The organism is Paraclostridium benzoelyticum (assembly GCF_001006285.1).
Lineage (GTDB): Bacteria > Bacillota > Clostridia > Peptostreptococcales > Peptostreptococcaceae > Paraclostridium > Paraclostridium benzoelyticum.
Genome location: NZ_LBBT01000073.1, coordinates 1 through 48,950, shown reverse-complemented (window position 1 = coordinate 48,950; position 48,950 = coordinate 1). Strand labels below are relative to the sequence as shown.

45 protein-coding genes are annotated in these 48,950 nt (G+C 28.1%); 11 read left to right on the top strand and 34 right to left on the bottom strand.

Annotation, left to right across the window (positions count from 1 at the left end; all coding sequences use genetic code 11):
- The first annotated feature begins 134 nt into the window (after positions 1-134).
- A complete protein-coding gene (locus VN21_RS03695) occupies positions 135-3,566 on the top strand; it encodes a pyruvate carboxylase (RefSeq protein ID WP_046822101.1) in 3,432 nt (1,143 codons plus the stop codon).
- Positions 3,567-3,744: 178 nt separating this feature from the next.
- Here VN21_RS03695 and VN21_RS03690 read toward each other — a convergent pair whose 3' ends face one another.
- The 7 genes from VN21_RS03690 to VN21_RS03660 form a co-directional block, all read right to left on the bottom strand.
- Positions 3,745-5,742, bottom strand: coding sequence for a HAMP domain-containing sensor histidine kinase (locus VN21_RS03690; protein WP_046822100.1), 1,998 nt, complete (start codon positions 5,740-5,742; stop codon positions 3,745-3,747).
- A 24-nt stretch (positions 5,743-5,766) separates the two neighbouring features.
- On the bottom strand, positions 5,767-5,991 hold the full coding sequence (locus tag VN21_RS03685) for a hypothetical protein (protein WP_046822099.1): 225 nt from the start codon (positions 5,989-5,991) through the stop codon (positions 5,767-5,769).
- Positions 5,966-6,661 carry a response regulator transcription factor gene (locus tag VN21_RS03680; protein ID WP_046822098.1) on the bottom strand — a complete coding sequence of 232 codons (696 nt, stop codon included), beginning with the start codon at positions 6,659-6,661 and terminating at the stop codon, positions 5,966-5,968. Before VN21_RS03680 ends, VN21_RS03685 begins: the two co-directional genes overlap by 26 nt.
- A gap of 400 nt (positions 6,662-7,061) precedes the next feature.
- Positions 7,062-7,517: a Fe-S cluster assembly scaffold protein NifU gene (gene nifU, locus VN21_RS03675; RefSeq protein WP_046822097.1), complete on the bottom strand. Its 456-nt coding sequence runs from the start codon at positions 7,515-7,517 to the stop codon at positions 7,062-7,064.
- Between the two features lies 1 nt (position 7,518).
- Entirely contained in the window at positions 7,519-8,706 is a 1,188-nt protein-coding gene (gene nifS, locus VN21_RS03670) for a cysteine desulfurase NifS (RefSeq protein WP_046822096.1), read from the bottom strand.
- 18 nt (positions 8,707-8,724) lie between these two features.
- Positions 8,725-9,174, bottom strand: coding sequence for an RrF2 family transcriptional regulator (locus VN21_RS03665; protein ID WP_021429944.1), 450 nt, complete (start codon positions 9,172-9,174; stop codon positions 8,725-8,727).
- A 165-nt stretch (positions 9,175-9,339) separates the two neighbouring features.
- The gene (locus VN21_RS03660; RefSeq protein ID WP_046822095.1) at positions 9,340-10,110 is read right to left on the bottom strand and encodes a GNAT family N-acetyltransferase; all 771 of its coding nucleotides are present in this window, start codon (positions 10,108-10,110) and stop codon (positions 9,340-9,342) included.
- Positions 10,111-10,323: 213 nt separating this feature from the next.
- Here VN21_RS03660 and VN21_RS03655 point away from each other — a divergent pair, with 213 nt between their 5' ends.
- Positions 10,324-10,881 carry a hypothetical protein gene (locus VN21_RS03655; RefSeq protein WP_046822094.1) on the top strand — a complete coding sequence of 186 codons (558 nt, stop codon included), beginning with the start codon at positions 10,324-10,326 and terminating at the stop codon, positions 10,879-10,881.
- A 42-nt stretch (positions 10,882-10,923) separates the two neighbouring features.
- Here VN21_RS03655 and VN21_RS03650 read toward each other — a convergent pair whose 3' ends face one another.
- On the bottom strand, positions 10,924-12,201 hold the full coding sequence (locus tag VN21_RS03650) for a replication-associated recombination protein A (protein ID WP_046822093.1): 1,278 nt from the start codon (positions 12,199-12,201) through the stop codon (positions 10,924-10,926).
- 209 nt (positions 12,202-12,410) lie between these two features.
- Between VN21_RS03650 and VN21_RS03645 the strand changes: the two genes are divergently transcribed.
- Positions 12,411-13,049 (top strand): SIMPL domain-containing protein, encoded by a 639-nt coding sequence (locus VN21_RS03645; protein ID WP_046822092.1) that lies wholly within the window; start codon positions 12,411-12,413, stop codon positions 13,047-13,049.
- A 30-nt stretch (positions 13,050-13,079) separates the two neighbouring features.
- Here VN21_RS03645 and VN21_RS03640 read toward each other — a convergent pair whose 3' ends face one another.
- Both VN21_RS03640 and VN21_RS03635 read right to left on the bottom strand, forming a co-directional pair.
- Positions 13,080-13,499 (bottom strand): DUF3785 family protein, encoded by a 420-nt coding sequence (locus VN21_RS03640; RefSeq protein ID WP_046822091.1) that lies wholly within the window; start codon positions 13,497-13,499, stop codon positions 13,080-13,082.
- Between the two features lie 12 nt (positions 13,500-13,511).
- A complete protein-coding gene (locus VN21_RS03635) occupies positions 13,512-14,417 on the bottom strand; it encodes a transglycosylase domain-containing protein (protein ID WP_046822090.1) in 906 nt (301 codons plus the stop codon).
- A 195-nt stretch (positions 14,418-14,612) separates the two neighbouring features.
- Here VN21_RS03635 and VN21_RS03630 point away from each other — a divergent pair, with 195 nt between their 5' ends.
- On the top strand, positions 14,613-14,783 hold the full coding sequence (locus VN21_RS03630; RefSeq protein ID WP_035114423.1) for a 4Fe-4S binding protein: 171 nt from the start codon (positions 14,613-14,615) through the stop codon (positions 14,781-14,783).
- A 246-nt stretch (positions 14,784-15,029) separates the two neighbouring features.
- Here VN21_RS03630 and VN21_RS03625 read toward each other — a convergent pair whose 3' ends face one another.
- The 9 genes from VN21_RS03625 to VN21_RS03585 all read right to left on the bottom strand — a co-directional run bounded on the left by VN21_RS03625 (position 15,030) and on the right by VN21_RS03585 (position 23,912).
- On the bottom strand, positions 15,030-16,091 hold the full coding sequence (locus VN21_RS03625) for a serine/threonine-protein kinase (protein ID WP_064503600.1): 1,062 nt from the start codon (positions 16,089-16,091) through the stop codon (positions 15,030-15,032).
- A gap of 184 nt (positions 16,092-16,275) precedes the next feature.
- Complete coding sequence (locus VN21_RS03620; protein WP_046822089.1) at positions 16,276-16,779, bottom strand: 3'-5' exonuclease; 504 nt, start codon at positions 16,777-16,779, stop codon at positions 16,276-16,278.
- A gap of 96 nt (positions 16,780-16,875) precedes the next feature.
- Positions 16,876-17,781: a S8 family peptidase gene (locus VN21_RS03615; RefSeq protein WP_046822088.1), complete on the bottom strand. Its 906-nt coding sequence runs from the start codon at positions 17,779-17,781 to the stop codon at positions 16,876-16,878.
- A 117-nt stretch (positions 17,782-17,898) separates the two neighbouring features.
- Positions 17,899-18,837 (bottom strand): SPFH domain-containing protein, encoded by a 939-nt coding sequence (locus VN21_RS03610; protein WP_046822087.1) that lies wholly within the window; start codon positions 18,835-18,837, stop codon positions 17,899-17,901.
- Positions 18,838-18,850: 13 nt separating this feature from the next.
- On the bottom strand, positions 18,851-19,276 hold the full coding sequence (locus VN21_RS03605; protein ID WP_046822086.1) for an NfeD family protein: 426 nt from the start codon (positions 19,274-19,276) through the stop codon (positions 18,851-18,853).
- 81 nt (positions 19,277-19,357) lie between these two features.
- Positions 19,358-20,524 (bottom strand): MORN repeat-containing protein, encoded by a 1,167-nt coding sequence (locus VN21_RS03600; RefSeq protein ID WP_046822085.1) that lies wholly within the window; start codon positions 20,522-20,524, stop codon positions 19,358-19,360.
- Positions 20,525-20,741: 217 nt separating this feature from the next.
- Positions 20,742-21,755, bottom strand: a complete 1,014-nt coding sequence (locus tag VN21_RS03595; protein WP_046822084.1) for a PTS sugar transporter subunit IIC — start codon at positions 21,753-21,755, stop codon at positions 20,742-20,744.
- Between the two features lie 152 nt (positions 21,756-21,907).
- Positions 21,908-22,924, bottom strand: a complete 1,017-nt coding sequence (locus VN21_RS03590) for a 3'-5' exonuclease (protein WP_046822083.1) — start codon at positions 22,922-22,924, stop codon at positions 21,908-21,910.
- A gap of 127 nt (positions 22,925-23,051) precedes the next feature.
- Positions 23,052-23,912: a tRNA 2-thiocytidine biosynthesis TtcA family protein gene (locus VN21_RS03585; protein WP_046822082.1), complete on the bottom strand. Its 861-nt coding sequence runs from the start codon at positions 23,910-23,912 to the stop codon at positions 23,052-23,054.
- A gap of 274 nt (positions 23,913-24,186) precedes the next feature.
- Here VN21_RS03585 and VN21_RS03580 point away from each other — a divergent pair, with 274 nt between their 5' ends.
- From VN21_RS03580 to VN21_RS03570, 3 genes are read left to right on the top strand one after another with little or no spacing between them, the layout of a single operon-like run.
- On the top strand, positions 24,187-24,390 hold the full coding sequence (locus VN21_RS03580) for a spore coat associated protein CotJA (RefSeq protein ID WP_021429821.1): 204 nt from the start codon (positions 24,187-24,189) through the stop codon (positions 24,388-24,390).
- Complete coding sequence (locus VN21_RS03575; RefSeq protein ID WP_021429956.1) at positions 24,390-24,653, top strand: spore coat protein CotJB; 264 nt, start codon at positions 24,390-24,392, stop codon at positions 24,651-24,653. Before VN21_RS03580 ends, VN21_RS03575 begins: the two co-directional genes overlap by 1 nt.
- Positions 24,654-24,669: 16 nt before the next feature.
- Entirely contained in the window at positions 24,670-25,242 is a 573-nt protein-coding gene (locus VN21_RS03570; RefSeq protein ID WP_046822081.1) for a manganese catalase family protein, read from the top strand.
- A gap of 45 nt (positions 25,243-25,287) precedes the next feature.
- Here VN21_RS03570 and VN21_RS03565 read toward each other — a convergent pair whose 3' ends face one another.
- Both VN21_RS03565 and VN21_RS03560 read right to left on the bottom strand, forming a co-directional pair.
- Positions 25,288-25,695, bottom strand: a complete 408-nt coding sequence (locus VN21_RS03565) for a hypothetical protein (RefSeq protein WP_046822080.1) — start codon at positions 25,693-25,695, stop codon at positions 25,288-25,290.
- 115 nt (positions 25,696-25,810) lie between these two features.
- Positions 25,811-27,160, bottom strand: coding sequence for a C40 family peptidase (locus VN21_RS03560; protein ID WP_046822079.1), 1,350 nt, complete (start codon positions 27,158-27,160; stop codon positions 25,811-25,813).
- A 257-nt stretch (positions 27,161-27,417) separates the two neighbouring features.
- Here VN21_RS03560 and VN21_RS03555 point away from each other — a divergent pair, with 257 nt between their 5' ends.
- A complete protein-coding gene (locus tag VN21_RS03555; protein ID WP_046822078.1) occupies positions 27,418-29,586 on the top strand; it encodes a type IA DNA topoisomerase in 2,169 nt (722 codons plus the stop codon).
- Between the two features lie 133 nt (positions 29,587-29,719).
- Here VN21_RS03555 and VN21_RS03550 read toward each other — a convergent pair whose 3' ends face one another.
- The 4 genes from VN21_RS03550 to VN21_RS03535 all read right to left on the bottom strand — a co-directional run bounded on the left by VN21_RS03550 (position 29,720) and on the right by VN21_RS03535 (position 33,327).
- Positions 29,720-30,169, bottom strand: coding sequence for a YaiI/YqxD family protein (locus VN21_RS03550; RefSeq protein ID WP_046822077.1), 450 nt, complete (start codon positions 30,167-30,169; stop codon positions 29,720-29,722).
- A gap of 347 nt (positions 30,170-30,516) precedes the next feature.
- Positions 30,517-31,206 (bottom strand): bacteriorhodopsin, encoded by a 690-nt coding sequence (locus VN21_RS03545; RefSeq protein WP_046822076.1) that lies wholly within the window; start codon positions 31,204-31,206, stop codon positions 30,517-30,519.
- Between the two features lie 100 nt (positions 31,207-31,306).
- Positions 31,307-31,945, bottom strand: a complete 639-nt coding sequence (locus VN21_RS03540) for a pentapeptide repeat-containing protein (RefSeq protein ID WP_046822075.1) — start codon at positions 31,943-31,945, stop codon at positions 31,307-31,309.
- A gap of 2 nt (positions 31,946-31,947) precedes the next feature.
- Entirely contained in the window at positions 31,948-33,327 is a 1,380-nt protein-coding gene (locus VN21_RS03535) for an MATE family efflux transporter (protein ID WP_046822074.1), read from the bottom strand.
- A gap of 142 nt (positions 33,328-33,469) precedes the next feature.
- Here VN21_RS03535 and VN21_RS03530 point away from each other — a divergent pair, with 142 nt between their 5' ends.
- Positions 33,470-34,657, top strand: a complete 1,188-nt coding sequence (locus tag VN21_RS03530) for an SAM-dependent methyltransferase (protein ID WP_046822073.1) — start codon at positions 33,470-33,472, stop codon at positions 34,655-34,657.
- 190 nt (positions 34,658-34,847) lie between these two features.
- Here the strand turns inward: VN21_RS03530 and VN21_RS03525 are convergent, their stop codons facing one another.
- Positions 34,848-35,513 (bottom strand): ABC transporter ATP-binding protein, encoded by a 666-nt coding sequence (locus tag VN21_RS03525; protein WP_046822072.1) that lies wholly within the window; start codon positions 35,511-35,513, stop codon positions 34,848-34,850.
- A gap of 20 nt (positions 35,514-35,533) precedes the next feature.
- On the bottom strand, positions 35,534-38,122 hold the full coding sequence (locus VN21_RS03520; RefSeq protein ID WP_046822071.1) for an ABC transporter permease: 2,589 nt from the start codon (positions 38,120-38,122) through the stop codon (positions 35,534-35,536).
- 215 nt (positions 38,123-38,337) lie between these two features.
- Between VN21_RS03520 and VN21_RS03515 the strand changes: the two genes are divergently transcribed.
- The gene (locus VN21_RS03515; protein WP_046822070.1) at positions 38,338-39,057 is read left to right on the top strand and encodes a response regulator transcription factor; all 720 of its coding nucleotides are present in this window, start codon (positions 38,338-38,340) and stop codon (positions 39,055-39,057) included.
- 529 nt (positions 39,058-39,586) lie between these two features.
- Positions 39,587-40,567: a HAMP domain-containing sensor histidine kinase gene (locus VN21_RS18585; protein WP_161794374.1), complete on the top strand. Its 981-nt coding sequence runs from the start codon at positions 39,587-39,589 to the stop codon at positions 40,565-40,567.
- 62 nt (positions 40,568-40,629) lie between these two features.
- Here VN21_RS18585 and VN21_RS03505 read toward each other — a convergent pair whose 3' ends face one another.
- From VN21_RS03505 to VN21_RS03475, 7 genes are all read right to left on the bottom strand, one after another.
- A complete protein-coding gene (locus VN21_RS03505) occupies positions 40,630-42,015 on the bottom strand; it encodes an MATE family efflux transporter (RefSeq protein ID WP_046822068.1) in 1,386 nt (461 codons plus the stop codon).
- Positions 42,016-42,123: 108 nt separating this feature from the next.
- A complete protein-coding gene (locus VN21_RS03500; RefSeq protein ID WP_046822067.1) occupies positions 42,124-43,038 on the bottom strand; it encodes a LysR family transcriptional regulator in 915 nt (304 codons plus the stop codon).
- Positions 43,039-43,106: 68 nt separating this feature from the next.
- On the bottom strand, positions 43,107-43,355 hold the full coding sequence (locus tag VN21_RS03495; RefSeq protein WP_021429910.1) for a zinc ribbon domain-containing protein: 249 nt from the start codon (positions 43,353-43,355) through the stop codon (positions 43,107-43,109).
- Positions 43,356-43,473: 118 nt separating this feature from the next.
- Positions 43,474-44,298 carry a phosphate ABC transporter substrate-binding protein gene (locus tag VN21_RS03490; protein ID WP_046822066.1) on the bottom strand — a complete coding sequence of 275 codons (825 nt, stop codon included), beginning with the start codon at positions 44,296-44,298 and terminating at the stop codon, positions 43,474-43,476.
- A gap of 213 nt (positions 44,299-44,511) precedes the next feature.
- Complete coding sequence (ppdK, locus tag VN21_RS03485; protein WP_046822065.1) at positions 44,512-47,133, bottom strand: pyruvate, phosphate dikinase; 2,622 nt, start codon at positions 47,131-47,133, stop codon at positions 44,512-44,514.
- A gap of 231 nt (positions 47,134-47,364) precedes the next feature.
- The gene (locus VN21_RS03480) at positions 47,365-48,201 is read right to left on the bottom strand and encodes a pyruvate, water dikinase regulatory protein (protein ID WP_046822064.1); all 837 of its coding nucleotides are present in this window, start codon (positions 48,199-48,201) and stop codon (positions 47,365-47,367) included.
- Between the two features lie 11 nt (positions 48,202-48,212).
- Positions 48,213-48,854, bottom strand: coding sequence for a helix-turn-helix transcriptional regulator (locus VN21_RS03475; RefSeq protein WP_046822063.1), 642 nt, complete (start codon positions 48,852-48,854; stop codon positions 48,213-48,215).
- Positions 48,855-48,950: the final 96 nt, after the last annotated feature.

Sequence of the window (48,950 nt, the reverse complement as noted above, 5' to 3'; positions counted from 1 at the left end):
TCTACTATCATTGCTGAGGGTGATTCGATAAATATTTCTTATTTATTAAGGAGTTTTTATAATGATATTTAAAATTAAAGTAAATTAGTCTATAATCTTTAATATAAAAAGAATTAAGGGGGATTTTTTCAGTTATGCTTAAAAAAATTAATAAGATTTTAGTAGCCAATCGTGGCGAAATTGCAATTAGAATATTTAGAGCTTGCTCTGAATTAGGTATAAAAAGCGTTGGGATATATAGCAAAGAAGATAAATATTCTTTATTTAGAACTAAAGCTGATGAATCATATTTAATAGGAGAAGATAAAGGTCCTATTGATGCTTATTTAGATATAGATGGCATAATTGAATTGGCTAAAAGTAAAAATGTAGATGCAATTCATCCTGGATATGGGTTTTTATCTGAGAATCCAGAGTTCGTAAAAAAATGTGAAGAAAACGGAATAATATTTATAGGTCCATCTGCTGAAATAATGAATATGATGGGAGATAAAATTAACTCAAAACAAATAGCTAAACAAGCTGATGTTCCCACTATTCCAGGTGTAGATGAGTCAATTAAAAGCATAGAAAAAGCTAAAGAAATAGCTAATAAAATTGGTTATCCTATAATGCTTAAAGCTTCTAATGGCGGTGGCGGAAGAGGTATGCGAATTGTATACAGTGAAGATAGCTTAAATATAGAATACGAAACTGCATGTAGTGAATCAAGAAAAGCCTTTGGGGAGGATATTATATTTATAGAAAAATATATACCTAACCCAAAACATATAGAAGTTCAAATACTTGGAGATAAGTTTGGAAATATAGTTCATTTATATGAAAGAGATTGTTCAGTTCAAAGAAGACATCAAAAAATAATAGAATATGCTCCAGCCTTTTCTCTATCTGATAAACTTAGAGAACAAATATGTACTAATGCTGTAAAAATAGCTAAACATGTAGGCTATGTAAATGCAGGTACATTAGAGTTTTTAGTTGATGAAAATGAAAACTTCTACTTTATTGAAATGAATCCAAGAGTTCAAGTTGAACATACTGTAACAGAAATGATAACAGGTATAGACATAGTTCAAAGTCAAATATTAATAGCTCAAGGATTTAAACTAGAAGATGAACCTATAAACATAAAGTCACAAGAAGATATCCAAGTAAGAGGCTACTCTATCCAATGCAGAATAACTACAGAAGATCCAAAAAATAACTTCATGCCTGATACTGGAAAAATACAAGTTTATAGAACTGGTTCAGGTTTTGGTATAAGATTAGATGGAGGAAATGGATTCACAGGCTCTACAATAAGCCCTTACTACGATAGTTTATTAGTTAAGACAATATCTTGGGATAGAACTTTTAAAGGCGCTATAAACAAAACAGTTCGTTCAATTAAAGAACTTAGAATTAGAGGTGTTAAAACAAATATAGGTTTCTTAGTTAATGTTTTAAATAACCCAATTTTTTCACAAGGAAACTGTAGTACAAAATTCATTGATGAAAATCCCGATTTATTTGAAATAAAAGAAAGTAAAGATAGAGGAACTAAACTACTTCAATTTATAGGAAATACTATAGTAAATGAAAATAAGTGTTCTGAAAAACCTGAGTTTCAAACTATATATAACCCTAAATCAAGTAATACATTTTCTCCAAACGAAGGAAGTAAAATTCTATTTGATAAACTAGGTAAAAAAGACTATTTAGAATCTATAAAAAAAGAGAAAAAATTACTTCTAACGGATACAACTATGAGAGATGCTCATCAGTCTCTTTTAGCAACAAGACTTAGAAGTTATGACTTACTAAAAGTTTCACAGCAAACAAGTGAGCATATGAAAGATTTATTCTCTCTTGAAATGTGGGGAGGAGCAACTTACGACGTAGCATATAGATTCTTAAAAGAATCTCCGTGGGTAAGACTTGAAAAACTAAGAGAAGAAATTCCTAATATAATGTTTCAAATGCTATTTAGATCATCTAACGGAGTTGGTTATAAAAACTATCCCGATAACGTTATAAAGGAATTCTTAAAAGAATCTGCAAATAAAGGAATTGATGTTTTTAGAATATTTGACTCTCTTAACTGGGTTGAAAATATGAAACCATCTATATATACAGCTCTTGAGACTGGTAAAATTGTTGAATCTACTATATGTTATACAGGAGATATTTTAGATCCAAATAAGACTAAGTATAATTTAGAGTATTACATTAATATGGCTAGACAATTAGAAGAATTAGGTTCTGATATTATATGTATCAAAGATATGGCAGGTCTTTTAAAACCATATGCTGCCTATACTCTTATAAAAGCATTAAAAGAAAATGTTAATACTCCTATTCACCTACACACTCATGACACAAGTGGTAATGGAGTTGCTACATGCTTAATGGCTTCTGAAGCTGGAGTTGATATTGTTGATGGAGCACTTGAAACAATGGCAGGACTTACTAGTCAGCCTTCATTAAATTCAATTGTAGAAGCTCTTAAAAACACAGAACGAGATACTAAAATAGATTTATATGGATTTGAAGAATTGGGTAATTACTATAAAGATTTACGTAATGTATACTCAAAATTTGAAAGTGATTTAAAGAACCCATCTGCTGAAATTTATAAATATGAAATTCCAGGTGGTCAATATACAAACTTAAAGCCTCAAGCTGACAGTTTAGGTTTATCTGATAAGTTTGATCAAGTAAAAGAAAAGTATAAAGAATCTAATGAAATATTAGGTGATATAATTAAAGTTACTCCATCATCTAAAGTTGTAGGTGATTTAGCAATATTTATGGTAAAAAATAAATTAGATAAAGATAATATAGTTTCAGAAGGGAAAAATCTTTCATTCCCAGACTCAGTTGTTGACTATTGTAGGGGTATGATAGGTCAACCTGAAGGAGGAATTCCTAAGGACATTCAAAAAGTCGTACTAAAAGGAGAAGCTCCTATAACAGTAAGACCTGGAGAGTTAATTCCAAGTGAAGATTTTGAATCTGTAAAAACATATCTAGATGAAAAATTTAATATGGATTCTAATGTAAGAAATGTATTAAGTTACACACTTTATCCTAATGTTTATGAAGATTATTTAAAGCATCTACAGTTATATAACGATATCTCAAAACTTGAAAGTCATGTATATTTTTATGGTTTATCAATAGGGGAAGAATGTGAAGTAGAGATTGAAGAAGGAAAAGTATTAACTATAAAGTTAATAGAAATAGGGGATATAAAAGATGACGGAAATAGAACTTTATCATTTGAACTAAATGGAATGATGAGAGATGTAGAAGTTAATGATACTCACTATAGTTCAAATATAAAAGATATCTTAAAAGCTGATATGAACAATCCTTTACAAATAGGTGCTAGCATTCCTGGAAAAGTTGTAAATATATTAGTTAAAGAAAACGAAGAAGTTAAAGAAAATCAGCCACTTATCGTTATCGAAGCTATGAAAATGGAAACTGTTATAGTAGCTAAAACAAGTGGATGTGTTAAATCTATTTATGTAAGTCAAGATGAAATGGTAAAAGATAAACAATTACTAATAGATATGAAATAAAAATAAAAAGCTATATCAAGTTGACTGCAACTCCGTATAAATAGATAAGTTTTGCTCCCCAAATCAAAAATTCGCTACGCTCATATCGCCGAACGTGGTCGCTAAAAATACGATTTGAAAGGTCGCTAAAACTTATCTATTTATACTATGCTGACTTACTTGATATAGCTTTTTTATTTTATATTGTGTTGAATGAGAGTTCTACTTTAAATAAGTCTCCATCTATTTGAACCCCTAATTTACCACCTTGAAGTTGTACTAAGTCTCTAGCAATAGCTAGTCCAAGTCCGCTTCCCTCTGTATTTCTAGCTAAGTCTCCCCTTTTGAATCTTTCAAGTATTTCACTTGCTTCAAAGTTTAATTCGTATGCTGATATATTTTTCATAGACACAAATACTTGATTTTCATTTACTATCATATCTACATACACCCTTGTATTTTCATGAGAGTATTTAGATATATTTACTAATAAATTTTCAAATACTCTATACATTCGTCTTCCATCACAATTTATATAAACAGGTTCTTTTGGGATATTTAATTTTAAACTCAAATTAGATTCTATTAATTTTTCTTCATTTTCGCCTATACTTTGTCTTAATAGTTGATTTAAATCCAACCTTTCAATATTAAGATCAATATTTCCACTACTTGCTTTACTAGCCTCAAACAAATCTTCTATAAGATTTTTTAAACGTTTTGACTTATTGTCTAATATATTTATATAATCATTTAAGTACTCAGGCTGTACATTTTCTTCTTTTTTGATTAAATCAACATAATTGATTATTGATGTCAAAGGCGTTTTTAAATCATGACTTACATTTGTTATAAGCTCCGTTTTCATTCTTTCACTTTTTAATGTTTCTTCTATTGCATTTTCTAGTCCGTCACTTAAATTATTTATATTTTCTGCAAGAATAGTTAAGCTATTATTATCTCTTAATCTTATTTTATGATTTATATCTCCATTTTTTATTTTTTCTGTACCTTCTATTATTTCATCTATATAAGCTAATCGATTTATTGTATATCCAGTTACAATAAATAAAACTGACGATAGTATAGTTAAAATAAACATAACTACTCTAAATGAAATTGAATAAAATTGCACATTAAAAAACATAAGTATAAATGCTGTACACATTAGTATTAATAAATCTAGTAAAATCAATCTTTTTATTAAAGGTACTTTTTTCCCATAATTAATTGTATTTGTTATTACATTTGTAAAAAAGCTTCCAACCCTATAAGTTATACTATTTTTAAAAATCTCAGTCTTTTTTTCTAAATTTATAAAGCAACTTATCCAAATAAATATGAAACTTAAAAATATAAACTTTAAAATTACAGACCATCTAGAGCTTACTTCTAAAATTGAAAACATACCTAATACTAAAAATATAAAAGCATATATTTCTAAAGGTGTTTTTGTATATATTTTTAATATTAAACTATCTTTATTTATAAGTTTTTCTTTATTTTTTATAAACGCTATTAATGAAATAATCGATATGATAGCTGATATTATTAAAACTTTAATTAAATCTTTTGATAAATTTTTATAATGCTCAAACTGATTGTAATTCCATTTAAACCCCAGGCTATCATAGTAGTCTAAGTTGTAGTTAATTTGTTTCGGGAATGACATACTGATTTTAAGGTTCTCTTCCGTACCCCAATAATTATTTGCTCTATTTAGCTTATATACATTTCGTTTGTTATTCATAATTTTAGTGTATTTAACTAAATTATCTTGAAAATCAATATCTAGATTATAATAATCTTTTTGATATTTTCTAAACTCTTCGTTATTTATAAAGTTAGTATTACTATAAACTTCTCCCGTAGAATTATTTTCAATAAAAAATTTCATACCTTTAATTTCAGCTAATTTTCTTCTACCCTCTACTATATCTTCCTTTTGATATTTACTTGATGTTGATATCTCCATGTTTGTTAATATATTTGGAAGAATCCTACTTTCAAATGCATCGCTTTCAAAAAAATTACTTGCATGTGGTATATTTGAATTATTGATTAAATTACTTGGTTTTATCTTATTGTATGTATATCCAAAAAATAAGTCGCCAGCTATTGCTCCAAATATTGCTGTTGAAATTAATAATATGATTAAAGTTATAAACTTTAATATTTTTTTATTTGTCTTTTTCATTTATTCACCCATTTCTTTACTTACCTATAATAGATTAATAGCTCTCATAATTTTGTAAAAAACAAAATTTGAAATTGCTAAGACTAAAAATTGCATCCCTAACTGTCCTTCTAAATATGTAAATCCTATTAAAACAGCTCCAACTTGTGCCATAAAGAAAAATATAAGTAAAAGTGCAAAATGCATTACTAGCTGTATATTCCATCTTTTTATTTTAAAAATGTTATAACTTCTCGATTTTGTATCCAACGCCCCACACCACCTTTAAGTATCTTGGTTCTTTAGGATTAATTTCTATCTTTTCTCTGATTCTCCTAATATGAACACTGACTGTATTTTCTGAGTTAAAACTCTCTTCTTCCCAAACTCTTTCATAAATTTCATCTATTGAAAAAACTCTACCTTTATTAGATATTAAAAGATTTAAAATCTTAAATTCTATAGGTGTAAGTTTAACTAATTCTTCATCAACAAATACTTCTTTACTATTAATATGTAATTTAAGATCTCCACTTTGCAAAATATCTTTATTTTCTACAGATTCGTAATTTCCTAAATTTATGTATCTTCTGAGTTGCGATTTAGTCCTTGCTATAAGTTCTAATGGATTGAATGGTTTTGTTATATAATCATCTGCTCCAATATTTAATCCAATAATTTTATCACTATCTTCACTTTTTGCAGATACTAATATTATTGGTATATTTTTTTCTTCTCTAATTTTTATGGTAGCTTTTATTCCATCTAATTTAGGCATCATTATATCCATAATTATCAGATGAATATTTTCTGATACTAAAATTTCTAATGCTTCCATACCATCATAAGCTTTAAATATATTAAATCCTTCATTTTTTAAGTAAATCTCAATAGAATCTACTATTTCTTTATCATCATCAACAACTAAAATATTACTCATATACTTACCTCACTTAATTTAATCATCAGTTTTGATTATACAATATCCCGACCTTTCTATCTTTATTTTTTCTATATTTATATAATAAACTATAAATCTTAAGATTTTCTTAACATAAATCTTAAGATTTTCTTACAATTTCTTTCTAATTTCTTTCTTCCTAAAAGTATCTTCATATATTAGACGAAAAATTATTCAAAAAAGTTTCATTTTTAATAAAAATTTCCACAAAAAAAGACATTTATAACTTATAGTTATAAATGTCCTCTTTTTTCGTCTCTATCCAAAGTTTAAATATTAAGATTATCGAAGGTTTAGTTATGTATGTTGACAGAACACTTACGTACATAGTACGTCGTGTGAAGGAAACATACATAACTGAACCGAGTGGAACTTAATTTTAAACTAAATCTTCTTCTAAATCATGATGATGATCGTGGTCATCCTCTATAACAACACCATCTAAAGCAGCTATGTGTATATTGTTCTTTTTAGAATAATCTATTAAAGCAGCTTTTATAGCTTGTTCCGCTAATACTGAACAGTGCATTTTTACTGGTGGTAATCCATCTAATGCTTCTGCAACAGCTTTATTTGTTATATCTAAAGCTTCTTCTATAGTTTTACCTTTTATTAATTCTGTAGCCATAGAAGAACTTGCTATAGCTGATCCACATCCGAAAGTCATAAACTTAACATCGTTTATTATTTTAGTATCGTTGTCTATATCAAGATATATTCTCATTATATCTCCACATTTAACGTTTCCAACTTCTCCTATTCCACTAGCATCCTCTATTTCTCCAACATTTCTTGGGTTCATGAAATGATCCATAACTTTTTCACTGTATTGCATATTAATTACCTCCCTTTTCTAACTTGTTGTATAATGGTGACATACTTCTTAGTCTCTCTATTATTTTTGGTAAGTTATCTATTATATAATCTATATCTTCTTCTGTTGTAAAATCTCCTATACTAAGTCTTAATGATCCATGAGCTATCTCATGAGGTAGCCCCATAGCCATAAGAACGTGAGATGGATCTAATGATCCAGAAGTACAAGCTGATCCACTTGATGCTCCTATACCTAACATATCTAGCATTAATAGTATTCCTTCTCCTTCTATAAACTCAAATGAGAAGTTTACATTTCCTGGAAGTCTGTATTCTAAGCTTCCATTAACTTTTGTATGAGGTATTCTTTCTAGTATACCATCTATAAGTTTAGCTCTTAATGCTGTTAGTCTTTCTATATGCTCTTCCATGTTAGCTTTTGCAAGTTCACATGCTTTTGCATATCCAACTATACCTGGTATATTTTCTGTACCTGCTCTTCTTCTTCTCTCTTGTGCTCCACCATGAACAAATGTGTGTAGTTTAACACCAGTTCTTATGTATAAAGCACCTATCCCTTTTGGTCCATAAATCTTATGAGATGACATACTCATTAAATCTATATTTAACTCTTTAACATCTATTGGTACATTTCCAGCAGCTTGAACAGCATCTGTATGGAATATAACATTATGTTTTTTAGCTATTTCTCCTATTTCTTTTATAGGTTGTATAGTACCTACTTCGTTGTTAGCAAACATTATACTTATTAATATAGTTTTATCTGTTATTGCTTTTTCAACATCTTCAGCATTTACTCTACCATCAGCATCTACATCTAAATATGTTACTTCAAATCCATGATGCTTTTCTAAGTATTCACAAACATGTAATATACCATGATGCTCTATTTTAGAAGTTATTATATGATTTCCTTTAGCTTTGTTTGCAAAAGCAACTCCTTCTATTGCCCAGTTGTCACTTTCTGTTCCACCAGCTGTAAAGTATATTTCATTTGGTTTTGCATTTATAAGATTCGCCACAGTCTCTCTTGATTTATCTAAAACATTTTTTGCATCTCTCCCGAAAGAATGGAAACTTGATGCATTTCCGAAAGTTTCAGTGAAGTAAGGCATCATAGCATCTAGTACTTCTTGTTTTACAGGAGTTGTAGCCGAATAATCCATATATATTTTTCTTTTTTCCATTTCATTCATCTCCTAAATCTATTTTATAATTAAATCTGTTATATCATTTATGTTTTTATTTTTATTGTAATCATCTATCATGTTTTGAAGTGTTATTGAATTTATAACATCTTCAATACCTTTTTTAAGTCTTTCCCAAACAATTTTGGTAACACATATTCCAGAGTTTTCACATATATCTTCATCTACTACACAATCTGATATTGAAACAGGACCTTCAAGTACTATTAGTATATCTCCTACAGTTATATCTTTAGGTTCTTTAACTAATAAATATCCTCCTTGAGCACCCCTTACACTTTTTATCAATCCAGCTTTTTTAAGTGCCGAAAATATTTGCTCTAAATATTGCTCTGATATATTTTGCTTTTGAGCTATTTGTCTTAATGGAACTGGTCCATTTTTCTGTGTCAACGAAAGCTCAAACATTGCTTTTAGTCCGTATCTACCTTTAGTTGATAACTTCATTTTATACACCTTCTTTTCAAATAGGTATTCCCGACTAACTTACTAGGTTTTATCTTCAAGATTATTTTATTATATCCTAGTGATCTTGTCAACATTAAATTCATACTATTTTTGTAGGAATTAAAAAAAGAGTTAAAACCTTGTGTTTTCAACTCTTTTTATTCTTTATACATAATAAATTACCCACTGACCGACTTCTTTAAACCCTAATTTTTTATAAATTTTTCCGGCATCTTCATTATCATAAAATAGGCATGGCTTCTTTTTTTCATTTATCAAATTATTACATAACTTAACTATACATTTTGTTGCATATCCCTTATTCCTGTACATAGGGTGTGTACCTACTCCAACTATCATCGCATGTGTAGTACTTTCTGCTGTAGATTTTGCCATAGATACAATTTTTTTATCTTTTTCAATATAATATCCTCTTCCAGTCCTTAAGTTTTCTCTTATACTTTGTATTGTAGGTTTTTGAAATTCATTTATATTTTCATATAAACTTAGTATTTTACCTATCTTTCCAAATCTTATTTTTTTAACATCACTATCTAATTCGTATTCTTTTAAATAGCTTCTATTTTTCAATATACAAAAGTTAACAATTCTTTTTCTATCATAATTAATATATGGCTCTATATATTTTAAAGTTTCAATTTTCCCATTTATGTTACTAAATGGTAGGCTACTTATATGATTAATAAAGCAAGTCATATCTCTATTATCATAAGAATACAACGTTAATAGATCAAAGTATTGTATAAGTAATCCATTTATCTCTCCAACTGTATTTAAATCTCCCCATATATTAAAGAATTGATTATCATATCCATATCTTTCAATATCTCCTATTGCAAATAAATTAAAATCTTCTTCTCTTCTTAAATATTCAATAATTTGATTATGGTAACATTCATCTAACTTTAGAATCATTTTATCCTCCGACATATAAGTTTAATGCTAAATAATATGTTATTAGTTATTTATTTATTCTTTTTTATAAGGCTTTTTTCCTTTATTAAATTAGTTATTATTTTATAATTATATCAAATTAAAACAAAATTTCATTTTTATAATCAAATTACTTGAAAATCTATTTTCATAGTGATATATTAGTTTTAATAATTTCAGAAAGAAGGGTTAATTATGACTATATTAGATATCTTTGTTAAAAATTTATGTGGAACCTTTAATAATGATGAGCAAATAGAATCTGAATTAAAAAAAGGTGAGGTAAAACACCCTTATGCAAAACATATAAATGGTATTTGCAATGATAAAATAAAAAACTTACCTAAGGATTTTAAAGGTTACTTTGTTATAGAGGAAAGTTATTATAAGCAAGGCAATTTCAGCAATATATTACCTCATTTATTTTTATTTACACTGAATGAAGATAATAAGGTTGTGTTAACATCATATGAATTGCCTGAAGGCGTTAAAAAAGAAGATTTTAGAAATGATAATGAATCCTTAACAATGGATTATAATAATTTAATTGTTTCTGAAAAATTTACACCTATGGTCTATGATGAGTCCGATGGAGTATTTACTGGAGAAAGCATTAGTTATTTTTCACCTGTAACTAAATTTGAATTAAAAGAAAGAATAGAAGACTCTACATTATACGTAAGTGAAGTTTTTTATAAAAATGATAAAATAACTTTCGGATTTATCGATCCACTAATATATAAAAGAATATAATAAAAAGGTACAGTAGCAAAACTGTACCTTTCTTAATTTTAACTAACTATTTTTATTTTTTAAAGTTTTCCAATACTGCTCAAATGATTTTTCATTTTTATTTAATCCATGATTATAATACTTTCTATCCTTTATAGGCTCAGGTAAATACTGTTGATCTACATAATTATTTTCATAGTCATGAGGATATTTATATTCAAGTCCTCTACCTAGTTTAGCTGCCCCTGAGTAATGAGCATCTTTTAAATGCATAGGTATATCCCCAGTTTCTATGCTATCTAAATCAGCTAGCGCTAAATCTATAGCACTTATTACTGAATTTGATTTTGGACACTGAGCTAAGTATATTGTAGCTTGCGCAAGAGGAATTCTTGCTTCTGGAAACCCCAATTGAAGAGCTGAAGAAACACAAGCTTCAGTTATAGTTATAGCCTGAGGGACAGCAAGCCCTACATCCTCACTTGCAACGCACAATAATCTTCTTGTTATTCCTTGTATATCTCCTGCTTTTACAAGCCTTGCTAAATAATGTATAGCTGCATCTGCATCTGATCCTCTAAGAGATTTGTGAAATGCAGATAGTATAGAATATCCATCATCTCCACCTCTATCAAAATTCATCATTTTTACAGTTGAACAATCCATAACATTTTCTAGTGTTATATTTACACTATTAGTCGTTATATTTGTTCCTAAGTTAACAACTAACTCTAACTTATTTAATGCACTTCTCATATCTCCATTACACGTTTGAGCAATATACTCTAATGCGTTTTCGTCAACGTTTATACTCTCATATGTATTAAGTTTTTTAATTTTTTCTACAGATTTTTTTAAGCCTACAAATATATCATTTTTATTTATTGGTTTAAATTCAAATATAGTGCTTCTACTTAATATGGCTTTGTATACTACAAAATATGGATTATCCGCTGTACTTGCTATTAATGTAACAGATCCATCCTCTATAACTTCAAGAAGTGATTGTTGTTGCTTTCTATTTAAAGCTTGTATCTCATCTAGCATTAAAATTATTCCATTATATGAAAATAAATCTCTCTTACTACTATCTATTGCCTCTTTAATTTCTTTAGTTCCACAGTTAACTGCATTCAACTTTATATATTTTTTTCCAGTTACATTAGCTATTATATTAGCTAATGTAGTCTTTCCTGTACCTGGTGGTCCATATAAAATCATATTTGGAATAGTTTTATTTTCTATAAGCTTATTTATAATTTTTCCTTTTCCTATTATATGAGTTTGCCCTATCATATCATCTATTTGTTGAGGTCTTAATCTATCAGCTAATGGTTGCATTTTTACCTCCTAACTTTATATGTAAAATTGTATATAAATAAAAATTTAGTTCTTTTTTACTTACATTATTATACTACCTTTCAAATTTTATTTCATCTATAGTACTTTTACTATATATCATTATTTTTAATCAAGCCTTATCTTAGGAATAAATTTTATTTTAAATTAGTATATTTATAGTATATGTGATTGTTGAAAGGGGATATTTTATGCAATATATGAATATGAATACAATTAGAGAGAAGGGGCAACTCTCTATGAATGGAGTTGGGACTGTTAGAGTTAAGGCTGACTTAGCTTTATTGACAGTAGGTGTAACCACATCTAATCCTGATGTTCAAGTAGCTCAAGTAGAAAATTCAAATACTGTAAATGCCATAATAATTAGCCTAACTGACTATGGTATTCCAAAAGAAAATATAAATGCTTATGATGTTTCTATAAATAAAAAATATGATAATATATCAAATGAACTTATCGCTTATGAAATCACTACTACTTTAAGAATTGAAATCACTAATATAAAAAATTTAGGCGATATTTATTCTTTAGCTATAGAAAACGGCGCTAATAGCAATATTAATATTTCATTTACTGTATCTGATACAGCTCCTCATTATAAAGATGCACTTTTAGCTGCAACTCAAGATGCATTGGATAAAGGTGCATTAATAGCTAAAAATCTTGGTATAAAATTAAGACCTTTACCTGAAAGTATTTTTGAAAATAGTACTTCAATTTATTCTGTAAGTAAAAGAGATGTTGGATACGCAAGCTCTCCTTATCTATCATCAGGTGATTTAATAGTTACAGCTCAAGTAACTGTTGTTTTTAATACTTATATATAAAAATAAAAAAGCTGCTATAAAAGCAGCTTTTTATACTATGCAATTTTCTATTTGAACTATATAATCTCCACAATGTTCACATATTATTATACTTACTATATAACTATCGTCTACTTTTCCAGCTCTACTTAACTTATTAAATGATAGTCCTTCATATTCTTTATCTATATCACTGATTACATATTTACCATCCTTTGAAAATACATAAAAATGATATTCTAAGAATCCAAAGAATTTTTGTTTTTCCTTAACTCCTGCTAAGCACTCTGGACAAGCTTCTTGATAGTATTCTAAATCAAAATCAATATTTTCATCTTGATTCAACAATCTTAAAACCTTATCTAAATCTATATTAGACACTGGCTTTTCTTCATCATTTATTAGACCACTACAGCTATTTTCATTTAGTTCATACTCTTTTTCTCTAAATTTAAATTTATAATTGTTCATAATACACCTCTTTTACTTTATATTCATTGGAGTTTCTTGCTTTTTAGTTGCCTCATATTCATCTTTAGTTATATATCCTAATTCTTGCATTTTATATAAAATTATATCTCGTCTTTTTTTAGCTGCTTCATAATCTGTGGAATATAACCCTGGATTATTTGTTATACCAGCTAATAATGCACATTCACCTAAATTGAGCTCACTTACATTTTTATCAAAATAGATTTTAGCTCCTTTTTCAACTCCATATGAACTTTTTCCTAAGTATATATTATTTAAATAAAGTTCTAATATTTCTCGCTTATTCATATGTTTATTCATTTGCTTAGCGTTGTACATATCTTTAAGTTTTCTTTTTATAGTTTGGTCTGTAGTAGTTAAAAGATTCTTTGAAAGTTGCATTTCCAGTGTACTTCCACCTTGTGTAGATTTACTGAAAGCATTGTGTATAATCGACCTCGCTAAAGCCATATAATCTACACCTTTATTATCGTAAAATCGTTCATCTTCTATAGAAACTATGGCATTTTGTAAATTCACAGGAATTTTACTTATACTTACATATTCGCTACTTATTGACTTGTCTCTCATATATGAATATGTAAGTTCAGGAGTATTTCTAAACATTACATTCATTAATGCATTTCCAGCTATAGCTCCTAAAAATGATATTATAAGCAAAAATATTAATGATTTTTTTAGCACGCCTAAAAACTTTTTATTTCTTAATTTCTTTTTAGCTCTTACTTTTTCAACTCTTTTCCCACTACTTGTATATTCTTTTCTATTATCATAATTCATACTATTCTCAGCTCTATTTATGTTATTTTTTTTAATAACTTGAGTTTTTGAGTTTACATTATGAGAGCTAATTTTTTTACGCCTTATTTTATTATTTCCATCATCATAATAACTCATTTTTTTCTCTCCTTTTTAAATATATGAGTAATTATACCTTTTTATGCCAAATAAATCAAAGCTTTAATTGTATATAGTTTTATGTTTTTTTGTTCTTATTATTTAAAATTATTTTATATAAATTTTGAAATTTTTGTGTAAACTTGATTTTTTAGGGTATAATAAATCTGAACAAAATTTTAGGAGGTATTTATTATGGCTTACAAAATAAATGATGCTTGCATAAGCTGCGGAGCATGTGAACCAGAATGTCCAGTTAGCTGTATATCTGCAGGAGATGACAAATACGTTATAGATCCTGATATATGTATAGAGTGCGGAACTTGCAACAGCGTATGCCCTGTTGATGCTCCTCAACCAGAGTAATACATAAATAAAATAGACAAAAAAAGAAAAGCTAATAGCTTTTCTTTTTTTGTCTATTTTTAAATTAAGAATTCAATTTGATTTATTTTATATTTTTTTGTCGAAAATTGTTGACATATTTGTCGAATCTTGATATTATTATTCAAGAAGGTTATTCCCCTGATAACCTTAAAATTTTTACTCCCCAAATAAAATATATTCCCTAATAAACCCCTTTTTATAATATATTTTACCCCTTTAAAAGCCTTACTTTGATCGGTATGAAAGTAAGGCTATTATTTTGTTTACTTCCTTAAAAGCATCTATTTTCCTATCTATATATTCATAACAATAACCTTTATATATATTGTATTTTCTACTTTCCTTATTAACTCTTATAGTTTTTATATTCCAATAACCTGAATCCTCACTAACTATAATTTGTATAGTAGTATTATCATTGTTTTTTCTTGTAAAATAATGATTTTCATCACTACATTCGTATTTCCAATCCAAGTTTTCATTTATACATTTGATATCTTTAATTATCTCTGATACATTTTCATATCTATTTTCTGGACTTACATTTATACATTTTTCAATTATGTTTATCATGTCTTTAGGTATATGAGGTAAATATTTATTTCTTTTAGGGAATTTACCACATGCTGATGCTACTTTAACCATGTTTATATCTTTATATTTTTTTAATTGATTATTATATTCTAAGTTCCCATTACACATCCTATACAAAGTTGTACCTATTTGATATATATCAACTTTCCTATCTATAACAGTACTCTTACATTGTTCTGGAGCTATATGTTTATAGTAAACATTTCTTAATTTACCAACTCCATTTTTATTCAAATATACAGCTGAACCAAAATCAGTTAATACAGCTTTATTTTCATTACTTATAAGTATATTATTTGGTTTTATATCACAATGCGCAATTCCTATATTGTGTATATACTCAACAGCATATAAAAAATCTAAAGCATAGTTTTTTATTTCTCTTATGGTCAAATTTCTTGTTTCTAATAAATGATATAATGATCCATTTTTATAATAAGGCATTGTTATATATATATTTTCATCATCGTATGATACATGATTTATTTTTATTATATTTGGATGGTTTGCTTTACATATTTTTTTTGGTTCTTCGAAACATTTTTCTGGATTTTTAAAAGATGATTTTTTTATTTTCTTTAATATGAATTGTCTCCCCATTTGACTATCTTCAACTAAATATAACTTTGAATTAACCCCTTCTGATTTTAAAGGTTTTATTATTTTTAAGTCTATATTAGTAATTATATCCATAATATAGTATCACCACCTAAAAACACTCCTATCATAACCCCCATTACTGTCACTCCTAACTCTGCATTTTTATGACTTATATATACTATGATTTTTAAGTATAAATAAACACTAAAAAAGCAAATTCAATTTTGTATACTTAAAAAACCCTTATACTTATTTTAGTAAGCATAAGGTTTTTTTGTTACTTATTTAGTTCAAGAAATAATTTTGCAGTAGCTAGTGTATCACTATCTGCTCTATGTGCATTTTTATTTTCTATATTATAGTACTCACACGCAGTTTCTAATTTTTTATTTTTCCCTTTATATTCTTTGTTCTGCTTTAAAAGTTCTAAAGTACATATATGATTATTAATAGGCTCTAGACCCATTTTGTCTAAATAAAAATTCAAGAACTTTAAATCAAATTTAGCGTTATGTGCAATTATTGTTTTTTCACCTACATAATCTCTGAACTTAGGTAAAACTTCTTCTAAGCTTTTTTCATTTTCTACCATTTCATTACTTATGTTCGTTATATCACTTATAAATGTAGGAATTATTCCCTTAGGTTTTATTAATCTCGAATAATTTCTACCTATTTTATTATCTACAATCTCAGTTACACCAATCTCTATAATCTCACAACCTTTGTATGGGTCTAAACCAGTAGTTTCTAAATCTACTACGATAAATTCTTTTTTCATATAAAACCTCTCACCTTCATAAAATTATATCTATAATTATATCAAATTTTAGTATATATTAAAAAAGAAAAGCAATAACAAAATTAGTTTTAATATTTATTTAAATCCTTTTTTAGGAATTTTAGGGCTTTCTAAAAATACTAATCCATTTCCTTGAACCTTTTTATCATAACTTAAGTCTAAAGTAAACTTAATAAGTTGTGCATATATTTCTGACTCGCTTAGATCTCTTTCAAACGCTACATCTGAATAATTCTTTATAAGAGCTAGTGCTCCACTAACATGAGGGGCTGCCATACTTGTTCCATCTAAAATTGCATACGTATTATTTTTATAAGTAGATAAAATACCCACTCCTGGAGCCATTACATCTAAAAAATTATTACTATTTGAAAAATATGCAGGTTTGGCATTCTCATCTACAGCTCCAACTGAAATAACCTCACCATATGCAGCTGGATAAGAATATTCATTTGTAGAAGATTTATTATCTCCATCATTTCCTGCTGCACAGACCACTAATATATTATTACTTGAAGCTTTCCTTATAGCTTTGTGAAGATTCTCATCGTCAGTATATCCACCTAATGACATACTTATAATATCTACCTTCTTGGTTATAGCATAATTAATAGCATTTATTATCCACTTATACTCTCCTTCTCCGTCTCCATTTAACGCCTTTAAAATCATAAGGCTACATTCAGGCGCAACACTAAGCACAATTCCGGCAACATGGGTTCCATGCCCTACATAATCATTGGCTATATCTTTATTTGAGTTATCATCTTTTGTAAAGTTTCGTGTGTGTACTATATTATTTTTTAATGCTTTGTGCTCAACATCACAACCTGTATCTATAATAGCTACCGTGATTCCTTTTCCACGGTTTGATTTAGCCCAAAATTTATCAGCTCTAATCATTTTTACACCATAGGAAACTATTTTGGTCTCTCTACTAACTTCATTTACTTTGTATGGAAGCAATCTCATTTTGCTCATCTAATACAACTCCTTTGATAACATTCATACTGAATTATATACAATTTAAAGTTATATTGTGATAATCGTAAAAAATGTCCTAAGGTTTAATCCTTAAGACATTTTTATTCTTTAAATTTACTTTTTATCAGCTATTAGTTCTTTTATAGCTCCTATGCTTCCAAGTAACCCTTGTGATTCATACGGAATAAAGACTTTATTTTCACCTTTAGCCATTTCGCTTAATGCTTCTACATATTTAACAGATAACATCGCCTCATCAACATTAGCATTTTTAAGAGCTTCATATACCATTCTAACTCTATTTGCTTCTGCTTCTGCAATTTTATTGATTGCTTCTGCTTCCCCTTCTGCAATTCTAACTTGAGATTCTCTCTTAGCTTCTGCATGAAGTATAGCAGTTTGCTTTTCTCCTTCTGCCTTTAATATTTGAGACTCTTTAAGCCCTTGTGCCTCAGTTATAGCAGCTTGTTTTGTACCTTCTGCTTGAAGTATAACTGCACGTTTTTCTCTCTCTGCTCTCATTTGTTTTTCCATTGCTTCTTTTATATCCGCTGGAAGATCTATGTTTTTAATTTCAACTCTTTCTACTCTTACGCCCCACTTATCAGTAGCTTCATCAAGTATGATTCTAAGTTTATTATTTACATCATCTCTTGAAGATAGCGTTCTGTCTAGTTCCATAGTTCCTATTACATCCCTTAATGTAGTTGTTGTCAAATATCTTATAGCTTGAACTAAATTAGCTATTTCGTAAGTTGCCTTAAAAGAATCTGTAATTTGATAGTACACAACCGTATCAATCGACATTGTAACGTTGTCTTTAGTTATAACCGGTTGTGGTGGTGAATCTATAACTTGAGTTCTAAGATCTATTTTCTTAACAACTCTATCTAATATAGGAATAACTATATTTAATCCTGATTCACCTGTTTTCCAATATTTTCCTAATCTTTCTACTATAATAACTTCTGATTGTTTTACTATTTTAATAGTAGCAAAAGCTAAAACTATAACTAATACTATTAAAACTGTAAAGAATATTGATGCAAACATTTAAAACCCTCCCTTATGCAATTTTTACAATTAATTTTACCCCATCTATTTTTTCAACAACTACATTGGCATTTTTAGGTATTTCTATTGAATTAACTGATGTTGCACTCCAAACTTCTCCATTTAATTTTACTAATCCAGGCTCTTCTGAGCTAATATCTTTTACTACTACACCAGTTTTTCCTATTAAAGCATCTATGGTAGATGGTTTTATTTCTTTATTTACCTCAAAGTATCTCTGAAGTACACTTCTACCAAATATAATTCCTATACCTGAAACAATACACATTATTACGATTTGCGCACCCCAAGAAGGTATTATAAATGATGCTAACCCTGCTATAAGGCAGCCTATGGCGAAAAATATAGATAGAAAGCTTACTGTAACAGCTTCAATTATAAGTAATACTATCCCTATTATAATCCATATTAAAAACATTAAATCTCCCTCCTTAAGTATACTATACCCTATTTTAATTGCCTTTGTAATTATAGTATATGCTTTGTAGCCTTATTGTAACTACTTAAATGTTTTTATTACCTCTTTTTCATTTTTGCTTATATCTATATTTTTTATCTCTTTATTTTCTTTACTCTCTCTTATTAGCTCTCCTTTGATTATTATTTCATCTTTTATACAAACTTCAACCTTTGTTCCATTTAATAAATAATATGTTCCTATTCCACTTTTCTTATCATCTTCCCATTCTCCTATGTACCTATAAATTTCACATGTATAAGTTCCTACTCCAGATTTTTTTCCATTTGTATATTCACCTTCATAAACTGAATTATCTTTATATATGTACAATCCTTTTTCATCAAATTGGTCATCTTTAAAATAACCTTTATAACTTTCTCCATTTCTATACTTTAATATTCCATATCCTTTTTTATATCCATATTTAAATTCGCCTTCATATATATCTCCAGATTCATTAGTATATACACCTTTCCCATGATATACATTATTTTTAAATTCACCTACATATTTACTTCCATCAGCATATGAGTAGGTTCCTTTTCCATTTAATTTGTCTTCTTTATATTCACCTTCAAATACTCCTCCATTATTACACACATACTTTCCTTTTCCCTCTCTTAATCCATCATTAAAAGTTCCTGAAAACTTATCTCCATTGTTATATATAATAAGCCCTTTTCCTTCTCTTTTCCCACTTCTAAACTCACCTTTGTAAATATCCTTATTTGCAAAGATGTACATTCCTATACCCTCTATAACTCCAAATTTAAAATCCCCACTATAAACAGATCCATCGCTATAAATATACTTCCCTATACTATGCATCAAATCTTCTTTCCATAAGCCTTCATATCTATCTTTATTTGCAAAAATGCAAATTCCAAATCCACTTCTTTTTCCGTCCACCAATTCACCTTTATATGTATCTCCATTATCATATTTTAAAATTTCATATTTATCATCTTTATTACTTATTTTGGTACTTTTAACTAAGTTATCACTATCCTCAATTTGATTTCTTTTAATACCTCTATACCCACCTCTTAAATTATTTGTTTTTTCATTATATCCATTTTTGCTTTTTATGTGTTTATTCTTTCTAATTTCTAAAATAAATAGTAATAACTTAATTCCCATAAATGCCATTGATAAAGTAATAAATATAACAAATACCATTTCAAAATAACTTTTTATACCTTCCATATATAGTCCTCCTTATATTCTTATAATATAAGTTTATATATACAAGTCCAAAAAAATGATTTTATTTATACGACAGGAGATAATGTTTTTTATTTAGTATAATTTTCTAAAACATAAAAAAGACTGTTTTGCAGTAAAATTGTAAGCAATATGTATTAAACTTACATAAATTCACTGCAAAACAGTCCATATATTCTTAATTTAGTTTATATAAAATTTATCCTCTAATTTCTGCAGCTGTAACTACCTTATGATTTCTAAAAATATAACTTGCTGCAAATCCTACAATAGAACTTATTACAGCACATATAGCCATACATATTAAAACTTCTTTCGCTGGGTTAAAAGCAAACATAACTGGAAGTCCTGCAGATGGCGCAGCTGTACCTGGTGCATTATTTATAAGCCCCATAGATGAAACTACGACTCCTCCAATTGCTCCACTTATAAAATTTGTTACATATATAGGTATTGGATTTGCTGATATTATATCTGCCTGTGTTAGTGGCTCAATTACAACAGATATAGTATCTCTTGTATCTCCAAATTTTAATTTTTTAAATAATATGTAATTTGCAAAAGATGTTGCTGATACAGGTAATGATGCTATAGCCATAGGTACTCCTGTTAAACCTAGCATAGCAGTAAGTGCCATAGAACTTAATGGAGATGTTGATATCAATGTGAAGAATCCTCCTATTATTAATCCCATTACTATTGGACTTGAATCTGTAGACCCTGCTATTACTTCTCCTATTGTCAATAATGTGCTATTTACTACAGGTTCTAAAGATACACCTATTAATCTAGTTATTGGTGCCATTACAATTACCATAACTAATAAATCAAGTCCTGGAGGAACTTTTTCTTCTAAATATTTAACTGCAAATGACATTAAATATCCAGCTATAAATCCTGGTAGTATTCCTAATCCTGAACAAGTTATTCCTAGTAACATTGAGTATACCGGAGAAACGCCTAGTGCTAACATAACTAATGAAGCTGCCACTAAACCTCCTAGCCCTCCATTTATTGATCCTAGTTCACTAAGAAACGGAATTCCAAGAGTATTTCCTAGTAATGAAAACTGTATAGCTTCCACCAAGAATGTAGCACAGGCTGCACTAGCCAATGCTCCCATAGCTTTCATACCATGTGGTGCCTTGTAACTAAATACTGAAAATGCGGTCAGTACCGCTAGTAATAATAGTGTTCCTTTTATAACTTCCATTTTTAAAGCCCCCTCTTTTGTCTAAAAAATACTAACCTTTTCTTATATTATAATTCAAAAACCAAGTATTTAGCAATAATTTTCAAAATATTCCCATTATATATAATATTTTTTATACACATAAAAACAAACCAACTACGGCTAGAATACGCTTAGTAGCTGGCTTGTAAAACTTCTCCTAAATTTAAATTTTCTTCTTCTAGATCTTGTTCAAATAATTCTAATATTTGAGTCAATTCTTGTTTATATTGCTCTTGACTTAACTTATAGTAGGATAAATCCTCCATTAGTTCCATCATGTCTAAATACACATTTTCTAAAAGATAAAAATATCCCCCTTTTATATCAATAAGACTATTAAATGTAAATAACTTTTTACTCACATCTTTTATATACTCTATATTATATATATCTAAATCAATTATAGACTTTATATATAGTTTTAAAGTTTTTAAAATCTCTATAGAGATGGCATCTAAATTTACATTTTCTTTATTAGTATGCACGCTATCTTTATAAGCTTCAAACACAAATTCTAAATTTGTATTAATTTCGATAAAAGGGTTTTTTATTAAATCTTTTATAATTAATAACTCTCTTATACATTTTTTATTAGATAATGTCATATCTAATATAAGCAAATTGTATGCATCTGCTAAAGGATCATGTGCTTCTCCGTCAAATTCAACGTTTGAATATTCAAGTAAATTCTTTAAAGATATATAATTTATACATCTAATACCTTTATTTAAGTATTCTTTTTTTATGTCAATAAATAAATCTTTTATATTATTAACAAACCTTGGATGGTTATTTTTTTTAGAACTTCTTCGATCTGTATTTGCAAAACATGTTAAATCTAGATTTCCAAAAGTATAAATACCTTCTATTTTCGAAAACTCACCTAACCATCTTTTAAAATCTCTCATTACCTCTTCATAAGTAGGGGCATTAGCAATTTCTTCATTGGTTATTTTAGTAAGTTCTTCTATGTGAGGATATATATCAATCTCGCTTACCGGCTTTATTAACGATTTAAAATTTGAAATGTTCTTTGTAGATGTATCGTACTTTACAGCTCCAATAGCAATAATATCAGCATTATTTATATCTCTTCCATATTTAGAATTTGACATATTCATCTCAAAATCTATATATATTTTTTTCATCCCCTTCATCCTCTCTAAAGCATAAAACCTATATATTTTACCTCTTAATTAAATTTATCATAATATAATTTTATAATAGATTTTTACTAATATCAATCTAAAAGAAAAAGGATGTACTAAGTACATCCTACTCAAATCTCTCTAGGAAAGAATGTTTTTCTCCATCCTGTTGCCATCCTAAAACTGAATCAATATTTACATTTTCCGCAGCTTTAAAAATAGATTTTTCTACATCTTTGAAGTTATCTCCTAAGTTTTTAATAAGATCTTTTATTTCATACCTCTTATTACCTGTCTTTTTAGCCGCTACCATACAAGCACAGTTTAAAGGCCATATACCACTATTTTGTATAAATCTAACTATATGTTCTTCTCTTATATAGTATAAAGGTCTTATTATTTCAATTCCATCAAAGTTTGTAGATTTTAACTTTGGAAGCATTGTTTTAAAGTTACCTGCGCATAATAAATTAAGCATTGTCGTTTCTATTACATCATCATAATGATGTCCTAAGGCTAACTTATTACAACCTAGCTCTTCTGCTTTAGAGTATAATGCTCCTCTTCTCATTCTTGCACACATATAACAAGGATAATCTTTTGCTATTTCATCTGCAATTTCAAATATTTTTGAATCAAATAAATGGATAGGTATATCTAAGTATTCACAATTATCTACCAATAATTGTCTTATATCTTTATGATATCCAGGGTCCATAGCTATAAATTCGACTTCAAAGTTTACTTGACTATGTCTTTTTAACTCTTGGAACATCTTTGCCATAAGCAAACTATCTTTGCCTCCAGATATAGCTACTGCAATCTTGTCGCCTTCTTCAACTAAATTATATGCTCTTATAGCCTTTATAAACTTAGACCATAAGTTTTTTCTATATCTTTTTACAATACTTCTTTCAATATCTTTAAGTGGCTGTCTTTCATCAAAAGGAACTATAATTTCGCAGCCTTTTCCTGCTAATTCGCTCATTCAATCACCTCATTTTTTTGTGAACATGCAACTTATTTTATCATAAAGCTCAATATTAGTTCAAGATATTCATGTTTTATATCTAATTATTTCCCAGAAAATCATTTTCTTTTATTATTATCTTCAAATTTCTACTTATTATATGTATTTTTAAATTTATAAATTTTGTGTAACTTTTTAGCTACATATGAATATTATGCTATTAGATACAGTTAATTTAACTGTTCTTTAGATATAACTTTTAAAATACATCATTTGAACTGGAGGAATTTTGGTGAATACTAGAAATGTTAATAAAAATTGTGGAGATGCATTAGCTAGACCATATGTAAATGACCAAGTTTTCGGCAAAATGTATAATTTGTCAAAAGCACTTCAATATGGAACTATATTCCCTGAATTAAATTTATGGGAATCTGCTATGTACAATAAAGATTTATATAGATATATGAAAAAAATCAATGGAGGTAAAAGATAATGGCTACACGTGCTGATATGTTAACAGATATAGAAGAACTTTGTTTTGCATGTTTAGATATGAACTTATACCTAGACAATCATAATGAAGACGAAAGAGCATTAGCAACTTACAACAAACTATGTTCAGAACTTGCTAAAGCTAGAATTAACTATGAAAAAAAATATGGACCATTAAATAACTTTGGATACTCTCCAAGTAAAAGTCCCTTTCAATGGGTAGAAGGTCCATGGCCTTGGGAAAATAAATTTTATGAAATGTAAATAGGGGGATAATTTTATGTGGATATATCAAAAAACTTTACAACATCCAGTGAATCTTAAATCTAAGGATTTAAAAATGGCTAAATATTTAATTACTCAATTTGGAGGTCCTAATGGAGAATTAGGAGCTGCTTTAAGATATTTATCTCAACGATTTACTATGCCAACAAGTAAATCTAAGGGTCTTTTAACTGATATTGGTACTGAGGAACTAGCTCATGTTGAAATGATTGCCAGTATGGTTTATCAACTTACTCAAGATGCAACTCCAGAAGAACTAAAAAAAGCAGGCCTTGGTGAAGGCTATGCACAAAATGGGTTTGGAATATTCCCTTCAGATGCTCATGGAGTTCCTTTTTCAGCATCTACAATTGCTGTTATGGGAAATCCAGTAACAGATTTACATGAAGATATGGCTGCAGAACAAAAAGCTTTAGCAACTTATTATCAACTTACTAATTTAACAGATGATGTAGATCTTAGAAATGTCCTTCGTTTCCTAGGTGAAAGAGAAATCGTTCATTATCAAAGATTCGGAGAAGCTTTAATGGATGTATATGATTATCAAGAAAGTAAAAAAACATTTTAATAAAAATAAAGCAGGTTCTATTTAATAGAACCTGCTTTATTTTTATTAAACATTAGATAAAACTCTTATTTTCGTCTCTTCATCTAATATATTAAATACATTTAAACTTTCATATTCTCCAACCATATATGTCTGTAAATACTTATATAACACATCTAAAACCGCATATTGCCCTTGGTTTCTAAAATATAACTGCAAATTAGATATATAAATCATATAACACTTATTCATTCTGATTTCTACATACTGTGAGTTACTTGATAACCTTGCATTTTCAAATAGCTCTTTTAACCTCATATATGCACATTCTGAATCTCTATTAGTTACACAGTTACTTAATCTTTCATCTAGAGCGTTCTCTATGTTTAAAACAGCATCTCTATCCATATAAAATTCTATATAGCAATTATTCTTACTGTATTTAAATTGGTAAAAATCAGTTATTAAGCACATGACTACACTCCTTCACTTAATACTATAATTATGATGACTTTATTAGTATTTTCAATTTACAATCATATTTATACACATAAAGTAAAAAAAAATAAAAAGCTTTCGCTTTTTATTTTTATAAAACTCTTCTTGCATTTGTAAATTTAGAATTATAGTAACTATTGAACTGTGATATTACAACTTTTCCAGTTCCTGACGAAGCATGTATAAATTCATTATTTCCAATATATATACCAACATGATTTACTACACCGTCTCCATCTGTATCAAAGAAAACTAAATCTCCTTTTTGAAGATTACTTTTGCTTACAGATGTCCCATATTTGCTTTGCTCTTTAGAAACTCTAGGTAGGCTTTTTCCTGCTCCATTTTTAAATGAATAAAGCGTGAATCCTGAACAGTCAAAAGTATTTGGACCTTCAGCTCCCCACACATATTTCTTTCCTAATTGTTGTTTAGCAATATTTATAACTTTATCTGCACTAGATGATTGCCCTGGATTTTCTCCCCCACCTGAGTCTACAGTTCCTAAATATTGAGATGATACATATCCTATTGTTCCATTATAATTTATTTTTGACCATCCATTATTCTCTGATATTACTCCTACTTGTGTTCCTCTACTCAATGATCTTATTACTGAGTAATTAGTTCCTGGTCCTTTTCTAAGATTTAAACTACTGGCAGTAACTTGCTTATTTTCTTTTACAGTATTATCTTCTTGTCCACCACCTGAATTTATATCTCCTAAATATTGAGATGATATATATCCTATTGTTCCATTGTAGCTTATTTTTGACCATCCATTGCTTTCTGATATTACACCTACTTGTGTTCCTTTGCTTAAAGCTGTTATTACTGAGTAATTAGTTCCCGCTCCTTTTCTAAAGTTAACACTACTTCCTGTAACTTGCTTATTTTCTTTTACAGTATTATCTTCTTGTCCGCCACCTGAAGTTATATCTCCTAAGTACTGAGATGATATATATCCTACTGTCCCATTGTAGCTTATTTTTGACCATCCATTACTTTCTGATATTACACCTACTTGTGTTCCTTTGCTTAAAGTTTTTATAACTGAGTAACTTGTTCCCGGTCCTTTTCTAAAGTTTACGCTATTTCCTGTAACTTGCTTGTTCCCTTTTACAGTATTATCTTCTTCATTTCCTGTAGATCCTGATACATAATCACCATGTACAAATCCTTCTGTTCCATTATACTTAATTTTTGTCCAAGAACCTACAGTTTCTATATATTCAACTTTATCTCCTGTGTTTAACTTTCCAATAGATGAGTAATTAGTCCCTGGCCCTTGTCTAAAGTTTACAGAATTCCCTTTTATAGTTCTATAATCAACACTTTTAGTTTGTTCATTCGTATTAGCAAACGATACCCCAGTAGAAGCTGGAATTATTATCGCCGCTGAAATTAATCCAGCTATCATGCTTTTTTTCTTTAAATTCATATATTTGCTTTGCTCCTCTCCCTATAAATATTCGATAATTTCAATAATATATTTTTATGATATAGTTATTATTACAAAATTGTAACATTTTGTCTACATTTGTAACGACTTCCCAATTATTACCTAGTTTTATGTCAATTCATTATATACGGATTTTTCACTTTTTTCTTTATACTTATAATTTTGATAGTTTTGTTGAAGTTATTTCTTTTTATGTGCTAATATATTTAATAGGTTTTATTAAGGAGGTTTTAAATATGAAACTGATATTAGCAGAAAAACCCTCTGTTGCTAAAACAATAGCCTCATTTTTAGGTGCTAAAACTAAACGTGATGGATATTTTGAAGGAAATGGCTATATAGTTACTTATGCTGTAGGTCATTTAGTATCTTTATATGATGTTAAAGATTACGATAAGTCTTATGCAGGATCTTGGAAAAGTGAAAACTTTCCTTTTATCCCTGATAAATTTAGATTCAAAGTTGACGGGTCTAAATCTAAGCAATTTAATATAGTAAAATCGTTAATTCATAGAGACGATGTTGAAGAAATTATAAATGCTACAGATAATGACCGTGAAGGTGAACTGATAGCTTTTTTGATTTTTCTAACAGCTAAAAATAAAAAGCCTATTAAAAGGATACTAGTAAATGAATGGACTCCTGAAGATATTAAAAGAGGCCTTTCAACTTTAAAAACAGATGAACAGATGAGAAATCTACAAGCTGCAGGATATACAAGACTAGTAACTGATTGGCTAATTGGAATTAATTTTACATCAATGACTACTTTAAAATACGGAAATGGAAAACTATTAAATATTGGTAGAGTTATACTTCCAACTGTAAAGTTAGTTTACGATAGAGATATGGAAATAGCTAATTTTATTCCTAAAACATATTATGAAATAGAAGGAAACTTCAGTTGTTCTAATGGTAAATATAAAGGTAAGTATATAAAAGGAAAAGAATCAAAATTTGATAGTATAGATGATGCTAACAAAGTAATAGATAGTATAACTTCACCTACTGGTATTGTTAAAGATAAGAAAGTTACAACCTCTAAAGAGTATGCTCCTAAATTATTTAGTTTAACATCTCTTCAAGGTTACATAACTTCAAAATACTCTAGCTTTACTTCTGATAAAGTCTTAAAAGTGTGCCAGTCTTTATATGAAGGTAAGGGAAAAGGTGGATATATAACATATCCAAGAACTGATTCTATATACTTGGAGGAAAGCTTAGCTGGTAAGGCATCTCAAACTTTAGAAAAGATTAAAGTTGGACTTCCTTATGCAGATAAGATTAAATTCACTAAAAGTAAGAGAGTTTTTGATTCTTCAAAAGTTGATAGCCATAGTGCCATTATGCCAACTTACATAATTCCTACTAAGTTGACTCCTGATGAAGAAATTGTATATAATGCTATAAAGGATAGATTTGTAGCTAACTTCATGCCTCCTGCTGAATATGAAAACACTGAAATTCATACTTTCGTGGATGACCATAAATTTTTAACAAAGGGTAAAGTTCTTAAAGTTAAAGGATACTTAGAAGTTTATAATAAGGAAGAAAAAGATGACTTATTGCCATTTGTTAATAAAGATGAGGTTGTAGATGTTGTTAAAATGGATATATTAACAAAACAAACTACACCACCTAAGTCTTACACCGAAGATACATTACTTAAAGCTATGAAAAACTGCGGTAAAAATGTATCTGATGATGATACAGCAGTTTTATCAGGTTACTCAATAGGTACTTCTGCTACTCGTGCTGAAGTTTTAAAGAAAATTTCAGAAGTAGGCTATGTAAATAAAAAAGGTAAATCTTATTATATTACTGATTTAGGTAAAAACTTAGTTGAAATATTCCCTTTAAAGGATTTACTAGATGTTGATTACACTGGTAAACTTGAAAAAAGCTTAAGTGACATTCAAAGAGGAGAATTCACTAGAAGTGAGTACCTTACAAATATAATGAACTTCATAGTAAATGGAGTTGAAGCTATAAAAAATGATAGTAATAAAAATATTAGTACTGAAGTTTATAGCTATAATCCTAAAACGAAAAGATATTCTAAAGGAACTTTCTCTAATGATGGAACAAAACAAGAAAGCTTCGGAAAATGTCCAGTCTGTCAAAATGATGTGGTTGAATGTTCTAAAGGTTATATTTGCACTAATTATAAAGAATGTAAATTTGGAATTTGGAATAGTGACAAATTCTTATTAGCTTTAAAGAAAAAACCTAACAAAACTATGGTAAAAAGCATTTTAAAAAGTGGTTCTGCTAAAGTTAAAGGTTTGACTAGTAAAAGTGGAAATAAATTTGATGCTATTTTAAAATATACTAAAAAAGATAATGGGTATTTCTCTTGGGACATGGAATTTGAGAAAGAGAAAGAAAAAGAAAAAGAGAAGTAAATTAACTCTGTTTATTGGCTTCGTATACAACATATGTATTTCCTTTACACGACGTACTTTGTACGGAAGTGTTTCGTCAATACATATGTTGTATACTTCGCTTATTCAGAAATAATTTACTTCTCTTTTTCTTTTACATGGATGAATTGTTAAGATTGTTGATTAATTTGATTAAGTTATCTTTAAAGTTTATATCATCTTCTTTTTGTCTTTTTTTAGGTCCTTTCATTCTAGAACCTGCATTTCTAGCTTTTTTAGATATGTGTCTTGTAAATAATAATTGATCAATATTTTCACTTGTATAAAGTTTACCATTTTGATTTATTGGATTACCTGATTTTGCTAAAACCATAGCAGCAAGTCCATAATCTTGAGTTACTACTATATCATCTTTCTTAACCTTGTTTACTAATGCAAAATCTACCGAATCTGCCCCTTTAGATAAAATGATTGTTTCTATGCCTTGCTTATTAAATATATGCGAAGTATCACACATTAGTATTACTTCTATCCCAAGTTTTCTTGCAACTTCTATAGTTATATCAACAACAGGACATCCATCCGCATCTATTAAAATTTTCATATCTTTCTCCTAATTATTTGACTTTACTTAATTATAAACTAAAATAAAAAAAAAGACTGCTTCCGAGACAGTCTTTTAAATGGGTGGGTATTAGGTTTAAAATACTATTTTATGGGGGGATAGTATTTTATCTAAAGGTTATAGGGGTGTCATTGGGAGAATGAACACCCTCTTTAATATTTATGTCAATTCCTATTGTTTTCTAGTTGTTTTTTGTCTAATCTTGTTGTCTATGTATACATAGTACTACACATTTTTGCCAAATTCCATATTAAAAAAAATATTTTTTATAAAAATTTTATTTTATGACAAATTAAAATGAAACGTTAAATTTAAATTATAATTTTTTAATGTTGTTTAATTTTATTTACCTTTTTTACTCCATGTAATGCTATAAATATAAACCCTAACTTATATATAGTAGGAATTATTGTTCTAAAATATATATATAGTTTATGATCTATTATATCTAAAACTCTAGGCCCTATTCCCCATAATGCAGGATATCCTATCCAAATTATCGTAGTAAACAACGCTAGCATTTTATATAGTTTATATTCGTAACATCCCTGAATGCTAGCTATATTTTCTAAAGGCCCCCATATTAGCCAAAAATTTATAATAAAAAGCACACAGCTAATCAAAAGAGTAATCCCATTTATAAATCCAGTTGAATTATTTGAAGTTATAAAACTTATTGTCATTATTAAATATACAAAAACTATACTTAATACAAGTTTCTTATTTTTATGATCATAATACATTCCAATTGCTCCTAATATATTAATTAGTATCGGAGTTATAATCAACCAATCTAAGTATATAATTATCATGTAAAAACTTCTACTTGGATGTATGTTCATAAAAATAGCTTTACTTATATATAACGATGTTGAGATTAGTAGTGCATAAAAACTTAAATTATAAAATTTCTTAGGAACATAATCTATCTTTTTTCTCATAAATATTATCATAAGCATTCCTACTAACATAATGAATATACATGCCCAATTTATCAATATAATTTCGTGCTTCATTTTAATATCCTTTCATTTTTACTTATAATCCTATCTTTTCCAAATTAACAAAAAATAGACTGATTAAGTTTACTAAATATTTATAACCAGTCTGTTTTATCTATTTTATTATTATCCCCATTAGTTTAGCTAACTCTAAAGTTTGTGAAACCGAAAATGTAGCTCCTCTTAGATCATTTAGTTTAACTTCACAACCGTCTATACTAGAAGTTGTAAAATCAACCCCATTCAATGGAGTTCCACTAAATATAGAACTATTTAAATCTGAAGAATTCAATATTAGTTTATTATTTTGTACTTCTTGGAAAACTGCATTTTGAAAATCTGAATCTGTAATTAAAACTCCCTTAAATTTTGAAAATGAAAAATTAGAATATCTACCTAAACAATCTTTAAATTCAACATCTTTTAAAATCGAATCTTCAAACAACGTTCCGGTTAACTTGCAATTTACAAATTTAGTTCGATAAATCCCACTATCATCAAAATTAATATTCGATAAATTACAATTTTCAAATATCACATCAGTTATATCAATTTTTCTAAAATCACAACTTTCAAATTCTACATTTTTAAATATACAAGAATTCAAACTAAGCCTAACTTCATAAATACCTGATATTGTAGTATTTTCAATTATTTTATTTTCTAAGTATTCCTCTTCAAAAATTTCATCAATTACATTCGTTGCTATCCCCAAATTATTGCTTATTTTCGGCTCTTGTATTTTATTTTTCATATCTAAAACTCCTTTATACCTTTATATGACTTTTCTTTATAAGTTTCAGTTACTTTTCCATATCCATAAACATTTCTATATCTATATATAAAAGTCACAGAAATTATCATAGATAAAACTTCTGCTATTGGTACTGCAAGCCATACTCCATTTACCCCTAAAAATCTAGGTAAAATTAATATTCCTGATATTATAAACACAAATGTTCTTAAGAATGATACAGCTGCTGATATTTTTCCATTTGAAAAAGCTGTAAACATAGCTGATGAGAAAATATTTATTCCCGTAAATAAAAAGCTTAGTGAGAAAAGAGAAAAGCCTTTATATCCTATATCAAACACATCAGTTCCTTTAGGCGAGAATATACCTACTATATTTGGAGCAAATAATGTTGCAATTATAAATAAGGTAACTGAACTCATTAATGTAAATCTTATACTGTACTTAATTATTTTTTTTAGTTCTGATTTATTATCATTACCATAATTATAACTTATAATTGGCGCAACTCCAGAAGAAAATCCTATATATGCAGAATTTATTAAAAATTCGCCATATAAAACTATAGTTATAGCGGCTACTCCATCTGCTCCTAATAATTTCATCATTGCTAAATTAAATAACATAGTAGTTACTCCAGTTGAAAGATTTGTAACCATCTCTGAAGAACCATTAGAACACGTTTTTAATATTACTTTTAAATCAAATCTTGGTTTTACAAAATGAATAATAGATTTCTTTTTCATAAAATATATAGTTCCAAGTACTGCTGGTATTAAATTCCCCATACCAGTTGCAATAGCTGCCCCAGATATTCCCATATTCATTGGAACTATAAATATATAATCTAAAATCATATTAGTAAGACCCCCAATTACAGTCAAAGTAAGACCCACCTTTGGCTTTCCTGCTGTCATTGTTAAATATTGAAACAATAAGTTAACTATAAATGCGGGAGCAAATATAAGAAGCGCGGAAAAATAGTCTATACAATACTTATACAAATCAGGTGTAGATCCTAATAAATTCAAAATTTTATTAGAAAATATAAATCCTATTAAAGATATTAAAATTCCTAAAATAAATCCTATTAATACAATTAAAGTAAAGTTTTCTTTAGCTTCTCTACTTTTATTTTCTCCTAATTTTTTAGCTATAACTGCACTTCCACCTGTAGCTAACATTACCGCAATAGCTATTACTATATTTAAAAACGGATATACTATGTTAACTGCTGACAATGCATCTGTATTTACAAATCTAGATACAAATACTCCATCAACAATTGTATATAAAGATATAAACACCAACATAACAATAGATGGTATAGTGAACTTTATAAGTGATAAAAATTTAAAACTTTTTGCTAATGAATTTTCCATATTAACCTCCTGAAAACTTTCTCTCATAATAATATAAAGTATGTAGTTACTCCACAGTCAAGTCGTATTTTAAAATTTTATTTAAATTTTTTTGTTTACTATCAAATTTTATGGGTATTGAATTTAAAGAGGTGACATTAATATGAATAATCTAGATAAAATATTTATTAAAGAATTTCTTTCAAAGCTTGATACTAATCCATTTGAGGTTAAGCTTTGGGATGGAGAAGAATTTTTAATCGGAGAAGGAAATCCTTCTTTTAAAGTTTGTTTCAATAATCCACTAAGTAAAAAAGATTTACTTACTAGCACATCATTAACTCTAGGTGAAGCTTACATGCGTGGTGACATTACCATTGATGGAGACCTATTACTTACTCTCGATACTTTATTTGGTTGTCAAAAAGATCATTTCCACACTAACTTTGCTAAGCTTGGTAAAATATTTTCAAAAGCTGGTAATGAAAAGAAACAAAAATCTGAAGTTTGCTATCATTACAATCTAGGTAATAATTTTTACAGTCTTTGGTTAGACAAAACACTTAGCTACTCTTGCGCTTATTTCAAAAACGAAACTGATACACTTTACGAAGCTCAAATGAATAAAATACATCACATATTAAAGAAACTACAATTATCTGAAGGCGAAACTCTACTTGATATAGGATGTGGATGGGGTTATCTTCTTATAGAAGCCGCAAAAAAATATAAAATAAAAGGTACTGGAATTACTTTAAGTGAAGAACAACACAAAAAATTCCAAGAAAGAATAAAAGAAGAAGGTCTTGAGGATTATTTAGAAGTTAAATTAATGGACTATAGAGATCTTGAACATTCTGGAATGTCTTTTGATAAAATAGTTAGTGTTGGAATGCTTGAACATGTAGGGCGTGAACATTATGATTTATACTTAAAAAATGTTAATAGTGTTTTAAAACCAAAAGGTCTTTTCTTATTACATTACATAAGCGGTCTTACAGAATCTCCTGGTGATGCTTGGATAAAAAAATATATATTCCCTGGTGGAGTTATTCCTTCTTTACGCGAAATTATAGACATGTTCCCTAAATACGATTTCTATACTTTAGATGTAGAAAGTTTAAGAAGACATTATACAAGAACTCTAATTGAGTGGTATAAAAACTTTGATAAAGAAAGAGATACTATAAAAGGAATGTTTGGAGAAGAGTTTTTGAGAATGTGGGATTTATACCTTACTTCTTGTGCTGCTTGCTTCAATAATGGAGTAATAGACTTACATCAAATTTTAATAAGCAAAGGTGTTAACAACAACATTAAAATGACTAGAGCTTATATGTACGAAGATTAATTAAACTTAAAAATGAGTAAATTTCTTGTTATAATTTAAACCAATTGTGGTGGGAAATGTGTACATTTTTAAATATTACATAAGAACATAAATATTTATAATTAATTACATACTATAAAAGCTGTCTCAAATATATAGCTTATGATAAATTTATACTTTCATTGCTATTAATTTTGAGCCAGCTTTTTATTTACATTTTTATAGTTCCATCTACTATATTAATTGTTCTATCTGCTTTCTTAGCTATATTTATATCATGAGTTATAACTATTAATGTTTGCTTAAACTTTCTTATAGATTTTTTTAATAACTCCATTACTTCATCTGTTGTTTTACTATCTAAATTTCCCGTAGGCTCATCTGCAAGAATTATACTTGGCTTTGTTGATAATGCCCTTCCTATTGCAACCCTTTGTTGTTGTCCTCCTGATAATTGACTAGGAAGATGATTTTTTCTATCTTTAAGACCTAAAACATCTATTAGTTCACTTATGTATATTTCATCTATATCATCGTTTCCTAACATTAATGGAAGTTCTATATTTTCCTCTACATTTAATACAGGAATTAAATTGTATTGTTGAAATACAAACCCCACTTCTTTTCTTCTATATTCTGCTAGTTCTATATCTTTTAACTTACTAATATCTTTTCCATTTACTTTTATGCTTCCACTACTTATCTTCTCAAGCCCTCCTAGCAAGTGAAGAAGTGTACTTTTACCACTTCCACTAGGCCCTATTATTGCAACAAATTCTCCCTTTTCTATATTTATATTAACATTATTTAATGCGTTTACTTTACTCTCTTTATTTCCATAAGTTTTTGATAAATTTATAGTTTCTAAAATTGACATATTAAATCCTCCCAATATCCTTATTCATTTATATTTATCATTTCAACTACACTTACTTTTTCTAATTTTTTAGCAGGTAAGTAAGTTGCAAGTACTCCAATTAATGCATTTATTACTATTATCGATATATAATCTATATATCTTATACTAAATTCAATCCCAAACTTAGATACTCCAAACGAGTCATATGTTGTTTTATTTAGAATTAAAGATACAAATATAATTATTAAACTAGATATTGCTGTATATATAATCCCTTCAAATATTATCATTTTTCTAAAGTCTTTATTATTAAGTCCCACTGCTCTTAACATTCCAAATTCATTATTTCTATCTACTATGCTTTGGCTTATATTATTTACTACATTCACAACTGCAATTACAAATAGCACTACTACTATAGCAGCATTAAAAACTCTAGATTTTTCATACATTGCATCAGAATTTCTCTTTTCTTCAATTATATTTCTAGCCATAGCACCTTTAACTTTTATAGTAGTTTTTAGTATTTCATCGTAAACCTTTTTGTCATTTGCACCTTCTTTTAAGTTTATATTTATAGCTTGATAAGCTTTACTATTTGTTGCTTTAGAAAATGCACCTTCACTTACTATTACATCTATACACTCATCACTTGTGTATGTATCTTCTGCCATAAATGGATAGCTAACTACTGCCCCCACTTTAAATTCTTTTTCTATGTATTTCCCATCAGTATCTTCTAATCTACATGCCTCTACAGACTTTTCTCCATCTTCTCTAAATTTAACTTTAACAGTATCACCTATCTTTATATTTGCAACAGGCTTACCGTTATCAACCTTATTATAATTTACCCCTCCATCAAATTTTTCTTCAGTAACCATAGGAACATAAACTACTGCTAAGTCTTCTTTTTTCATTTTTTCAATATCTATGTTTCCTTGTACTAAATAATTATTTAATTCTTTTAAAGCTTTTTCATCATATCCTCTAAGATTTTGTTTTAATATCAACTCATCATTTATTTTATCTTTTACAAGATATCCTTTAAAAAGGTTACTTCCCCTGATAGATTTATTTATAGAATCAAAATAACCATCATTAGCTATATCATCTTTATTTATAACCATTCTTCCATTCATTATTTGAGATTTTACTACTTCTTTTACCCCATCTATATTTTCAATTTGTTTTATATCTTTTTTACTTAATCCATTTCTTTGATTTTCATTTTCATAAACATCAATTTTCATATCAGAATTATTATAAAGTTCTCTATTTGATGTAAAATCATCTTCTTGAGACAAATGTAAACGATAGTTAGAGTTTATAAATAAAATTCCACAGATGCTCATAGATAAAACTATCATTATAAATCGTTTTTTATTTCTTAATATATTTTTAAAAGATATAGCTTTATATGTTTTCATATATTTACTTAAATCTTTAACACTTACTCTATTTCTTTTTATGCTATTTTCTTTTCTGTTGCCTTTTATAGAGTCTATAATAGATAACTTATTTATCTTTCTATATGTAAAAAATGATATTAAAAGTAATATTAAAACCATAAATAATATAGCTAGTGTTATTTCAAATAATGGATACACCATATGTGAACTTATAATTTTTCCATCTAAAGCTATACTTGTTTTTAATTCACTCGATTTTTTATAAGCTATTAAAGATGCTCCTAATCCTCCTACAATCCCTATAGGCATACCTATAACACCTAAAGTCATTAACTCATTTAATATCAATTTAAATACCTTTGAATTTCTAGCTCCTATTGCCCTTAATACTCCATATTCTCTAAATCTTTTATACATAGATATATTAAAAATACTGTATATAACTATTCCGCATATTAAACTTATAACTAATACACTTAATATATTGTCTAAACTAATATTGTTTGCATCATTTGAAATTGATATCAAGTCTTCTTGAGTCCCTATATTGTCTTTATTTATATTAGCTTTTTTTGCAAGTTCTAAAGAATAATCCTGTATATCTATTTTCTCATTAAAAGCTACTCCAACTTCTAAATGTTCACTTCCCTTTTGAAGAGGTAAGTACATTTGCATTTTAGCTACTTGCTTTTCAGTAGGTCTATCTTTTATAATCCCTACTAACTTAAAGTCTTCATCTTTTACATTCTTGTTTATATCTTCAACATTAAGCTTTATATTTTGGTTTAATGCAGGCTGTATTCCTAAGTTTTTTAAAACCCATTCTTCAGCTACTATTTCATTTTTTTCTTTTGGAAGTCTTCCTTTTTCAAGCTTTGAATTTGATATTATATAATCATCATTACAATTTAACATTATTACAGATTGTTTTTCTTTATCTGTTGTAATTCCATGAAAATTAAAAGCACCTACATTTTCTACATCACTAGACTTTTCAATTTTTTCTAACTGATTGTAATCTAAGTCTTTAAATGTTGTATGATATATTCCCGTATTGTATTTCATTGTTTGTAATTCATTCATTTTTTCTGTTTTTGTTAAAGTTAATACTCCAACTATCATACCTACTGATAAAATGATACTTAGTATAATTGCAAATGACCTAGCCTTATAGGCTTTCATATATCGAACTCCTAAGTTTAATTTTTTTTTCATAATTCTTCCCCTTTCTATTAAACTACTTTATCGCTACAAGAGAATTCTACATTAAATTTTTTATCAAAAACGTAATTTAGGTTCATTGTATAAACTTCTTTATTCAATTGTAATAATTACAACTTTTCGTAATAAATTCTTAATAATTTAATCTTATGTTTATAGATTTAATGCGTAAAACTCTATGTTATAATAACTTCTGAAGGAGTGATTTTATGGGTGAAAATATATTAATAGTTGATGATGATAAGGAAATAGTTGATGCTATTGAATTTTATCTAAAACCAGAGGGGTTTAATATTTTAAAAGCATATGATGGATTGGAAGCTATTGAGAATTTAATAGATAGTAATATAGATTTAGTTATTATGGATGTTATGATGCCAAATATGGACGGACTTAAGGCTACTCTTAAAATTAGAGAAAATAACAATATTCCTATAATACTTTTATCTGCAAAAGATCAAGATATGGATAAAATCTTAGGATTAAACATGGGTGCTGATGATTATATAACTAAACCATTTAATCCATTAGAACTTATAGCTCGTGTTAAATCTCAACTCAGAAGATTTATAAACTTAAATACAATGGGTGAAAATACCCATATTTCTAGTTGTAATAATTCAATATTAAATAGTGGTGGGCTTTGCCTTAATAAAGATACAAAAGTAGTTACTTTAGATGGGGAGAATATTAAGGTTACTCCTATTGAATTTAAAATTTTAGAGTTTTTGCTTGAGAATAAAGGAATTGTTTTTTCTTCTAAGGATATTTATGAGCATGTGTGGGAGGAAATAGCTTATAATTGTGAAAAAACTGTAGCTGTTCATATTAGAAGGATTAGAGAAAAGATAGAAATTAACTCAAAAGATCCTAAATATTTAAAGGTGGTGTGGGGAATTGGTTACAAAATCGAAAAAATTGCTTATTAATAATCCACTTTTAAAGTTTTTATCGTTATTTATACTTTCTATATCTTTGTCAACATTATTTGAGTCATACTTATATACTCATCGTATGAGGGAATTTGCATTAAGCCAAAAAAGTTTAGTTGCTTTTATGTTGGGAGCGACCTTAATTTCTTTGATATTTAATTTAACTAATAGAAAAGCTAATATTAAATTTCTATATTCATTTGCAAGACTTTTAAATATAATAGCTCCTATTGAAATTCTAGTACTTATTTTACTATTTTTTTGTGTAATACGAGAGTATATAAGCATTAGTAGCTTTAGCGCGTATTCATTTGACTTAATTATAAGTGACACTATAATTTTATGGAGTGTTTATATAATATTTCTTAATGTCCGTTGTAACAAAGATACTATAAAATCTAGATTTATTTCTATTAAAATAGTAAATAGCTTCATTTCAAAAAGCAATAAAAATACTCTAAATAAAAAAATATCGTTCATATTTATTGTAACTGCCTTAATACAATTTATATTCATTTATGTATCAATGATTTTATTTTATGCTCATTCTATATATGCATTAATTAAAGCTATATATTTATCTATTGCTAGTTTTATATGCTATGCTTATATTTATAAAAAGATTGAAGAAAAAGTCGATTATATAGAATATATAGAGCGAAATATTAAAGATATAGAAAAAGGTGATTTAGAACATGAACTTGATGTTATAGGTAATGATGAGTTAGCCTCTATTGCACAAAGTGTAAATAATATAAGCGATGGATTAAACAATTCTCTTGAAAGTCAATTAAAAGGAGAAAGAACAAAAACAGAACTTATAACAAATGTTAGTCATGACTTAAAAACTCCATTAACTTCAATTATTAGCTATATAGATATTTTAAAAAATAATGAACTAGATGAACAAACAACTAAAACTTATATAAATATACTAGATAAAAAAGCCGCTAAACTTAAAACCCTTGTCGAGGATATATTCGAAGCGTCTAAGATAAGTAGTGGTGATATAGAACTTCATTTTGAAAAAACCGATATAAAAGAACTTTTAATCCAAAGTATTGTTGAACTTGACGATAAGATTGAAGCTTCTCATCTTGATTTTATAATTGATACCCCTGACTTCCCTGTATTTAGTAATATAGATGGAAAAAGAATGTTCAGGGTATTTGATAACTTGATTACTAATATAACAAAATACTCTTTGCAAAATACAAGAGTATATATTGATGTTTATACGAATTACGGATATGTTTTTATATCTATGAAAAATATATCTAATCATAAATTAAACATATCACCTAATGAGCTACTTGAAAGATTTGTTCGTGGAGATGTTTCAAGAAATACAAATGGAAGTGGACTTGGGCTTTCAATTGCTAGAAATTTAGTTGAAATGCAATACGGATCTCTTGACCTAGATATTGATGGTGATTTGTTTAAAGTTACTTTAAAGTTTGAATTGCTTAATGATGGTGTTCAACTTGAAGAATGTAGCAATATATAGTTGAGGGTAGCATAATGCTACCCTTATTTTTTGTCCTTAATGAAATTATATTTATTTAAAGTTTAATTAGATAAACATGTATTTTCACTTATTTTACCTGATACCATGTTTTTTAAGTCTTTATTTGTCTTGTTAGCATAAAATGCAGTTAATATTACCGTAAACAAATCTGCTACTGCCTGAGTAAGTAATACCCCATCAACACCAATTAATTTTGGTAATATTACAATTGCTGGTAAGAAAAATATACCTTGTCTAGCTGTACCTACAATTAAAGCTTCTTTTGGCATCCCTAATGATTGATATAACACTGCATATAATTGTGTAAATCCTACTAGTGGATATAGTAAAAGTGTATATCTTAATGTTTTAGCACCTACCTCGATAACCGCTGGGTCATTACTAAATAAATTAATAGCAGTTGGCGCAAATATCATTAAGACTATAGTTGCTAATGTTGAAAATATAGTTGTCCTCTTAATAGATATGTTTATTGCTTTTCTTAATTTTTCATAATTTCCTGCCCCATAATTATAACTTGCAATTGGTTGAAATCCTTGATTGTATCCTATAACGACAAACATAACTAATGAAGATAGTTTTAAAGCTATACCAAACGATGCTATTAACTCATTTCCATATGGTTTTGATGCTATGTTTAAAAGTCCCATAGATATACTTATTAAAGCTTGAATTAAAAAAGTTGCAGTTCCAACAGAAATAATTTCTCCATATATGCTCTTTGATAATTTAAAGTTTTTTATACTTAATTTTAGATAACTTTTATTTGTTATATAATATGATAATAACAAAGCTACTGATGCAAGTTGCCCTATTACTGTAGCTAAAGACGCTCCTACTACTCCCATATTAAATGTAAACATTAGTATTGGGTCTAAAATTATATTTATTATAGCACCTAATGCCACAGCTACTGCACTAAGTTTTGTATTCCCCTCAGATCTAACAATATTTGCCAATGTTGGCATAATTATTGGTAAACTAGCACCTATTGCAATAGGTTTTGCGTATGCTATTGCATATGGCATTACACTTTCTGTTGCTCCTAATAACCTTAAAATTGGCTCTAGGAATATTAATATCAAAATAGTAAATATAATTCCTACTATTACTGATGATATTATTGCAGTTGATGCTACATCATCTGCACCGTCTTTATTCTTAGCCCCTAGAAGTCTTGCTATATAAGATGAAGCTCCTACTCCTATTAATTGACCCACTGCATTGATTAGTATAAATAAAGGAAATATAACTGATACCGCAGCCATTGCTAATGTGTCATTTAACATACCTATAAAAGCTGTATCTACTATATTATATATTGCACTTATTAAGCTGGCTATAATTCCTGGTATCGCAAATTTCCATATAAGTCTACCTATATTATCATCTTCCATTATCCTCGATTTATCTATAACTGTATCCATTTTATAAATCTCCTCCTTTGATAAAGCTATATTAATATATTATCAAATCTAGAGATTTATCGTTAATATATATATACTATTACTAGTTATAACTAAAACTTATAACAGTTACATATTTCTCATATTTTCTAAAAGTATTTCTAAAAATAATTTTGCTTCATCTGAAAGTTCTTCTTTTCTTCTCTTAATCCATCCCACTGTAAAATGAACACTATCATCTTCAAGTGGTATAGCCCTTATTCCACTAACGTTCTCTATTTTGTTAAATCCAGATGCTATTACATAAGCATTAGTTTCTAAAACAAACTGTGTTATAGTTTCTTTATCATTTAGATATATTGCTCTATCCTTATGAGAAAAACCTAATAAATCTAGCTCTACACTATATGTAAGTGCATTTATAGGCTCTTCTACTAAATGTACACATATAAATTCATTTAACTCCTCTGGCTTTATAACATCATTATTATATAGAGGATTGTTCTTACCTATGTAAATATATATTTTGTCTTTACATATTGGGTTAAACTCCAAATCTCTATTTTCTAAAACGCCTTTAAATACTCTCTCCTGCATATTAGAAAGTGCTATTATCCCTATCTCAGACTTCATTGTTGACACATCTTCTATTATCTTCTCTTTATGAGTTTCTTTCAGTGAAATTTTAACTTTTTTATTGTTAACTTTTTTATAAACCTCGCTCAATACAATTCCTAAAGTATACAACTTCATACTCGAAACTTCTAACTTAAATCCATTTTCTTGAGACAAGTCAGAGTATATTTTTTCTAAATTATCAATTTGATTTATTATATAAGTTGCATAAGTCAAAAAATCTTTACCTTCTTTTGTTAGTTTTACACCTCTGTTAGTTCTATCAAATATTTTTATTTTAAATTCTTCCTCTAAATTTACTATTGCTTTACTTAAATTAGGTTGGGATATGAATAAATTACTTGCAGCTTGATTCATAGATCCCGTTCTAGCTACTTCTATAAAATATCTTAGTTGGTTTATTTGCAATATACTGCCTCCATAAATATTATTTACTATATACTATTTTAAACAAAAAAAGAGCTTTTAAAAAGCTCTTATTCCTCATCGGGAAAATTATTACTAAATCTCATTTTTGCTATTTTTAATATTTCATTTAAATTGTACCCTTTTAATTTACATCCACACTTTGGACAATATTCTAATTTTTTAGAAACTAAAGCTCTACAACTAGCCTCAGGGCATCTTACTTTTTCAGTTACTTTACCTACATCAAGACCACATCTTGGGCAAACTGTACCTGGTCTATTTGATACTTCCTTACCACATCTTGGACACTTGATCATTATTATCCCTCCTATAAAAATAAAAAGTTAATAATATATAGTATGGTAATAAGCTTGTTTATGTTATAGATTCAAATAAAAAACTCTTTCTAAATTTTTTAGAAAGAGTTTTTTTATATTATTTAAGTGTTATTAAACCTTCTTCTTCTACTACTTTTTGTCCATCTTCACTAGTTATATATTCCATAAACTTCTTACCATTTTCACTTAATTTATCTTCTTTGTATACTAGTAAAAATGGTCTTGATAGTTTATATTTCCCATCTTTAGCATTTTCTGCTGTAGCATCTACTCCATCTACTTGAAGTGTATGTATACTATCATCTAAATAACTAAATGAAGTATATCCTATAGCATTTTCATTCCCAGCTACTGTTGACTTTACATTTCCGTTCCCATCACTTATTTGAGCTTCTTTTGTTAGCTCAGTTGACTCATATCCAACTATTTCTTGGAATGCATCTCTAGTTCCTGATCCATCTTCTCTTGAAACGACAACTATAGGAGCATCTTTTCCTCCAACTTCTTTCCAGTTAGTTATTTTTCCAGTATATATTCCTTTTAATTGATCCATTGTAAGAGACTTAACTTCATTATTTTTATGAGTTATTATACCTATTCCATCTACTGCTATTTTGTCTTCTTTAAGTCCTGCTTGCTTTTCTTCATCTTTTAAATCTCTAGATGACATACCTATTTCTGCTACCCCATTTATTGCATCTTTTATCCCTGCTGATGATCCTAATTGATTTATTTCTATAGATACTTTAGAGTCTACTGATTTGTAAGCTTCTGCTTCTTTTTCCATAAGTGGTCCTACTGAAGTTGATCCTGATACTGATACTTTACTTCCACCACCAGAATCCTTCGATCCACATCCTACAGCTAACGTTCCTACCATTATAGTACTCATTAGTAAAACTCCAATTTTCTTTTTAAACATAGGTAACCTCCACAAAGTTATAATTTTTTATAATCACTTTATTATTTTTCCGACTTTATTGTCGTTTATTCCTTTATTTGAATTTTCTTTACATTTTTATAATAAAGCAATTATGTTAAATCCAAATTAGAGATATGTTAACTATTGGTAAACAACATTAAGAGAATGTAAAAATAAAAAAAGGAATTGGGGTCTCCCAATTCCTTTAATTTACTATTTATTATTTTTTATGGCTGCTTGCGCTGCTGCAAGTCTAGCAATAGGTACTCTATATGGTGAACAAGATACATAGTTTAATCCTGTTTTGTAGCAGAACTCTATAGAAGATGGTTCTCCTCCATGCTCTCCACATATACCTAATTTAAGGTTTGGTTTAACCCCTCTACCTAATTTAGCTGCCATTTGAACTAGTTTACCAACTCCATTTTGGTCTAATACTTGGAATGGATCTTTTTCAAGTATTTCACTATTTACATAGTCACCTAAGAATTTATTTGCATCATCTCTTGAGTATCCAAATGTCATTTGAGTTAAGTCATTTGTTCCAAAGCTAAAGAAATCAGCTTCAGTTGCTATTTCATCTGCAGTTAAACATGCTCTTGGAACCTCTATCATAGTTCCAACTGTATAGTCTATTTTAACTCCTGACTTATCAAGTTCTTCATTTATTACAGAAACTACATTTTCTTTTATAGTTTTTAATTCCTTAACTTCTCCTACTAAAGGTATCATTATTTCTGGATTAACTTCTACTCCACTATTCTTAGCTTCTATAGCTCCTTGTATTATAGCTTTTGCTTGCATCATAGCTATTTCAGGATAAGTTATTGCTAATCTACAACCTCTATGTCCAAGCATTGGATTTAGTTCTTGTAAATCAACTATTCTCTTTCTTATTTCTTTAACTTCAAGACCCATAGTTTTGGCTAAAGCTTCTATAGCTTCATCATCATGAGGTAAGAACTCATGTAGTGGTGGATCTAGTAATCTTATATTAACATGTCTTCCATCCATAACTTTGAATATTTCAGTAAAGTCTTCTCTTTGCATAGGTAATAATTTTTCAAGAGCAACTAATCTTTGCTCTAATGTTCTTGATAAAATCATTTCTCTAACAGCTGGTATTCTATCTTCATCAAAGAACATATGCTCAGTTCTACATAATCCTATTCCTTCTGCTCCAAAGTTTATAGCAACACTTGCATCTCTTGGAGTATCTGCATTAGTTCTTACTTGTAATGTTTTATACTTATCAACCCAGTTCATAAGTATCTCAAAGTTTCCTGTAAGAGCAACATCTGTTTTTTCTATTTCTCCTAAGTAAACACATCCTGTTGATCCATCTAGAGAGATATAATCGCCTTCTTTTATAACTAATCCATCTACAGTTATTTCTTTGTAGTATTCATCTACTTTTATTTCTCCACATCCTGCAACACAACATTTCCCCATACCTCTAGCTACAACTGCAGCATGAGATGTCATACCACCTCTAGCTGTAAGTATTCCTTGTGCTACAACCATTCCTTCTATATCTTCTGGTGATGTTTCTAATCTCACAAGTATAACTTCTTCTCCTTTTTCAGCTGCCTTTACAACATCATTTGCATTAAAGTATACTTTACCGCAACTAGCTCCCGGAGAAGCTGGTAATCCTTTAGCTATAAGCTTAGCATTTTTTAAAGATTTCTCTTCAAAGTTTGGATGTAGTAATTGATCTAGTTGATTAGGTTCAATTCTCATTATAGCTTCTTTTTCATCTATTATTTTTTCTTCAACTAATTCAACTGCAATATTTATAGCTGCTTTTGCAGTTCTTTTTCCATTTCTAGTTTGAAGTATATATAGTTTTTCATTTTCTATGGTAAACTCTATATCTTGCATATCTTTATAATGATTTTCAAGTATATTAGTTATTTTTACAAATTCATCATATATTGCTGGCATCGCTTCTTTTAAAGTATCTATGTCTTTTGGAGTTCTAATTCCTGCAACAACATCTTCACCTTGTGCATTTATTAAGTATTCTCCAAATAATTTATTTTCTCCAGTAGATGGGTTTCTTGTAAATGCAACTCCTGTTCCACTAGTCTCTCCCATGTTTCCAAATACCATTGATTGTATATTAACTGCAGTTCCTAAGTTATGAGGAATATCATTTAACTTACGATAAATATTTGCTCTTGGATTATTCCATGATTTAAATACTGCTTTTATAGCTAACATTAATTGCTCTTTTGGATCTTCTGGGAATATTTGTCTTAATTCTTTTTTGTATATTTTCTTGTATTCTTCAACTAACACTTTTAAATCTTCACTTGTAAGATCTGTATCAAATTTGTATCCTTTTTCTTCTTTTATTTTATCTAAAGCATTTTCAAATTTATACTTTGGAACTCCCATTGCAACATCTGAGAACATTTGTATAAATCTTCTATAACTGTCATATGCAAATCTTTCATTGTTAGTATTTTTAGCTATTGCCTTAACTGAAGTATCATTAAGACCTAAGTTTAATATAGTATCCATCATACCTGGCATTGAGAAAACTGCACCAGAACGAACAGATAATAATAATGGATTTTCATTGCATCCTAATTTTTTATTTAAAGATTTTTCTAGCTCTACTAATTTTTCTTCTATCTGTAAAACTACATCTTCTCTTATACTTTCATCATTTACATAATAGTCATTACAAGCCTCTGTTGATATTGTAAAACCTGGAGGCACTGGTAAGCCTATCTTAGTCATCTCGGCTAAGTTAGCACCCTTACCACCTAAAAGACTCTTCATTTCCTTTGATCCCTCAGCAAAACTATAAACAAACTTACTCATTTAAAACTCCTCCTAGTATGTTTTTTATACAGATATACTGTATATTGTATTCAAGCATGATTAATTTGTTATACACTAAAATTTATTATTAAAGTAATAACCAAGTTTATTAGTTATTATTTTCAAAGTACTCGGTTAAACGTTTTTTTGTCACCTAACCCATTCCTTAAAAATCTTAATAAATAAGATTTATACTACACACCGAAATGTATTTCGATGTGCACTAAAATCCTACTTATCGTTATCTCTAAATACTTTCAACCCATTTTCTTTCATTATATCCATTATGATTCCAGCCGTTTCTTCTATAGCTTTACTAGATACATCTATAACTGGGCACCCAACTTTTTTCATTATTTTGTCAGAGTAATCTAACTCTTGAAGTATTCTATCAAATTTAGCATAATTAGCATTACTTGATAATCCTAAAGCTTTTAATCTCTCTTGTCTTATTTGATTTAACTTTTCAGGAGTATTAGTAAGCCCTATTATTTTCTTTTGATTTATTTCAAATACTTCCTTAGGTATTGGTATTTCTGGAACTAAAGGAACATTAGCAACCTTTATATTCTTATTTGCTAAGTACATACTTAATGGTGTCTTAGATGTTCTTGATATTCCAAGTAATATTATATCAGCTTGTAATATGCCTCTAGGATCTTTTCCATCATCATATTTAACCGCAAATTCTATAGCTTCTACTCTTTTAAAGTAGCTTTCATCTAATTTTCTTATAATTCCAGGTTCTCTTCTTGGCTTAACTCCTATTTTACTAGCAATTTGCTTTAATATTGGAGTCATTAAGTCTACACAACTTAAATTTTCCTTGCTACAGTAATTTTCAGTAAATGTTAAAAGTTCATTTTCAACTAATGTATATATAACTATTGCATTTTCTTCTTTAGCACTTTTTAATATTTCTTCTAAAAAATTAACTTCTACAACATATGGAAATCTTCTTATTTCATAGTCATCCTTTAATTGAAATTGAGATATTGCAGCTTTAGTAACTTGCTGAGCTGTTTCCCCTACTGAGTCTGATATTACATATATGACTAAATTATCCATATACTCCTCCTTTAATTATCCGCTATCTCTAAAAATAGTTTTGTTATGTTAGTTTTAGAAATTCTACCAACAACCTTATTTATTATTGTATTATCCCTTTTTACTTCTTCTACAACAGGTATTGAATCTACTTCGTGTTCTATTATTCTCTTTGCTGCTAGTACAACAGTATCTTCACTTGTAACAGTTACAACATTAGGTGTTCTTGTCATTATCATACCTACAGGTATCTTGTTTATATCTCCCCCACCTATAGTTGCTTTTAATAAATCTTTTCTTGATACTATTCCACATAGTTCTTTTTCATCATCTATTATGAATACACTTCCAACATCTGATAAAAATATGTTTACTATAGTATCATAAACACTTGTGTCTTGTGTTACCATTATAGGCATACTCATTATGTCCGCTACAGTTTTGTTTTTTATTTTATCTCCTAGTAAGTTAACTTTATCTATTCCTGAATAAAAATACCCAACCTTAGGTCTAGCATCTAATACTCCAGTCATAGTAAGTATAGCTAAATCAGACCTTAATGTAGCTCTAGTCACATTAAGTTTGGCTGCTATGCATTCACTTGTTATAGGTTCACTTTCTTTAACGATATCGATTATCTTTAGTTGTCTATTATTAAGTTGAATAATAATCACACTCCTCTTTATTGTGATACACTGTTTATCCGTTTTTATCTTATATAGTATATTATATATATTTTATATTGTGTTGTAAATACAGAAATTAAATTT

Bases quoted from the DNA above. Each gene is read 5' to 3' on its own strand.
- VN21_RS03490 (WP_046822066.1), bottom strand. From the start codon at position 44,298: ATGTTTAAAAAGAAAATTGGAGTTTTACTAATGAGTACTATAATGGTA.
- VN21_RS03620 (WP_046822089.1), bottom strand. From the start codon at position 16,779: ATGAAAAAAGAATTTATCGTAGTAGATTTAGAAACTACTGGTTTAGAC.
- VN21_RS03690 (WP_046822100.1), bottom strand. From the start codon at position 5,742: ATGAAAAAGACAAATAAAAAAATATTAAAGTTTATAACTTTAATCATA.
- VN21_RS03610 (WP_046822087.1), bottom strand. From the start codon at position 18,837: ATGTTTGCATCAATATTCTTTACAGTTTTAATAGTATTAGTTATAGTT.
- VN21_RS03615 (WP_046822088.1), bottom strand. From the start codon at position 17,781: ATGAGCAAAATGAGATTGCTTCCATACAAAGTAAATGAAGTTAGTAGA.
- VN21_RS03565 (WP_046822080.1), bottom strand. From the start codon at position 25,695: ATGTGCTTAATAACTGATTTTTACCAATTTAAATACAGTAAGAATAAT.
- VN21_RS03655 (WP_046822094.1), top strand. From the start codon at position 10,324: ATGACTATATTAGATATCTTTGTTAAAAATTTATGTGGAACCTTTAAT.
- VN21_RS03605 (WP_046822086.1), bottom strand. From the start codon at position 19,276: ATGTTTTTAATATGGATTATAATAGGGATAGTATTACTTATAATTGAA.
- VN21_RS03530 (WP_046822073.1), top strand. From the start codon at position 33,470: ATGAATAATCTAGATAAAATATTTATTAAAGAATTTCTTTCAAAGCTT.
- VN21_RS03625 (WP_064503600.1), bottom strand. From the start codon at position 16,091: ATGGATATAATTACTAATATAGACTTAAAAATAATAAAACCTTTAAAA.
- VN21_RS03600 (WP_046822085.1), bottom strand. From the start codon at position 20,524: ATGGAAGGTATAAAAAGTTATTTTGAAATGGTATTTGTTATATTTATT.
- VN21_RS03520 (WP_046822071.1), bottom strand. From the start codon at position 38,122: ATGAAAAAAAAATTAAACTTAGGAGTTCGATATATGAAAGCCTATAAG.
- nifU (WP_046822097.1), bottom strand. From the start codon at position 7,517: ATGCAATACAGTGAAAAAGTTATGGATCATTTCATGAACCCAAGAAAT.
- VN21_RS03515 (WP_046822070.1), top strand. From the start codon at position 38,338: ATGGGTGAAAATATATTAATAGTTGATGATGATAAGGAAATAGTTGAT.
- VN21_RS03645 (WP_046822092.1), top strand. From the start codon at position 12,411: ATGCAATATATGAATATGAATACAATTAGAGAGAAGGGGCAACTCTCT.
- VN21_RS03665 (WP_021429944.1), bottom strand. From the start codon at position 9,174: ATGAAGTTATCAACTAAAGGTAGATACGGACTAAAAGCAATGTTTGAG.
- VN21_RS03495 (WP_021429910.1), bottom strand. From the start codon at position 43,355: ATGATCAAGTGTCCAAGATGTGGTAAGGAAGTATCAAATAGACCAGGT.
- VN21_RS03635 (WP_046822090.1), bottom strand. From the start codon at position 14,417: ATGAGTTATTATGATGATGGAAATAATAAAATAAGGCGTAAAAAAATT.
- VN21_RS03680 (WP_046822098.1), bottom strand. From the start codon at position 6,661: ATGAGTAATATTTTAGTTGTTGATGATGATAAAGAAATAGTAGATTCT.
- VN21_RS03560 (WP_046822079.1), bottom strand. From the start codon at position 27,160: ATGAATTTAAAGAAAAAAAGCATGATAGCTGGATTAATTTCAGCGGCG.
- VN21_RS03545 (WP_046822076.1), bottom strand. From the start codon at position 31,206: ATGAAGCACGAAATTATATTGATAAATTGGGCATGTATATTCATTATG.
- VN21_RS03660 (WP_046822095.1), bottom strand. From the start codon at position 10,110: ATGATTCTAAAGTTAGATGAATGTTACCATAATCAAATTATTGAATAT.
- VN21_RS03650 (WP_046822093.1), bottom strand. From the start codon at position 12,201: ATGCAACCATTAGCTGATAGATTAAGACCTCAACAAATAGATGATATG.
- VN21_RS03595 (WP_046822084.1), bottom strand. From the start codon at position 21,755: ATGGAAGTTATAAAAGGAACACTATTATTACTAGCGGTACTGACCGCA.
- nifS (WP_046822096.1), bottom strand. From the start codon at position 8,706: ATGGAAAAAAGAAAAATATATATGGATTATTCGGCTACAACTCCTGTA.
- VN21_RS03550 (WP_046822077.1), bottom strand. From the start codon at position 30,169: ATGAAAATTTTAATAGATGCGGATGGATGTCCTGTTGTTGATATAACT.
- VN21_RS03640 (WP_046822091.1), bottom strand. From the start codon at position 13,499: ATGAACAATTATAAATTTAAATTTAGAGAAAAAGAGTATGAACTAAAT.
- VN21_RS03570 (WP_046822081.1), top strand. From the start codon at position 24,670: ATGTGGATATATCAAAAAACTTTACAACATCCAGTGAATCTTAAATCT.
- VN21_RS03695 (WP_046822101.1), top strand. From the start codon at position 135: ATGCTTAAAAAAATTAATAAGATTTTAGTAGCCAATCGTGGCGAAATT.
- ppdK (WP_046822065.1), bottom strand. From the start codon at position 47,133: ATGAGTAAGTTTGTTTATAGTTTTGCTGAGGGATCAAAGGAAATGAAG.
- VN21_RS03555 (WP_046822078.1), top strand. From the start codon at position 27,418: ATGAAACTGATATTAGCAGAAAAACCCTCTGTTGCTAAAACAATAGCC.
- VN21_RS03630 (WP_035114423.1), top strand. From the start codon at position 14,613: ATGGCTTACAAAATAAATGATGCTTGCATAAGCTGCGGAGCATGTGAA.
- VN21_RS03535 (WP_046822074.1), bottom strand. From the start codon at position 33,327: ATGGAAAATTCATTAGCAAAAAGTTTTAAATTTTTATCACTTATAAAG.
- VN21_RS03585 (WP_046822082.1), bottom strand. From the start codon at position 23,912: ATGAGCGAATTAGCAGGAAAAGGCTGCGAAATTATAGTTCCTTTTGAT.
- VN21_RS03575 (WP_021429956.1), top strand. From the start codon at position 24,390: ATGGCTACACGTGCTGATATGTTAACAGATATAGAAGAACTTTGTTTT.
- VN21_RS18585 (WP_161794374.1), top strand. From the start codon at position 39,587: ATGATTTTATTTTATGCTCATTCTATATATGCATTAATTAAAGCTATA.
- VN21_RS03590 (WP_046822083.1), bottom strand. From the start codon at position 22,924: ATGAAAAAAATATATATAGATTTTGAGATGAATATGTCAAATTCTAAA.
- VN21_RS03540 (WP_046822075.1), bottom strand. From the start codon at position 31,945: ATGAAAAATAAAATACAAGAGCCGAAAATAAGCAATAATTTGGGGATA.
- VN21_RS03480 (WP_046822064.1), bottom strand. From the start codon at position 48,201: ATGGATAATTTAGTCATATATGTAATATCAGACTCAGTAGGGGAAACA.
- VN21_RS03525 (WP_046822072.1), bottom strand. From the start codon at position 35,513: ATGTCAATTTTAGAAACTATAAATTTATCAAAAACTTATGGAAATAAA.
- VN21_RS03505 (WP_046822068.1), bottom strand. From the start codon at position 42,015: ATGGATACAGTTATAGATAAATCGAGGATAATGGAAGATGATAATATA.